We start from the raw sequence: 48,199 nt of genomic DNA, 5'->3' as shown, positions 1-48,199 counted from the left end.
CCGTATTTGATAATTTGAGCAGATTGGCACTTGGGGCAGTTCATTAAGTTGTCTGCAATGATTGAGGTTCTTGGTTGACCAGCCTACCATTACTATGCGGGACTACCAAATATCCAAACCAGCCCAGGACGAAAAAAGGAATTCCCCCCGCCAGTAGAAGCCAAACTACGAGAAGAATTACGCATATCCAGAAGGTTTCTGTAGCTACAAAAAAATCCAAGTATGGCTCAAAGCGATCGCTTCTTCCTGAAGTTCGTCCGACCGCATCCCTAAAGAGAGTGCTACGACGCTAACAATTGCCCTCCCGGATTAGCCTGAATGGGTAAATCAGGACAGTGCATATAAAAAGTAAGTTAAACCTATGTAGTTCAGGAAAGGGTTTTAAAGCAAAACAGCATTATTGCTAGAGTATTTCTGCTATGTTGAAACGTTACCTAATCGTGGCTTCCAGTACAGCATTGGCTATGGGTTTAGTAAATCCAACTTTTGCAGCTCCTCAAGACTTCACTTGTACTGCGGAAAGACAAGCACAAATTGCCAAAATAGAAATCTCATCCGCCTGCTTCGCCGCACCCCCACCAGCAGACCGAAGCGCACCCAATGGTAGACGCAGAGGTGGTGCTAGCCGGGTTAGGCTTCATTAAATCTTTAGCGGAATTCAGTAGGAGTGGAGAGTCAAATATTGGGGTAAAACTTAGCGCTCTCACCTAGATTCTGTCATGGAAATATCGTTGATTTAAGCCAAGAAAACATTTTCTATAAATTGCAGCTTCTCTTGATGTTGGGGAAGCTGTTTTTATTTCTAATTCTTTCAAATTTAAAATTTTTCTAGTAGCATCCTAGCTAAAACTGCATAAAACAACTGAGGTAAACCTATTCAGTGAATACCTATTCAGTGAATGAAGAGGCTCAAACCCGAACGCATCATCATTTACAGGAGAACTCCAAAATGGAAAAAATACTGGCGCGATCGCTTGTTGTCATAACTGCAATGAGTGCCCCAGATTGGCACGGACAGATAGAATTGCAACTTGGATGGGCGTCCAGGGGTGCTAGAACTGAATCTAGCAGAACCGTCTGCGAAGGGGCGTCTATCTGACTACGGCTGCTACCCAAATTGCCGGTGGCATTCGCTACAACTTTTTTCCAATTACCAATCCCTAAAAAAATGTCTCCAGTTAGCGTTGGTACCAGTCGCTCAACGCTTGCCTTAGAAACCGGGCAAGCGAAACTTTGGTTGCTATTGGTGGGAGTCAATCAATACCAGGATGAGCGACTGCCTTCTCTGCGTTATTCAGCAGTGGATTGTCAGGGGTTGGCAGATGCGTTGGCAGGCGCAACTCAGGGATTTCCGCAAAAGGAAGTGAGAATTCATCACGATTTTGCCGCCCAGTTGCCCAAGTTGGCATCGGTTCGTACCAGTTTGCAGCAAATTGCGACGGCGGCTAAACCACAGGATACGATCCTGTTTTATTTTTCCGGGCACGGGATGCTAGAACCCTCTAGGGATGGAGGTTCTGCGTCCGGACAGCAGGCGGTTTTGTGTCTTGCCGATACCCAGAAGGACAATTTACTCGGTACGGGGTTATCTTTGCAGGAACTGTTGCAGGTGTTGGGAAATAGTCCTGCACATCAGCAGCTAGTGTGGCTGGATGCTTGTCATAGTGGTGGCATGACATTATGGGGGGCGAGGGGAGAAACACCTTCATCAGAACCCTTGCCCAATCCGACACCCCAGCTTGTGGAAGTTTTGCGGCAACGGGCGCAAAAAAGTAAAGGATTCTATGCTTTGCTGTCTTGCGATCAAGCGCAGCAATCCTGGGAGTTTCCAGAATTAGGGCATGGGGTGTTTACTTATTATTTAATGCGGGGATTGCAGGGTGAAGCAGCAGATGCACAGGGCGTAATTGAGGCGGATGGGCTTTACCGATATGTTTACTATCAGACGCTGCAATATATAGATAAAACGAACCAGCAGTTACGCCTGATTAACCAGCAGCATCGCGGTCGCGGTGAAAGTCAGTTGCATCCAGAATATCCCTTACAAACACCGAAGCGGATTGTAGAAGGGGTGGGTGAATTGATTCTGGGGCTTAAACCTGTGACTGTGGCATCGCCTTATCCGCGACAAGCACTGGTCGTAGAGGGACTTGCTAGCAATCAAATTACTCTAGCGTTGAGCAAGGTGCTAAGCGGTGCTGGTGGCTTTGAATTGGAATACTGGCTTCGGCGGGGAACAAATGGATCGGATGTACGGGAAGCGATCGCTAAGTGCTTGCGATCGCGAAGTGTCTCCAACGCAGAATCGCCTTTTATCTCGGAAACTGAACCGACAACGGCTTTATTGTATCTGCGCGGACACATTGAGGAAACTGAAGCTGGGGAGGCGATGTTGGTACTGGGAGATGATATTCGTCTGAGTCGTTCCTGGTTGAGGCAACAGTTACGTCACGCGACAGTTACTCAACACATTATTATCTTGGATTGTCCGGGAGGAATCAAAGAACCGAGGAGTCGAGGAGATTCCCCATCGTCTTGTTCAGATTGGGTAGAAGATTTGCAACTTGGCTCAGAGCAAGGACAGTGTATCATCGCTGCGATCTCTCCCACAGATGCGCCAGAACAATTTGCCCAAGCTTTACTGGATACCTTAGTTGCAGCTAATCAGCCAACTGGGTTAACCGCAGCCGGGTGGATTACTCAATTACAAGTTTCCTTGGCAGGAAGCGGTACTCCATTCCAAGTTTGGCTATCAGGCGCACAAGGCGTCATTGAAGTTTTACCTGGAAATACGCGATCGCGCGGCATTGAACAAGCAGAAGGTTTTGATTTAGGAGTCTGCCCATACCGGGGGTTGAGAGCATTCGGGGAAGAAGATGCACAATACTTTTACGGTCGAGAAAATTTAACGCAGCAACTGATTAACCACCTGGCACACCACTCCTTATTGGCAGTTGTCGGTGCTTCTGGCAGCGGGAAGTCTTCGGTAGTGCAGGCGGGATTAATTGCTCAGTTACGACAGGGTAAACAGCTACCTGGAAGCGATCGCTGGTGGATTCGGCAGATCGTACCAGGCGCACGTCCCTTGGAAAATTTGGCGCGGCGGCTGGTCGATCCCGGTACGGAGAGAGAAAAAGCCTACCAACAACAGCAACTAGAAGGAATGTTGTATCAGGGGGTAGAAGGCTTTGTTTACTGGGTGCGTAGCCGAACTGAGCCAATGGTCGTTTTGGTGGTGGATCAGTTTGAGGAATTATTCACGCTTGCGCCAAGCGAAGACACAGAGCGCTTTTTAGAATTGGTGATGGGGGCGGTGAACTATGCAAGCGATCGCTTTAAGCTGATCCTGACGTTGCGGGCAGATTTCATCGCCGCTTGTTTAGAAGTCCCGGCATTGGCAAAAATTTTACAGCAGTCAAGCGTACTGGTTCCACCGGGTTTAACGGAGGACGACTATCGCCGGGTTATTGTTAATCCAGCCGAAAAAGTCGGCTTAAAAGTAGAACCAGATTTGGTGGAAGTTTTATGTCAGGAGTTGTATGGTAGCGGTTCTCCCCACGCCAGTGCAGGCGATTTACCTTTGCTGGAATTTGTTTTAGAGCAGTTGTGGGAACACCGTCATGGGGGTGAATTAACGCTACAAGCTTATTTTCAGGAAATTGGTGGACTTAAAGGAGCCTTAGAACGCAAAGCACAAGGCGTTTACGATAGTTTAGACCCAGAGGCTCAAGGTTGCGCTCGCTGGATTTTCTTGTCGTTAACTCAGCTGGGAGAAGGAACGGAAGATACTCGGCGGCGGATATTTAAATCAGATTTGGTGGTACAGAAGTATCCCGCTGGCTTAGTAGAGAGAACCCTGCAAGTCTTGACGAATGCCAAGCTGGTTGCGATCGGTTTGGAGGACGAAGGGGATGCGATCGCGCAAAGTAGGGGCGAAGCACCAGAGATCAATGCAACTTCTCTACGATTGTTGCAACAGGAAGTCACTGTAGAAGTTGCCCATGAAATTTTAATCCGCCACTGGTCAACATTGCGCTGGTGGTTGGAGGAAAATCGGGAGCGATTGCGACAAGAACGCCAGATTGAGCAAGCAGCTCAAATGTGGCAACAAAGCGGTCAAGAATCTGATTTCTTACTGCAAGGAGTCCGGCTAGCGGAAGCGGAAGAAATTTATATCAAATACACCGACGAATTATCGGAAGATGTGCAGCGATTTATTGAAGCGTGTCTGGAAGCCAGACATCAGCAACAATTACAGGCAAAAAGAAGACTGAGACAGGCACAGTCTGCGGTTGTGGCGATCGGGATCTTGGGACTTGCTGCTTTTGGGTTCGGCGGCTTGGCTTATGGGCAAAAACAAGCGGCGCAGGTGCGGGAAATTGAGGCATTAAATGCCTCATCAGAGGCACTTTTGTTATCCAATCAGCAATTAGAAGCGCTGATTGCCAGTGTGAAAGCGGCGCAACAACTCAAGCAAGTTTCTGCACCTGAATCCACCAAAGTCAGAACGGTAGCGACTTTAGGACAAGCGGTTGAGGAAACGCAAGAGAGCGATCGCTTGCAGCAACACACTCAAAAAGTGAATAGCGTGACTTTCAGTCCTGATGGAAATTCTCTGGCTTCTGCTAGCGATGACAACACCGTGAAGCTTTGGCGTCGAGATGGCACATTAATCAAATCTTTAGAACACAAAGAGAGGGTGATCGGTGTCGCTTTTAGCCCCGATGGTAATTTGATTGCTTCTGCTTGCGCCGATAAAAATATCAAACTCTGGCGTCTTGATGGCACATTACTGAAAACATTTACCGGACACGCAGATTGGGTAACAAGCATCAGTTTTAGCCCCGATGGTCAGTTTTTAGCATCTGCTAGCCGCGATAAGACAGTGAGATTGTGGCGTCTTGATGGTACTTTGCTCAAAACATTGAACGGACACGCTGGTTGGGTTTGGAGCGTGAATTTTAGTCCAGATGGTAAGATTCTTGCTTCTGCCGGTGAAGATAAAACAATCAAGCTTTGGCGTAGCGATGGCACGTTAATTAAGAGCATTACTGGACAGAGCAATCCTGCTAATACAGATAGCTTCGGTTCACGATTTACTCATGTTGTATTCTCCTCTCAAAATATCCTTGCCTCTGCCAGCGGTGACAACACGATAAAGCTTTGGAATGCTGAGGGCAAATTATTGCAAACAATTGAAGGTCACACGGCTCCAGTTAATCGCATCAGTTTTAGTGCTAACGGTCAACTCTTAGCTTCTGCGAGTGCTGACGGGACAGTGAAAATATGGAGTCTGGATACTAAATCTAGTTTCCAAGCAACATTTGTAAAAAGGATAAAAGCACATAACGCAGAAGTTTTAGACGTAAGCTTTAGCCCTGATACAAATAACCAGGATACGCCCCTATTGGCTTCTGCAAGTGCAGACAAAACTATCAGATTTTGGAACATTAGTAATACTATAAAAACATCATCCGAGAGTGGTATTTATAGCGTGAGTTTTAGTCCCGATGGCAAGACGTTTGCTGCTGGGGGCTGGGATGAAACAATTCAACTTTGGCGTCGAGATGGCATCGCCGAGAAAGTGTTAATTAAAACCCTGGTCGGACATCAATCTACTCTGAATGCAGTAGCTTGGAGTCCGGATAGCAAACCGGGAAAAACCCCGCCCCTGCTGGCTTCTGCTAGTGCTGACAAAATGATTAAGCTGTGGCGCGATGGGACGTTAATTCAAACATTGACAGGGCATACCGATGGAGTAACTAGCATCAGTTTTAGTCAAAATGGTCAACTGTTGGCTTCTGGGAGTGCCGATAAAAATATCAAACTGTGGCGTGTAGCAGATGGCACATTAATCCAAACATTAAAGGGACATAGCGATACGGTAAATAGTGTTAATTTCAGTCCAGATAGTCAGTTTCTAGCTTCTGGCAGCGCTGATAACACTGTAAAACTATGGAATATAAAAAATCAAAATAATTCAGAAGAAATGCCTGTAAAAAATTTACAAGTGCATGGTTTAGCAATTTCATCGGTTGCGTTCAGTCCCGATGGCAAAATTCTTGCAACCGCAAGCTGGGACAACACGATTAAGCTTTGGAAAGTCGCAGAGGGCACCCTTATCAATACACTTGCAGGACATAGTGACGGGGTGACAAGTATTCTTTTTAGTCAAGATGGACGAGTGTTAGTTTCTGGCAGTGCGGATCGCACGATTAAACTTTGGAATATTGCCGATGCTACCCCGATAAAAACACTGATTGGACATTCTGGAAAGATTAATAGCCTCAGTTTTAGTCCAGATGGCACAGTATTGATGAGTGGGAGTGAAGATAGCGGCATCAGATTATGGAATTTGGATTTCGATAACTTACTGACGCGAGGATGCGATCGCTTGCGTAACTACCTGAAAAATAATCCAAATGTGAACCGGAACGAATCTCGTCTATGCAATCAGATGTAAAAACGAAGCGTTAAATTTTTGCAATGAACAAAAGGCAGTAATCAATGATAAAAAATGGTTGATTTATTTCTATTCATGATTATCAAAAAAACCGTAGCCTATCAAAATGGAAAGATTATAAAACTCACAGTTTTCTTTTCTATCAGCCCGCTTAGTAGCTACCGGCACCTTCCCGACGTTCCGGATATCCCCGATTTGGTGGGTTGTATGCTTGGGGCTTTTCAGTGGTAATGCTGAAACCAGTTTTGGCGATATTCTTTTGAGAAAGAGCTGGATTTGCTCGAACAGATGGATTAATTGAAGCAATTAGCCCTAAAGCCAGTACAGAAGTAAATACAACAGAGAAATATTTTGTTTTCATGGCTCCCTCCGAGGGAGAAACAGTAGCTCACTTGAGCTGTAATGATTGATAGGTTTGTTTCTCAGGAGATATGCAGAGTCAGAAGATAAACAAAGTTACCGAATGGTAGTTATAAGTTCTCTCAGGAGTAAAAACTCGTTGTATTTTAGGCTTCCTGGCGTCTCTCCCCAGTCTGGCTTGACTTTCACCTAGAGCGTCAGTCCATTGATGGGTATGGAGATGGGTATGGATAAAAGAAAGGGCGAAGCATTTAGACCATTTCACTTTATGTCTATTACAAATATGTCTATTTGCCTCTTTTTGAAGAGGGGTTGAGAGGATCGCAAATGTGACATCAAAATAGTGAATTGGCATCAGACAAAAAAATCTTGGGCGATCGCATAAATTTCCCCCAGAGGTGTAAACCTTCCTAAAGGGTATGCTTCGCCCCTACAGACTAATAAATCGGCGCTCTAGCTACTTATCTGTTTTTAGGAATCTTTTTATGCACAGAGCATCGGGTAGGAAGAGATCCCAATTTCTCTTGCTTTCTCTGGTGAGTGGCTACGGTTGTACATACAAGTGACGTATTGACTCAAAGCGCTCCCAGACTCAAGCCCCTCGTCGTCTCGAAGAGGGGCTTGAGGAAAGGTCGGCCGAAAATTGTGTATACACGGTAGCCGAAAAGCAAGGGTTTTATAACCTATGTAGACAGGTTTCGTTTGTATGCTTGCTGTCAGTGTGCGGTTTCAACCGCGCAGTGCGAGATGTGAACTTGCACTATTGAACTTGAACTATTGAGGTGCCGTGATGCTGACGCTGTTAGTTGAGCCATCCAATACAATCCAGCCAGATTTCCCGTCTAAATTCTCTGCACTATTTGCCACTTTAAAATAGAGTTTCTCTCCAGCACGAGTTTCAACGGCAAAATCGGCTTTATCTGCGTAAACCACTTTAAAGCCTCTGTCTCGCAGACAATACATTGCCCAAGCTTTCAGCGTGTGCTTGTGGGGTTCATATTCGATCGGAGGCTTGTTTAACGCCTCCTCCATCACCTTAATTAGCTGCACTACTGGCACACTCCCATTAGAGACTTTCCTTTTTAGTTTCTTCTGGATCGCAGCGAATTTCAATCAGGAATCCATCTGGGTCGTAAAAGTAAATGCCTCGTCCGGTGGGACGGCTAACAGGGCCATGATCGATGGGAACTTGATTTTGTTTTAGCACCTCGACTGCCCGCTCGAACAACTGCGGGTCGATGTCAAAGGCGAGGTGATTGGCGCGGGTAAAAGCGCGATGAGGGTCATTGTCTGGGGGTGGCAACTCCGGCTCCCAAAACAAGTCGAGGACTGTGCCATCGGGGGTGACGAAGTTGGTAACTTTACCTGATGATACAAGCGATCGCAGTGTAGTTGGCACTTCTTCACCCGTCAGTTCGTACAAACCTAGGATATCCCCGTAGAAGTGCCGGGAAGCTTGCAGATCGTGGACATTCAAGGCAATGTGGTGGACTCGACGCAGATCGCCTGGGGAAAGGGCAGCGTTGACGGATTGGGGGCTAGAGAGCATGGCACAAAAGACTCCTTTCGTTACTTTCGATAGAAGCAAGACTTTTTTCTTTAAGTCTATTATTCAAAATAAAAATTATCATGCCCTTTGATTACACTTTAGACTTTAAAGCAATCGATTTTCGTACTTCTCCGGAACTTTATCGAGTAGGCAAGGGTGAGCAGGGAGTGCTTTTGGTTGAACCCTACAAATCGGAAATCCTTCCTTACTGGCGCTTCAAAACCCCGGAAATTGCTAGAGAATCTAGCGAAAAAATCTACCAGATGTTTCTCGATTACCTTGTCCAAGATGATTTTGTCGGCGCGGATATGGCGCGGAAATTTTTACAAATGGGTTATACGCGATCCCGCAGATACGCCAATCATAAAAGCGGCAGAAAATTTAAGTCCAATCCTCAAAAAGAAACTTCTAAAGAAGCTCAGCTTACAGCCAGGAAAGAGATTTTACCCAATGAAATAGATCCGGTGAAAGCTGAATCAGCAGCAATCTTCAAAGAAAAATGGACGCAAGCCAAGATGAATGAGAAATATTTACAGCTTTTAGCAAAGCATAAACAGATGTACGAGCAAGGATAAAAGCAAATAAATTTTAGTGAATAAAATTTGCAGCTTTTTTCTATCGTCTGCGAACTCTTGTAGAGATGCGATTAATCGCATCTCTATACCAAGGCGAATACTCGCGTACAATTCTATTTGAGTTATGAGATATTAGGAGTTTATATCCCCAAATTATTTAAATTTGGGAGTTTGACTTCACGAATTATTTAGGATTGCTATATTTCCCAGACCGTCAAACTCAATCTTTTATGTCAGTTAAAATATTGACACAATAATCAACCAAATTTTTCGGAAATAATTTATAAACTAGTGTAGTACATAATTAGTTTAGCCGCAATCAATCAAAATGCGTATTCATCGTCAACCAATCCTATTTTTTAGCCTATTTCTTACCATTGTGGGAACAATCGCCTCTAGTAAGTACGTCATGGCTTTATCCCAATCTTCCGAGTCAAGCCAAACAGTAACCATATCACAAACATCACCCTCCAAACTGGCACAGCTTTCTTCTACATGTACCTATGACGATAGAAAAACAGTAGAAACGGTGAAAGACAAAAAGGGCAAGGTGACACTGGTTGGGGAAACTTATGTCATTGTAACTGAAGGACAGGATGGCACAAGATATGCAACTTGTAATCTTCCTGATAGTTTCAAGGCAGAAGGAAAAGCAATTACATTTAGTGGCGAAGTAAAAGAAATCTATCCAACTGAACGTTGGGCAGCGACACCATTAAAAATTACTGCGATCGCATCCAGCACTTCAACCCCAACTCCAACGCCAGTTCAGTCTATTCAAAGCCTATCGAATGGTAATTACACATTTTGTAGCAAACCTCCCTCTGGCACTGGGAACCAGCAGGGTTTAGATTTAGGTCATTGTTATGTATTTAGTAAGAAAGGAAATCGCTTAGTCGGCAACCTCTACGATACCAAAACTCTTGGCGAAGTAACCGCCTGTGTTAGCGGTGCAGTTAATAATAAAACAGTCAGCGGCGAAGCGATAGAAATCGTCGGAGATATCGGTCGGCAAAATCCACCGCCAAACGCATCAGGCACCCGACTGGTTAATTGGGATAATCAAGGTTATTTGAAAGTGGCAAGAGCAACTGTAATTAGCAGACTGAATAGCCCAGGAAGAAACAATGTCAGAAAAATTCGCTATCGTTCTGCTTTGCTTAACTTAAATGGTTTTTATCGCCATAATCAACTTAAAGAAGCACCTAAAAGCTGTTTGAGCCGCTAAATAAAGGCGGCTGCTAAAAGTAAGCGATCGCATTCTCAATAACAGTAGGTTAAACCCAACGATAAAGAAACCCAACCAATGCTAAATTGAGTTGGGTTTCTTTGCCGCAGTCCAACCAAACTTTGATTGATAGTAAAATTTTACTATCAATATTTGCCTCAAAATTCTCAACTTTAGATATCTATTAATTCAACTTGTCTCCAGTTGAATGAGTATACTTCTGATGCCCATTGTTGGTTGGATAATTGTTTGTTGGATACAGAGTGCCGGGTTTGAATAATTGTCCCGATTGAATAATCGCAATAGCGATGGGTTCTAGAGCTTTTGTCCAGCTGTCTCTGATTCGCTGCTGCTCTTCCGGAGTGGGGTTGGTACTTAAGCGTTGAATTTCAGCCAAGACAACTGCTGGTAACTGCTCGTAGAAACTCATCGCCAGTTCACTACCCACCTGATTCAGCAATAGTTGTACTAAAGCAGAGCTGTTCATGACATCATTTGCAATACTACCCGTTGCACCAGTAGCAGGGGGCGGATCTAATGATTCTGATTCGGGGACAGGATCAACAAGAGATACTGGGGGTTTAACAGGCTCAGGAGCAGCTTTAAATGTGTCCCTGGTATCTTCAATCGGAGGTTGAATAGTAGGTTGGATTGTAGGTTGAACAGTAGGTTGAACAGTAGGTTGAACAGTAGGTTGAACAACCGCAGCAGCAGCATTAAGTGTGCCGCTAGCATCTTCAATCGGAGGTTGAACAGCCACCGCAGCTTTATGCGTATCCCAGGGATCTTCAATAGTCGGTTGAACAGGTTGAACAGCCACCGCAGCGCCTTTCAGACTATCTATTGCACCTTCAAGAGTCGGTTGAACACCCGCAGCAGCACCTCTTATGACTATGTCCGCGGCACCTTCAACAATCGCTTTAAGACCCTCACCTACAGTCTTACCAGTAAACGCCGCAGCTGCCGCGCTGACTACAGCACCAAAAGTTGCTCCAGCTAAAGCCGCATTAGCGACACGCTTACGGGTGCCTGATGGCTGAACATGGGACTCTTCTGTAGCTGCGTTATCTTCATTCGCTCCTGCTAACCCCGTATCAGCGCCATCTATATTCGTGTCATTAGGGTCTCCTGGCGGAACGCTGGACTGTGCCGGAATCCGGTCAGCATTTTCGTCATGCCGATCAAAAGGCTGATTGCTCTGTGTCATGATGCCCGTCTCCTGCCTACCAAAACGGCTTAACGATCTGTCTGTCTAGTAACAGCTATCGTCAATTTAGCGATCGCAGGTATACACTTACACCGACCTCAAGGGAGACATCGTTAAATACTTACCTTGGTATAGCCATATACGAGAATTCCGGCTGTCCATATACAACTACAGGCACACGATGTATTCAGTCAGGTCTGCCTTTAGCTCAGTTAAGTCCTTGATTACGTTCGTTAGAGTTGTCGATAGATAACGAGCTACAGCAAAACGACGTTAGTGGCTTATCGCTGATTGGGAACTAAAGGAGATAAATGATGACCAATAATACACCAAATTTCGATAGACCTGACGAAAATGCTGGATATAGTGCAACAGCTCAACCCTATACTCGTACAGAAAGCACAACCATGCCGACTGGGGTAGTTAGAGAAGAAAATAGTCCTACGATTACATCTCAAACCGTTGCTCGGCAACAATCCAATGACATCAATGCTCGGCAACAACCCAACGACATTAATGCTCGGCAACAATCTACTGCCATAAAAGCTGGGCAACAATCCAGCAGCATGAATCCAGCCTTATCGAGAGCGCTGATGGGCGGACTTATCGGTGCTACATTAGGCACGTTAGCGGGCCTAGTGGCTGGTAGGAGAACATCTGAGGGTGTGAAACACGCTGCCAAAGGTGTAGGCGACGCGACAAAGACTATCGCTGGCGGTGTTGGTCAGACAGCCCAAGGTGTAGGCGAGGCGGCAAAAATTGTAGCTGGCGGCGTTGGTCAGACAGCCAAAGGTATAGGCGAGGCAGCCAAGAGTGTGGCTGAGGGTGTTAACTACGCAGTAGTCGGCACATTACAAGATACCGCTGAAGGTGTTAACCAGGCTGTAGTCGGTACATTGGACGCAGTAAAGGGCACAGCTTCAAATGCCAAGCAAGTTGTAGCCGGTGCAGCAGACCAGCTAAAGGATAAAACTGAGGATGCCAAGCAATCTACAGTAGCTGGATTAGACGCAGTTCAGGATAAAGCTGAAGATATGAAGCCATCTTACGAGCAGAACGTCAAGCTGGCTAAAGAACGCCCAGTCACAAATACCCCGCAAGTCACGACTGGTGATATGGGCATGGAAAGAAACATGGATATGCAGACAGCATATATTTCCGGTCCCGATGAGGAAGATGTTGTTAATCGAAATCTGTCTTCAGAGTCTGAAACGTCACTAGATGCGAATCCAATCTATCTCCAAGAAGGAGAAGCTTCTGGTTTCCAACGTTATGAAGATACATCTGACATTTAGGCTGAGATTTAGAAGTTAGCTTTAACGACTGCTAATGGTTGAGGGAAGAGTTAGGAGTTAAGAGTTGAGAGTGAATAACTCATAATTCATAACTCCTAACTTTTGTTAAATGCCCTTATTAACAACCTTTGCCAACTAAAAGAAATGGCAAATAAGTTTGGTTTTAGCTAAGCGTTAGCCGAGGATTTTCCTCCATTTGTTTAGATAATAGAATATTGCTTTTTGCTTATTTAAGCGGACGGCTATCCATCAGTTCTATTTAGTAGAATCTATTTAGTAGAGAGGAGACGATTTTCATGATTGATAACGACAAGGTTTTGGATGAAGATGAAATATTTGTTGAACAAATTCCGCATCAATATGATGCCCCTCCAGCAGATACAAGCATGAATAATGCGTTCACTAAAATAGCGATTGGAGCATTCATTGGTGCTACGGTTGGTGCGATCGCTGGCGCTTTGGCAAATAAGGGTGCCGTTGATCGGGTTAACCAGACAGTAAGAAGTGCAGGAAACAGCGTTAAGAATGCCGCTGACAGTGTTAACCAAACGGTAAAAAGTGTCGGTGATGGCGTAAAGAACGTAGCTGTCAGCGTTAACGACACAGTAATCGATGTAGGGGACAAAGTTAAGGGTGTCACCCAGGATGTTAATTACACCGTAAAAGATACCCTTAGCACAGTTAAGGGTACAGCGGAGAATGTTAACGAGACTGTGAAAGGTACAGTGGATGTACTCAAGGATGCAGCGGATAATGTTAATGAGAATGTCAGAGGTGCGGGAGAAGCATTGAAAGGTGCATCTGAGGATGCCACTCCATCGGAACCTCAGATTGTCAAGGGACCTGATAAGCAGGTAAAGTACATTTTAGTGCCAGTAGAAACTGAAGGGAATGTTTGATAAACCAAACTTCGAGGAAGGGAAAGTTTAGGAACAAATACTTGAAGTGTTGCTTTTGCAACTGGACAAACTTTTGTCGTCTGAACAAATTTTAATTAGAAGCGATCGCTCTCTGAAAAAAAAGAAGCGATCGCTTTTAAATGTTTTTAAACAAAAGATAAGTTTTCCTATTGTTAGGATATAATCACTTTAAATATATGTAACTCTAAAAATATGACCCAGCAACAATCTAAGCGCCAAGCACGACGCGGCAGAATATTCCCAGAACTCATCATATCTTCAGAAGAAAGAACCAAAAAAGAAGCCGACATCAAAGCGTTTCGCCAGCGTTGTCGTCCAATCTTTGAGCGGCTCCGAATTGAGTTGATTAAAGATCACTACAACTGGTTCATTGCCATTGAGCCTGATAGTGAGGAATACTTTATCGCTCAAGACAGTATGACTGCCTTACTAAAGGCACGCGAGAAACACCCAAAAGCAATTTTTTATACTTTTCGTCTTAATGAGACAGGAGTTGTCGGACGGGTATGATCCAAGGTGAGTTTGATGAGATAGGTCAGCTATTTTTTGAAATTGATTTAATTTCTGCTAATGGCGAGGTTCTCCCGACGATAGCACTGCTGGATACAGGCTCAACTGAATGGCTGGCAATTAACGACCAGGATTTGCAAGGACTTGGTTGGAGTCGTTTGGATGGACGAGACATACTAACAGCAATGGGTGAAACCTCTCTTGAAACCTACTTAGGAAAAGTTGTATTGGATGGAGAGGAATTTACCATTGAAGTCGTTGCTGGAGCCGCATTTAGGGAAACTCTTATGGGTGCGCCTTGGTTAAGACAGCGGCAGCTAGTAGCGGATTTTCCAGCAGGATTATTGACGCTGGGGTCAAGTTAGCACCCATTATTTCTCCAACTTTTATAAAGTTTTGTCTGGGTTCACGGGGTAAAAGAGAGCGAGAGATTACCTTTAATTGCTGCCAAGTTAGACTATGCTGGACAAATCGCTGCTGTGGCTGTGGGGTAGATTTGTCTAGGAGTGATGTAGTCATGGTGGCTGGTGATAAGAGCGGATACCTACCGGCCTTAGTACGAGCGATAGTATCCTAGGCAAGTCTCAGCTTATCCTTGGAAAGGCAGACTGAACGCACACGCTATGCTGAACATTCCTCAACTACTGGCACAAGAGCTTTCCCTCAAACCTTCTCAGGTGCAAAGTGCGCTGGAACTTTTCGCTGAGGGGTCAACCATTCCCTTCATTGCTCGTTATCGGAAAGAGCGGACTGGCACAATGGATGAAATCCAGCTTCGCAACCTGTCGGAGCGATTTACATACTTGACGGAGCTGGAAGAGCGCAAGGCGGCGATTCTGGAAGCGATCGCATCCCAAGGTAAACTCACCGATGAGCTGAAAGCTAAAATCGAATCCTCTGTGCAAAAAACCGAACTAGAGGATCTTTACCTACCCTACAAAACGAAGCGGCGGACACGCGCCACCATCGCTAGGGAAAAAGGACTGGAACCCTTGGCAGAGTTTATCAAGTCGCTGAACAATCGCACTGCTCAGCCTGCATCTCTGGAGTCAGAGGCGGCAAAGTATATTTCTGAAGAAAAGGGAGTGAAGACGGTGGAGGAGGCGCTTAAAGGTGCTTCTGACATTCTGGCGGAGGCGGTGTCTGAAAAAGCTGAGGTGCGATCGCATCTACGCGACTATTTGATGAACGAAGGGGTATTCGTCTCGCGCATCAAAAACGATCACCCCGAAGGTTCCACCAAATTTGAGATGTACCGAAATTTCCAGGCTTCGGTGAAAAATATTGCGCCGCACAACTTACTCGCACTGCTGCGAGGGGAAACGGAGGAAGTGTTGAACTTAGAACTTTCCTTCGATGAAGAAGTTGTCCTGTCGTATTTGGAGTCGCAGGAAATTCAAACGAAAGTCCCGGCGGTGAGAGACTTTTATCGGGGAATGCTCAAAGATGCCTTCAACCGTTTGATGAAAGCTTCCCTGATTAGCGAAGTACGTGCTGATAGAAAAGCTTATGCAGATGTCGAGTCGATAAAGACATTTGAAAGCAATTTGCGGGAGTTGCTGCTGTCGAGTCCAGGAGGGATGAAGCCAACGCTGGCAATCGATCCGGGATTTCGGACTGGCTGCAAAGTTGCCGTTCTTGATGAGACGGGGCAATTTTTAGAATACCAGGCTGTCTTTCCCCATCAAGCAGCCGAGCAGCGATTGAAGGCTGCCAGCACTATCAAGAAATTGATTGAAAAGTACAATATTCAACTAATAGCCATCGGTAATGGCACCGCCGGACGAGAGACGGATGAGTTTGTTGCAGAAATTCTCAAGACGATGGATCGCAAACCGATTAAAGTCATGGTGAATGAGTCGGGAGCATCGATTTATTCTGCGAGTGATGTCGCGATCGCAGAATTTCCTGATCTGGATATTACCGTTCGCGGTGCGATCAGCATCGGTCGTCGCTTGCAAGATCCCTTAGCCGAACTCGTCAAAATTGACCCCAAATCGATTGGCGTCGGACAGTATCAACACGATGTCGATCAAAAATTACTGAAAACGAAGCTAGATGATACAGTCGAAAGTTGCGTCAACTATGTCGGCGTAGATTTAAACACCGCCTCGAAGGAACTTTTGACCTTTGTTTCTGGGATGACGCCAACGGTTGCCAAAAATATCATTACCTATCGCAACAAGCAGGGTGCATTCAAAAACCGCCGGGAACTGATGAAAGTGCCAAAATTAGGACCAAAAGCCTTTGAACAGGCGGCTGGTTTCTTGCGGATTCGTGCTGGCGAAAATCCTTTAGATAATACAGCTGTGCATCCTGAGAGTTATGGGGTTGTACAAGCGATCGCTAAAGATTTAAATGTGCCGTTGGAGCAAATTACGCAGGTTGCAGAAAAACTCAAGTCAACTAACTTGAAGAAATACGTCACCGATACCGTCGGCGAACCAACGCTGCGCGATATTATCAGCGAACTGGAAAAACCGGGAAGAGATCCCCGCGCCGAGTTTAAGTATGCCACTTTTAAGGAAGGAGTCAAAGAAATAAGGGATCTCCAAATTGGCATGGAACTGGAAGGGATTGTGACGAATGTTGCTAACTTTGGCGCGTTTGTGGATATCGGCGTTCACCAAGATGGTTTAGTGCATATTTCGCAACTCTCTGACCGATTTGTAGACGATCCAAAACAGATTGTCAAAGTCGGACAAGTCGTGAAGGTGCGAGTTCTAGAAGTCAACGAGCAGTTGAAACGCATTAGTTTGTCGATGAAATCAGCAGGCGAAGCGAGTGGCGGAAGTGGTGTGAAAAAAACAAGCGATCGCACGCCACAAAAATCACCCACACTAAATGATTTAAAAACGAAGTTTGGTCGGAAATCTTAAGCTTCCGACTTTCTCCCATACCCCCCCAATCTCCCTTTTTTCTAGCGTAGCGGCCCGTAGCGGCGCGTAAGCGCGGGGGTTGGGGGAATTGAATATAGCAGTAGAAGCCCAAAATTTTATTATCCCTCCAGCTTCTGAAATATCATCAAATGCTGCTGAGGTAAAAAGCTTTTCGTTTCCACCCATTGCAAACCCACCGCCGACATTTCTTTACGCACTTGTTTCTGAGTCATTTTGTGCAGTGCTTTGATAAGAATAAATGGATTTTCACCGCGATACTCAACTAAAACGACACGTCCACCTGGTTTAAGCGCCTTCACAAGTGCTTCCATCACTTCTCTGGGATACTCAAATTCGTGATAAGCATCGACCATTAACGCTAAATCAACACTTGCTATCGGCAAATTTGGGTTTTTAATCGTAGCTAAAATCGGCTCGACATTCGTAATATTTTCCTCTTTTTTCATGAAATTAATTATGTCGAGCATCTCCGGTTGAACATCCACCGCCAACACCTTCCCTTGTGGCACGAGGGGAGCAATGCGAAAGCTCATGTATCCCGTCCCGGCTCCGATATCTGCCACAATATCAGTGGGTTTCAAGCCGAGGGCATTCACCACTTTAGACGGTCGTTCCTCAACTTCTCGACTCGGTCGTTCCAGCCAAAATGCTCCCTCATGTCCCATTACTTTGGCGATTTCTCGACCCATATAAAACTTGCCAATGCCTTCCGAGCTGTGGTTGCTGCGTTCCTCATAAATAGCGTTATCAGAAGCTATTACATTTGCTAGGCTCGTGTCACCAGGATTGAGCAAGAAACTGCCTAGAATTACCAAAATAATCACTGCTACACGTAATTTTTTCAAATTTTCCATCCTTGGTTTACCTGAATATGCTTACCTGAATCTGCCTCTGCCTGGTGCTATTTGCTCAACTTAGCACCCAGACAGCTAGGAGCATATCATTCGATTCCTTCAAATCTTCCGAATTCTCGAAGAAACGGCTGTATGAAGAGTCAGATGTAATTCGGAAGTAGTTGGTAATGGGTAGTAAAGCGGCTACAAGAGCAGCATCGCGCCTATCTACAGAGACTATTTGTATAAACAATTACAACAATATCTGGGGTAAGAAGGTAAGCGATGTATTCTCTATTTGTTAAAAAATTTTAACTTTTTACATCAGGATTTGGAAAATTTTTAGGAGTTTTTTCATTGAAATTCCTCAGTAGCTGTAGGCTGAAAATGCTCGTAAATTAAGTATTTTGTAGGCATTTACCTTTTTGCTTAGCTGACATAAATTCATCATTCAAGGTATGCAACGGTGGCAAAACAGATTTGGTCATTAAGTCTAAGTTTTATTATTGCCAGTCTTTTACAGATGTATGGAATGTCTCCGAGTCTGGCTCAGCAAGATGAACTTACCCGTGCTGAAGTTTACAAACTGTTAAATAATGTCCAACTGCTATTAAGAAACAAGCCAGCCCGACCTGCCAAAAAAGCGGATGTATTAGCTCCTAGAGATGCCCTACAGACGGCGGCACGTGCGAGGGCGGAACTACTCTTTAATGAAGGCTCTCTGGCGCGAATCGATCAGAGTACCACCTTCCTATTTAAGCCAGGGCTGCGCCGCTTTCAACTCACAAATCGCGTTGCTACTGAAACAGTATTACAACTGAAAGATGGCATCGCCCTCGTGATTAATCCACCCGGTAGTGCCGTGACGACTGTGGAAACGCCAACCAGTACAATCCAGCTTCAGTCGTTACCAACCCCTGCCGCACCAGGTAGTCCCGCCGCACCGCCTTTATCGCCATCGCAGGGTAGCAGTGCCGTCATGGTCGTGTACAACGCTGCGACGAACACGGCACAACATTTTGCCCTCACGGATGGCGTGACAATCGCGACTCCGACGGGCAGTAATCCCGTTTCCCTGAAAGGGGGGCAGGTTGTAGTTGCCTCAGCCGGTGGGGTGGGAAATCCAGTAGAATTCGACCTTCAGGGGTTTTATAGCACGATTACGCTAGCAGCAGGTCTGGGGCCGGGGCAAGAAAGCATCGTTGCTCAAGAGTCTTATGAGGTTCAGCAGACACTCAATTTTGTTCGGATTGATACGTTGGCAGCAGTCAGAAATCAAGTTAGAAGAATCAGTAGCTTTGAGGCAACTTTCTTAAGAGATGCTCTGACGGGTGGGGATAGTAACTTTGATGGGCAAAAAGGGAAAACATCCGTTTTGATTTTCAACCCAAGCGTTACTACTGGAGTTTTCACGAGAACAGGCGAAAATACTGCTACTTTTACGGCGACTAATGGAACAGTTAGCAACATTAGTGTAGATTTCGATACCCAATCCACCACAATTAATAACAATGCGGGGGTCTCTAATTCAGTTGGATTGAGCGGTAATAATGCATCCGCCACAGTTATCAATGCAAATGGTACAGTCACTAAAATTCAGGTTTTTGGTGTAGGAGGAAAAGAACCGAATGTCGGCAGTTCTTTTCCGGGGACGCTGACAACTGGGATTGCACCTGATAGCTGACCAACTTTCAGTAGATTATCATGGCAAAAATTTTAGGCTTTTATTCGCAAGTGTGAGGTAACAATGTGGACACTAAAGATTTTTTATTCTTATTCGGAGTATCAGCTTTATTTTTATCTAAACCAGCGATCGCTACAAATCCGACTGATGGACTCATCCCACTCGGAGATTCTGAAGTAACCGAGGAAAATGAGCGGCGGATTACGCCCTTAGTCTCCCCACAGAATAGTGTAACTAGCATTCCAGAAAGCTCTCCAGAACAGTCTTCGCCCGATTTTTCCTCATCCCTAACGCCTAAAAGCACACTTGTTCAACCGATTGGGATTGCAGACAATCCTCGTGTAACTGCAAGCTCAATTTCATCTGGTGCTGAAGAAATACACCCTGAGGAAATACACGCTGAGGAAATATACGCTGAGGAGATTGTGCAGACGACTTCAGAAGACGCGATCGCGCCGAATGCGATCGCTCCAGTCTCACCCGATCTTCTCACTCAGAATCAGGTAGAACCGGAACCTGGTTCGCCTGAAAACAGTATGGAGCAGGTGACACCCGTATTTCAACTGTCGGATGTGCAGCTGAGTGACTGGGCGTATCAGGCATTGCGATCGCTTGTAGAACGTTACGGCGCAATTTCTGGTTATCCAGATGGAACTTTTAGAGGAAATCGTGCCTTAAGCCGCTACGAATTTGCGGCTGGATTGAATGCAGCCTTGGAAAAAATTCGAGAAATAAAGGCTTCTGGGTTAATTGATAAAGTCCGTAAAGAAGACTTAGAAACCTTGCAAAAACTTCAAACAGATTTTGCGACCGAACTGGCTACTTTGCGAGGTCGTATCGATAATCTCGAAGCTCGGACGGCTCATTTAGAAGCGCACCAGTTTTCTACAACTACAGTCTTGGGAGGAGAAGTCATCTTAGGATTGCAAACAGCTTTTGGAGGCGACCCTCCTGGAAGAGGAGAAAGTAACACCGTTCTCACTCATCTGACGCAATTGCAACTCCTTTCTTCTTTTACAGGTAAAGATGTCCTGCGATTAGGACTTGCAACGGGTAATTTTGCGAATCGCGGCTTTACAAATGTTGAGTCGCTCAATACCAATATGGCTCTGCTTTCTTATCAAGCCGATTTGGACAATCAACTTGAGCTGAATTCGCTGGAATATCGATTTTCTGGTTTTGGCGATCGCATTGTTTTCACTCTCAAACCTGTCGGCTTTAGCTTAAGCAGTGTTCTGAGCATTAATACTCCTTATTCTGATGCTGGACAGGGAGCCATTTCGCGTTTTGCGGGCGGAAATCCCGTGTTTAAAATTGGGAATTTGGATGCTGGATTAGGTTTTGATTGGTTGCTTTCAAATAAAGTTCGCTTACAATTTGCTTATGGAACGAGGAATGCGAATAATGGTGAAGAAGGTTTATTGAGTTCGGATCATAGTGCTTTGGGAGTGCAGCTTTTACTTAAACCCAGCTCCAGCATCATCACTGGTTTAGCTTATGTAAATGCTTATTCTAGCGATGGTCGATTAGATACTTTTACAGGTAGCAATAATGCAGATGTTTCGGGGGGTTTTAATGAGCCTTCCCAAATTCATGCTGTCAGCGCTACTTTCCAATGGCGATTGAATCCTAACATTACGTTTGGGACTTGGGGCGGTGCCATTTTAACCAATTCTCTGAACTCCGATGCTCTGGCTTTAACCACCACTTACCTTTTTTCTTTAGGTTTCTCCGATCTATTTGGCAGACAAGGAGATTTGCTTGCTTTCCTAGTGGGTCAACCGCCGCGGTTAAATGCAGGTCTTCTAATTGAAGATGTGGATGATGGAAATTCCTTGCATTACGAGGTTTTTTATCGCTTTCGCGTCAGCGATAATCTATCGATAACTCCAGCTTTTTTTATGGTTACTGATCCTGGACATATTTCCAGGAATAACGATATTTTTGTAGGAGCAATTCGGACTACTTTGAGCTTTTAGTTATTAATCGCATAAAGCCTCTAAATGAAATGGTACTGATTTAAGCTTAACTTTATCTCTGCCCTGAAATAATTCATGTGGCTCATCGCTAAAGTTAGCGGAACTCAACTGGCTAGGGATTTCAAACCGTTTCAACGAGTTTGCGCGGTGAAGCCTGAATTAAAATTCAAGCCTCTTAAGCCAGTGCCATTCAGCCTAGATGAGGTCGTGCGAAAACATCATATTTTTGAAATTATTTTTATCCAGTGCCATGCGATCACATTTAGAAAAAATCTACCTTCGTAGGGAGGTTGAAGGCTAGGCGATCGCTGAGCATAGTAACAGGACTTTAAAATTTTCTATTGCGTCGATTTAAGGGAAAAACCATGATGGGAACATTTTTTACTTGGCTAGCTACGGCTCTTAGCCTGCTGATTGTTGATTTAGTTGTCCCAGGCGTTGATATTGCTACATTTCCCGCTGCTTTAATTGCTGCTGTGGCGATTGGACTCGTCAATGCCTCAGTTAAGCCAACTCTATCTTTCCTATCTATGCCGCTGAACTTTGTCAGCTTAGGAACGTTTTCGCTCGTCGTTAACGGGATCTGTTTTTGGCTAGCTTCAATTTTGGTTCCAGGATTTGCAATGCGGGGAATTCTAGCTTTTCTGTTGGCACCCGTTGTCCTGTCTTTTGCGAATACTTTCATCAGCAAATACTTTGCTGAGAGAAATCTAGGTGTACTAACCGGCAGCAGCAGTGAGTTAAAAACGAACTAAAGCTTAATCTCTATCCAGAGACGTAGAAGTGATGAGAGGTTAAAAGGAGGAAAGCTAAATGCTGTTTCTCCTTTTTTCGTTTGGAGGCGGCAAAGATGAATGTAGTTTTGTATACTATCCAATCCAAACGAAGATAATTCGTTAGAGGGAGGTCTTCAATTACTTGATTTAGGAGAATAGAACTGATAAGAGTTTAAATAAGAAAGTTGAAGTAGTCTCATGAAATTAGCCCGAATTCTTGCTGGTATTCTCGTGCCTCCTTTAGGGATCTTTCTAACCGTTGGTGTGGGTCCAACTTTATTCATTAACATTTTGCTCACGGTTCTGGGTTGGGTTCCCGGCAGTATTCATGCACTTTGGGTAATCGTGAAGCACGATGAAAGAATGGATAGAGAAGGCGTATACTAAGCCAAGGTTATGGTTAGACGCTTCTTCCCTTGTATCTGTAGTCTACCTCTGTAGAGGTAAGGGCAAGTGGTGAGGGCAGCGTCTATTTTGGTGATGGTTGCGCGGCAAAAGCCGACTACAGATTTAAAAATTCAGTTTTAAAAAACAGAACCGGCCAAGACTTAGCCGGTTCTGTTTTTATTAATGGTGGGAATCTTTAGGAGTGCCTGATTTACTGACAGGTTCCTTTTCTCGGATCGCATCTGCTGCTGTTCGTAACAACTCACTTAAGATTTGCCGTACCTGACGTTCTTTTTTAGCGATCGCTACCCCAGCATCACCCAGTTTTTCTTCAACCTGCGATCGCTTTTCTTCTACCTGCTGAACCATTACTTCAGCTTGAGGTCGAGAACGGTCGTACCAGTGCTTCGCTTCATCCAGGTACCCTTTCACATCCTCGGCGCGTCCCCCGTAACGTGCAGCTAAATTCGCTCGGAGAATCGCTAGTTGAGCTTGCAGTTGAGCATAACGCTCTTTCAGCGATGCGACTTCGTCACTGTTTTTAAGGTTATTAATTGCAGATTCCAGGGCAGTTTTGGTAGAAGGCGAGGTATCTTTACCAGATTCTTCGATGTCTACTAGCAGTTTATCAATCTCTTGCTGGAGTTCATTTTCTTCGTTGTCCAGTTGAGCCTGTAGCTGTTTAACCTCTGCTTGCGTTTTCGCAATATTTCGATGTCTGATATGGCTAAAGCCTTCAACCGCTCCCTCAATGGTAGCCGCGACTTCTTCTTTCAGTTCGCCACCTTTTTCCTGCAAGTTTTCCAGAACAACGGAAACCGCATCTTTAACAATTGAGCGAAGTTCGGTGGAACCTTCCTTAAACTCCGAACCCACCTGAGATACAGCAGATTGAACAATTTCTCGAATTCGCTCGGCTCTTAGCTGTCCGGTTTCTTTGGCTTGATGGAGATCCGTTGTAATTTGTTCTTTGATTTTATTATTAGACATTTTCTTCCTCGGTTTGTAGTAGTTGATTTAGATGAAGCTTTAATTAAACTACTTGTACAAGCTGTCTATCAAAAAAAGCTGAGAATCCGCTTCCTCTATCGTGGCGCAATCGCTTCAAAATCGGTACTTCCTTTAGGTAGAAAACTTCTAATTCTGTATTCGCTAACTAGCGAGCGGGAAAGCAGCAGCGATCGCCCAACCAAAAAACAAGGCACTCCCCAGTGCGTAACTCCACACATTATTAAGCTGGCTGCCAGCAAAGGAGAAAATCCCCATCGCTAGCGGAAATAGCGGCAGCAACAGGTAAATAAAACCAAGTTTCGGAACCAAGTACACCGCCAAAATAAAGCCGCCTACTAGCAGCACGCTTTGCCACAACCACCACGCTGCCCGCGAGAGTACCCCGGCATCCTGTTGTGCCACTCCCGACGCTAGAAACCAGGGAAGGCAAGCCAACGACAGCAAAGGCCAAAGCTTCAGACGTGCCGGAATTAGCCACCATTGCAGCCACACCGACTGTGCCATTGCCCCAAAACCCACCCAAAGCAGTACAAACAGCCCTAAGCCTATCCCTAGCGCCCTGAGTGTAGGACGTTGTAGGCGCAAGAGAATCCCCAACCAGACGACGCCTGCCACAAAGAACCAAATTCCGATTGCACCGCCGACAAGGACGCCGCCCAAGCTGTCAATTTCCCCCATCCGGCTCAGTAATAGGAGTGAAGCGCTGGCAAGGAATGGAGCTAACAGCGAACCTAGCAAGCTTTGTAGCGGATGCACCCTTGGCTTGGGTGTAGTCGCCGGGTCAGCAACAGCAGGGGCAATGGCGAAAAGGAACAACAGCCACGCCAACAAATGCAAGGCATACCAAGCCATCCGACGGTCAATATAGTTACTGCTACTCTGAATTCTGAAGGTAGCATCGAGCCACGTTCGGGCAGCTTGGTGGCTGATATTGCGGAGGAGAATAGTGATGTGTTCGGCGTTCGGGATGATAACGAGCGATCGCGCCCTTCCCCCAGCAAAGTTATCGTTTTCTCCTCCCGCCGCCGCCAGCAAGCGCTGGGCATTCGCCACAAATCCACCTTCCCAACTCCCGGCTTGTAGCTGAAGATTGCGCGGGATAGAAGGCGTGACTCCCGCACCCGTCGGCGAGACGGCAACCGTTGCCGCAAAGCGGTCTGGATTGCGGATAGCCGCCGACATCACCGCCCCACTACCCATTGAGTGCCCCAGCAGTGCCAAGCGGCTGGGATCGACCTCTGGTTGCTCCAACAGGGCTGCATAAGCCACATTCAGGTCTTGTTGAAGTGTATCGCGCTCTAGGGGTGCTGGATTCGCACCATGTCCGCCGAAATCCCACAATATCACCGCATACCCCGCGTGCGCCAAAACGTGCGCGTAACCCAGCATTAACTGCTTAGAACCCGCATAGCCGTGTGCTACCAGCACACCAGGTATCTTCTCAGAACCCTGTTCAAAACCCTCTGGTGCGACGTACAGCATCGGCAACCCTTTATCTGAGAATGTATCTGAAAATGTTCGCGTCACCAATCCAGTCCGCGCCGCCGCCACCCCCCACCAGGAAAGTGCAATCAGCAACAGCGCCACAATTAGCGAAAATAAGCGCTTGCGAGTCATATCAATCCTTAACTCCGGAGTTAGGCTTAGGGTGATAACCCTTGATATGATGCATCAGATTGCGTCAGAGAAACTCAGAGTTTTCGCGATCGCAACATCCCCAATCTCAATGGAGACTGAAGTTATGTGGCTGGTAACGATTCACTGTTCGGGCGATGCGTGGAAACAGAATGGGACTACCTGTAAGGCGATCGCAGACAAGTATCACAGCACTTGTATCTCTTCCAAAAAAACGCCAGACGGTCAGCGCTTCATGGAATACAAGGTTGAAGAGGTCGGAGACGCCGAATCTTTCCAAGACGAGTGTTTAAGTCTTGAAGGATTCACGGCTTCCTTTGAGGCACTTTGACATGAAGCACTTTGACCTCGGTGCTTTTGGTCGCTTGCTTTTCCGAATCATTTCCCCCATTCCCACCCACCGCTTAAGCTTCAAATTAGGAAGTCAAGAAAGAAGCCCAAGCTTATGTTTAAAGTTATCACCCGTGAATTTTCCCAAGAGTTTGAAAGATGGACGGACGCATTAAATACAGCTAAGTCGCTGCAACCGAAATGCAAAGGTCTGTTTCAAGATATCCGTATTTTTGATGGCAAAGAACTGGTATGGGTGTACAGCCGTTCTCATACTTATCCTCAATTTGTTGGCCCTGGCACCTATAACAGATTGGCACGCTTATTTCTTCAGGAAGCGATAGAAGACGGCGAAGTTGATGGAGAAGACACCGATTCATAAAATAGCGGATGTGCCGCTGGTGATTAATTTAATCAAAACCGAGGAAAAGTCCCTTGAGGAAGCTATTAACCGTCTTACTTCTAACTTTCACCGTGCTAATTGCCTTTAGCGTTCCAGCTTTAGCCGCAGATACTGCTAACGGTGCCAAAATCTTTAGCGTCCAGTGTGCAGGCTGTCATCTCAACGGCGGCAATATTATCAGACGCGGGAAGAATCTGAAACTCAAGGCATTAAAACGAAATGACATGGATAACGTGGATGCGATCGCGTCCATCGTCGCCAACGGCAAAAACAATATGTCCGCCTACAAAGACCGCCTCAGTGAACAAGAAATCCAAGCTGTTTCCGCTTACGTGTTAGAACAAGCTGAAAAAGACTGGCGCTCTTAACAAGTTGCTGGTTACTGACACCTAACTAAGAAACACAAATTTCAGTCGAGAGGTGATAAATGTCTGAGCCACAGCAACAACAAAGCCCAATTTTTAACAGCTTTGCTGACTGGTGTTTGCACAAAGATAGCCTCTCAGAAGCAGCAAGACACACAGTTGAGGTGCTGTTAGAGGAAGCTGACACTTGGGACTGCTATGAAGCGGATCTGATACTTTCATACTGCACAGAGCTGGATCTCAGCAGTAATGAAATTACCGACTTGAATCCGCTTTCTGGGTTAACCAACCTCACCCAACTGTATCTACATAACAATTGGATTACCGACTTGAGTCCGCTTTCTGGGTTAACCAACCTTACCCAACTGTCTCTTGGTGAAGAGATTAATGACTTGAGTCCGCTTTCTAGGTTAACCAACCTCACCCAACTGAATCTCTATTTCAATAAAATTACCGATTTGAGTCCACTTTCTGGGTTAACCAACCTCACCCAACTGGATCTCGGTAGTAATCAAATTAACGACTTGAGTCCTCTTACTGGGTTAACCAACCTCACCCAACTGGATCTACATAACAATTCGATTACCGACTTGAGTCTGCTTTCTGGGTTAACCAACCTCACCCAACTGAATCTCTATTACAATAAAATTACCGAATTGAGTCCGCTTTCTGGGTTAACCAACCTCACCCAACTGGATCTCGGTAGTAATAAAATTACCGAATTGAGTCCACTTTCTGGGTTAATAAACCTCACCCAACTGCATCTAAATAACAATCAAATTACCGAATTGAGTCCGCTTTCTGGGTTAACCAACATCACCCATCTGCATCTCTACAACAATCAAATTACCGAATTGAGTCCGCTTTCTGGGTTAACCAACCTCACCCATCTGAAACTCGGTGGTAATCAAATTACCAAATTGAGTCCGCTTTCTGGGTTAACCAACCTCACCCAACTGGGGCTTGGTGGTAATCAAATTACCGAATTGAATCCGCTTTCTGGGTTAATCAACCTCACCCAACTGTATCTCCGAGGTAATCCAGTTTTTAATCGAAGTTTGTTGCGATCGCTTCAAGAGAAATGGCGCACTTTCTCAACGAAGCCGATCGATTTTCAAAAAGCCAAAAAAGCTATCAAATCTGTCTATGCAAGGATTGGCAGAGAAGAACCAGAAGTTCTTTTTTACCGTAGTCCACAGGCAGGATGTACTCAACTATTCAACTTGCTCAAACTAGACAATACACCGGAAGAACAAAGATTTGAGAAGCTGAAATCCCTGCTTGTGTGGGGAGAGTCACTATCAAAGCAGCTCCAATGGTTTTTGGAAGGACTTCCGTGTCAAGCGTTGTGGAATCATATCCGGAATGAAATAGCGCCAGAGCAGATAGAACTAGAGCTGACAGCAGGAGACGAAGAAGGATGGTGGGAGCTGGATGAATTAATTAATCATTCTCTAGAACTCATCGGAGCTGATTTCAGCTCTTTTGATGCAGAGGATATTTATCCAGTCACTCCCACAGAGATTTTTAAGCAAATCTACGCAACTGAATTTTATGTTTCTTCGTTAGGTGTCACTCTCGACCAAAAGACACAGGAAGCATTTGACTGTCTGAACCAGCTTTTCGAGCATTGTGGTTTGATTTTCCCGTTTGAGAAGGTTTGTGTAGTATGCGATCGCCCTACTAAGCTTTCTCTTGACAGCCAAGATCGCCTCCACGCCGAAGGTGAACCCGCGATTCAGTTTGCTGATGGATGGCATACGGGATATTATTATCACGGTGTGAAGTTGCCTGAAAAATATGGCAAATTGCATCCCCATCAATGGCAGGCGCAATGGATTTTAGAAGAAGACAACGCCGAACTGAGGCGAGTATTAATTCAGGGGATTGGCTATGCACGAATTTGTCAAGAATTACAAATAACTGAATTAGATTCCTGGCAAGAATACACCTTGCTAAAACTTGATGCTGATATTGATGGTTTCCAGCCTGACGATTTTGATGATGATGATGCTCCTCAAAAAGAGCCAATTCACTTGCTAAAAATGACCTGTCCTAGCACAAGGTTTATTCATGCTATGCGAGTTCCACCGGATATTACATCGGCTCGTGCAGCGATTCGCTGGATTAATTGGGACATCGATCCAGAAGAATTTTCTGTGCAAACTTGAATAGTAAGTTTTAGAGTAATTAATCACAGATATACACTGATAAATTATCTTGCGTTTCTTTGTGATTGAATTTTAAAAATATTGATTTATAGCGGTACTTACTTAAATAAAATATAGACCTAACCCCTAGCCCTTTACCTACTAGGGAAACTACCGTGTATACATAAGTCTTCTTGAACTTGCAAGTCCCGTTTTGATCCCCCCAACCCCCCTTAAAAAGGGGGGCAATCAAGTCAAAGTCCCCCTTTTTAAGGGGGATTTAGGGGGATCAATTAACGTTTTGCCAATTAATGAAAGATGTGTATACACCGTAGACTAGGGAAGGGGGAAAGCCCCTCTCCTTGTAGGAGAGGGGTTTGGGGAGAGGTTAAGTTTGTGTATCGCATCCAACTTCTGACGCTATAGGCAATAATTTTATCTATACATAACAAAACGTCAACATGAACTTACCCGAATCAAGCAGATTACAATTTACCCCAGATTTGAATATCTGCCGCGTACTGAATGGAATGTGGCAAGTGTCAGGCGCACATGGAAGAATTGACTCAAAAGCTGCGATCCAAAATATGTTTGATTACATGGATGCAGGCTTTACCACTTGGGATTTAGCAGACCATTATGGCCCTGCTGAGGACTTTATTGGAGAGTTCCGACGGCAATTGGTAGCAAGTCGTGGTGAAGAAGCGCTGTCAAATTTGCAAGCTTTCACAAAATGGGTGCCAAGACCCACTAAAATGACGCGCAAGTTGGTAGAGGATAACATTAATATTTCCCTAAGAAGAATGGGAGTTGATTCTCTTGACTTGATGCAGTTTCATTGGTGGGATTACCGCGATAAAAACTACTTGGATGCGCTCAAGTATATGGCGGAACTCCAAGAGGAGGGAAAAATCAAGCATCTAGCTTTGACAAATTTTGATACAGAACGTCTGAAAATTATTACCGAAGCAGGTATCAAAATTGTGTCCAATCAGGTGCAATTTTCACTAATTGACCAGCGTCCCTTAGTGAACATGGTGCAATTTTGTCAAGAGAATAACATCAAGCTTTTTGCTTACGGGACACTCTGCGGCGGCTTGCTGTCAGAAAAGTATCTGGGACAACCAGAACCGCGAGCAGGAGAACTAAAGACTGCTAGCTTGCGAAAATACAAGAATATGGTGGATGCGTGGGGTGGTTGGAGTTTATTTCAAGAGTTACTTGCTGTCCTCAAAGAGATTGCCCACAAGCACGGGGTAAATATCTCGAATGTGGCGGTGCGTTATATTCTAGAGCAGCCAGCAGTCGCGGGTGCAATCGTCGGCGCACGGTTAGGGGTGTCGGAGCATATCGAAGACAATGCCAGGGTGTTTGATTTGATACTGGATGCAGAGGATGATCGGCGAATGAATGCGATCGCTCAACAATCGCGCGATCTCTACCAGGTCATCGGTGACTGCGGCGACGAGTACCGACGATAAGCCGCAACTTCGCTACGGTTAACCACCCTGTAAGGGTAGCTGATTTTTTTCTTAAGATCGGATAACAAGGACGATTCAGCCCAATAACGTTTACAAGCAAATCACCTATGAGTGCAAACGCCATTATTACTGATAACCCGTTACTCATCGGCAAAGGGCTGCCCCCATTTGATGCCATCAAGCCGGAACACGTCGTTCCGGCGATGACGCAGCTACTGGCTGAACTAGAACAGGAACTTGCCACCCTAGAAACCCAGGTAGAACCGACTTGGAGCGGTTTAGTCGATCCACTCCAACAACTGGTAGAACGCTTAACCTGGAGTTGGGGGATTGTCGGTCATTTGATGGCTGTGAAGAATAGCCCCGAAATCCGCGAAGCGCACGAAACCGTGCAGCCAAAAGTGGTGCAGTTTTCCAACCAGCTGAACCAAAGTAAGCCGCTGTATGAAGCATTTAAAGCGCTGCAAAATAGTAACGCTTGGGATAGCCTAGAACCAGCCCAAAAGCGGATTGTAGAATCAGCAATCAAAGATGCCGAACTTTCCGGTGTTGGGTTGGAAGGAGAAAAGCGCGATCGCTTCAACGCGATTCAACTCGAATTAGCAGAACTTTCCACTAAGTTCTCGAACCACGTCCTCGACGCCACCAAAGCATTTAGCTTAACCCTCACTAACAAAGACGAAGTTGACGGCTTACCGCCCAGTTTAGTGAGTCTAGCCGCTCAAACTGCCCGTGCTGCTGGCGAAGAAAATGCCACCCCTGAAAATGGCCCTTGGCGCATCACCCTGGATTTTCCCAGCTTTGGCCCTTTCTTGCAGCACAGCACCCGTCGGGACTTGCGCGAAAAGCTTTATAAAGCCTATGTCAGCCGTGCATCGAGTGGCGAGTTAGATAACACCCCACTCATTGAGCGCATATTGGAACTGCGCCAAGAAAAGGCAAGGCTACTCGGTTTTGACAGTTTTGCCGAGTTAAGCCTAGCCCGAAAAATGGCTCCTAGCGTTGAAGCAGTTGAGGCGTTACTAGATGAACTGCGCGGCGCTAGTTATGATGCGGCTAAGAAGGAATTAGAAGAATTAAAAGCGTATGCTGCAAGTAAAGGAGCCGCAGAAAGCACCGACTTGAAGCACTGGGATATCAGTTTTTGGTCGGAACGCCAGCGGGAAGAAAAGTTCGCCTTCAGTGCAGAAGAGTTACGCCCTTACTTCCCCCTACCACAAGTGCTAGATGGGCTATTCAGCCTCGTCAAGCGGTTATTTGGCGTTACCGTCACGGCGGCTGATGGTCAAGCCCCAGTGTGGAATGAGGATGTGCGTTACTTCCAGATTGCCGATGAAACAGGGAATGCGATCGCATACTTCTATTTAGATCCTTTTAGCCGTCCAGCCGAAAAGCGCGGCGGCGCTTGGATGGATGAGTGCCTCGTCCGTGCCAAAATTATCGAAGCTGGCACCCCCACCACCCGCTTACCCGTTGCTTATTTGGTCTGCAACCAAACCCCCCCAGTCGATGGCAAACCCAGCTTGATGACCTTTGGTGAGGTTGAAACCTTATTCCACGAGTTCGGTCACGGCTTGCAACATATGCTGACCAAGGTGGATTATCCTGGTGCGGCAGGCATCAATAATGTGGAATGGGATGCGGTAGAATTACCCAGCCAGTTCATGGAAAACTGGTGCTATGACCGACCCACATTAATGGGAATGGCGAAGCACTACGAAACTGGGGAAACCTTACCAGAGCATTATTACCAAAAGCTTTTGGCAGCACGCAACTACATGAGCGGGACTGGCACCCTGCGGCAATTGCACTTTAGCTTAGTGGATATCGAACTGCACCATCGCTATCAACCGGGTGGGAATGAAAGTGTGGCTGATGTGCGAAACCGCATTGCCAAAACCACGACAATTTTGTCTCCTCTGCCAGAAGATGCCTTTTTATGCGGGTTTGGACATATCTTTGCGGGCGGCTATGCAGCGGGTTATTACAGCTACAAGTGGGCTGAAGTTCTCAGTGCTGATGCCTTTGCCGCTTTTGAAGACGCTGGCTTAGAAGATGAGACGGCTGTAGCTTCTACAGGTAAGCGCTTCCGCGACACCGTGTTGGCGTTGGGTGGTAGCTTGCACCCAATGGAAGTGTTCAAGTCCTTCCGAGGACGCGAACCGAGTACGGAGCCTTTACTGCGTCATAGCGGCTTAGCCGTGGCATCGCGTTAAGGAACCATTTCGCTGGGAGTAGAAATTTAGAGTAGAAACTCCATCCTGTAGAGACGTAAAATTTTGCGTCTCTACAATTTTGCATATTTTGCACGGTTCTTATGTAAAAATTTTGCTGATTTTTATAGAATTAATGCTTGCATAGAAGCAAGGATGAACGAATGCAGTCTAAAGTTGTTGTTGGGAATGCTCATAGTGAAGGCGCAAACCGTTCTGGTTGGTTTCTCGGTCATTTTATAAACCCAATCGATGACATTCGTTCGACTTCCGACCTAGAAGTGAAATGGGGGATGCACCCAGCAGGAGACGGTCGATCTGAGTGGGCAATGAACGAGGAAGCAACGACACTTTCTATCCTAATTAAAGGAAGATTTCGCGTTCAATTTCCAGAACAAGAAGTCATATTGTCTCGTGAAGGCGACTACGTTCTCTGGTCTCCAGGCGTGCCCCATTCTTGGTCTGCTGAGTCAGATTGTACGATTCTGACTGTCCGCTGGCCCTCGAAATCGGGAGATAGTGTTGCAGTTAGCTGATTGCATTCAATATCGCGTTAATCCTCAAAAAATTTCATGTTTGCACGGAAAATTCTTCTGGATTAATTCCCCAATTTACCCATGCGATCGCTTCCCGTGCCGATATCATCTCAGGTGGTACGCGCAACACATGAATAAATCCAGTGCTTGGGCAAGTCATCTTCAACAGATAAATTGGCTCAACATCAATATCAGTATCAATTTTTAATAAAGTGTATTCTTGATAAGAATCTAACTCAATTGCTCCTAATTCCTGAGCAATTCTATCGTAGCCAATACCCTGAATTAGCACTCGCCGCAGTTCGGCGTTATCTTCTTCTATTAGCCATTTAGCTTCCCACTGGTTCGGGTGCAGCTTACCGTATTTTTCAGGTAATCCTACCCCATGAGAGGCGTAGAGGCTGTAGCCGTCTGCAAACTGGATCGCGGGTGCGCCTTCCGCGTGGAGGCGCTGCTGGTTGTCCAAGGAGAGGACGCGAGGGCGATCGCAAATAAAGCAAATCTTTTCAAAAGGGAAAGTCCATCCACAATTTTTAACTAGAGATTCAAAGGTATAACTAATTTTACGAGAAAACCTAGAATTTAATATAGACTGACAACAGTCAATAAAAATGTATATGCGCCATACGTCTATCTGAATCATGAAATCTAGCACATCAAGAGTTACATCAAAATCTATATCAATAAAAGTTTGATGCAGCTCGTACTGCATAATTTCATAATAGGGAATCCTTTCCGGCAAATCCAACAATTCAATAACATTTTTATAATCAAGAATCTCAGGCTGTTTTTTCCATTCGTCACTATATTTATTAAAAAAGCATTCATTGAACGAGTAAGCTTCCTTGGTTAAGATGTTTTTATTGTAGGGTAAGTTGAAAATAGTTGTTAATGCCTTGTAAGGACTAGAGCAAAAAATGACCTCTGGTTGCTGCCAATTAATCAAATCATAAATTGCTTTTACCGCTTCAGCAGCTTTTTCTCTGTCAATTGGTTCAGTTGAATATGCTATTTTTCTCCACTTCTCCCGATAAACCGGAATCAAAGATTCTTGCTCTGGAGTCAGCTTTTCAATCTTTTCCTGTGACATACTGCGGCGGCTTTGCTTAATAAAAAAATAAAATTTGTAGGGGCGAAGCATTCGAGCCACAAGATAAGCTTCTCAACCAAGATTCTTATACCCGAATGCTTCGCCCTACCCCACAGATAACCAGTATCCACTAAATTTCAATATTAAAAGCCGACAGGGCGAAGCATTCGGGAATAGATATTTGCAATTACCCACTCTATTGTTGCCCGAATGCTTCGCCCCTACATTACCCAACCTCTAAGGGCACAGGGCGCAATCTTCCGGCTACTTCAACACTGGGAAAATTTGGATCGAAAGTCAAATTTTCCAGTCTATCTTTGAGAAGTACAAAAGTATCCTCAATCTTTGCACCTCGTACACTGGGATTCCAGGCGACAGCCATATTTTCTTCCAAGGTGTCATTAGTCGTCGGATTCGCTACAACTTCTCGCGCCAAATATCCCGTCGTTCCACCTTGATGATGTTCTCGGATGGCATTAGAATATCCGTGCTTTTGATAAACATCAGCTAAAGTGTCATAAACTGCATTCAGAGCGATTCCAGGCTTTAAAAAATTCAAAGCTTCCGCTTCAATTTGACGGACATCACCATGCAATTTGGCGCTTTCATCGGACGAACCGAATGATACAAATCGGGTCAGATTTGCATACAAACCATGTCTTCTCGCGCAAAATACCAGCATCGCTTGCCGCCCAATCTCTTCACCTGTGGCGGTAGCATGACGGTACAGTGGCAAACGTCTCTCGCCTGCTACCAGCGTCAGCGCTGGATGTATCCCCCTCGCCCACAATGCCTCGGCACCCGCACCGGCAAGCTGATATTCTGTCCAATCCGGCTTGGCGGCTTTGAGTACCTCTGTCATCGCTTCACTTGCCTGACGCCCTAACTGGCGATATCGCTCCAGCTCGCTTGGCATCAGGGTTCGTTTATGCTGTTGTAGAGAGGCGGGCAATCGTTTCTCGGCATGAGGAATCGGGCGATCGCTTAAAATCTTCCCTCCATTGGTCGCTTGCTGCACAAAAGATTCACGCGCCGCAGCATCAGCCCAAGGATTCGCATAATGCTGGAAATTTTCGGGAATTTCCTCATCTTTTAACCGCTGCGCTTCGATTTCATCGGTTAATATCCAGGCATCCTCAGCAGTCACTAGCACTTCTGCAATACCCGTTTCAGCCGTCAGCAGTACGGTACTAGAACCGCCAGCAGTCGCCCAGGCGAACCAATCGGTACCGCGCAATCGCAAACCCTGCGCTTCAGCTTCCGTTAAGGCATTTCGGATTAACTCTAATTTCTGAGAGACTTCTTCACTAAGTTGATTCATAACTCACCTCTTACAGCAGGAAATTCCTCCCCCAGCCCCTCCCGGAAACGGGGAGGAAACTGAAGTTTGTGCCCCTTCCCTGCAAACGAAGGGATGAGGGGGTTAAGTTTTGATTCACAATCGCACTGGATTTTCAAGCGTGATCACGACAGCTTGTAAGTCCTTTGCCTTCTCCTCCGGAAGCGCATCATTCGCAAACATTCCTGCGGCTAGTTCGGTTCCCGCCAGGTATTTGAGCCGATCCTGAGTCCGATAGGGAGGATACAACTCTGCGTGCAGGTGTGCTTCTGGATGCGGATTTCCATCGGTGGGTGCTTGGAACCACGCCATCAAGTAAGGGAAAGGACGATTCCACAAACCGTCATACTTGAGAGTGACCGTTTTTAAAGCTTTGGCGAGTCCTTGACGCTGCCTATCTGTCAGATCCACAAATGTAGCGGCGGGCTGAATCGGGGCAATCCAGACTTCGTAAGGGTAACGGGCGAAAGCGGGGACAAAGGCGATCGCTTCCTCATCCAGATAAATAATCCGCTGATTATCCGAAATCTCTTTTTGGATCAAATCTTGCAGCAAACCCCGCTGATGCTCCTGATAATACGCTTGTTGCCTCTCTAACATCCGCGCTGGGACGGGTGGAACAAACGGATAAGCGTAGATTTGCCCGTGGGGATGCTGCAAAGTCACCCCCATTTCGACTCCTTTGTTCTCAAAAGGCAGTACATACTGAATCTGCGGCGTTTCGCCTAAAGCGCGAGTGCGATCGCCCCAAACTTGCAACAATAACTCTAATTGATCCAGTTCCAGGGAACCGAGGGAAGCTTGCGGATCTTGCGTAAAGACCACCACTTCGCACGCGCCGTTTGCTGGGAGAGTCTGCACAATGCTAGCGGGTGGATCGTGTGCCCCCAAAGCCATTGAGGGAAAGCGGTTGTCAAACACCGCCATATCATATTTCCCCTGCGGGAGTTCTGTCGGAAACTGAGGATCTTTGGTAGGTGCTAGCGGATTGTATTCTGGGGGCGGCATAAAAGTCCGCCCCTGACGGTGACTGGCATAAGCAATCCATTCTCCCCGCAACGGATGCCAGCGCAGGTGAGGATTCGCCTGCACTGGCTCATGACTAGGGCTAGTGGCTGTAATTTCCTCCGCAATGGGGAATCTGCTGTATAGAATCAGCTTGCGACCATCCGGCTTCAACAGCTCCTGGGAATACATTGTTTTCTTGCCCCAATGCAGCTTTAACTGTTGTGAGCATAACGTCCTCTTCGTCTTCCTCACCCCTGCCTAGAGTCGCATATGCGATCGCTTCAATGGGGAATTTCGGAGTCCGGTCGGCATATAGCAGTCCGTTCGCTTCTTGGTAGGTATCCGTCAACTGGGTGTAACAAAAACCGCTAAATAACTCGACTCGGTTCACCACATCTAATAGCGCCGTATACCGGATTTGCAGTTCAGAAATATCATGGGAACGCACATATCCCCAAGCTTTTTTATCTTCCCGACCCGCAAAAGCAATGCCGCCAAACTCAGTCAGCATGATCGGCTGCCCTTGATGAGGATAGCCGTCCAGCGTCAGAACGCGCCCACCCGGACGCTGGCGATCGAAGAGGTCTGATAGCTTCACCGCTGGGCCATAGCGTTTTGCTAACCGAGTCGGTTTATTATCGTAGTCGTGGATAGCCAGAATATCAGTTGCCGCACTCTCCCAACCATCGTTACCGATGACTGGACGAGTTGGGTCAAGAGTCTTGGTCAAGTGATACAGTGCTTGGACGCAGTGCTGGTGGGCTGCTGTCGCCGTCAAGTCGGGAACACCCCAAGATTCGTTGAACGGCACCCAGACGACAATGCAAGGATGGCTGGCATCGCGTTCAATAACCTCAGTCCACTCCTTAGTAATCCGTTCCACCGCTTTCGGAGAGAAGCGATAGGCGCTGGGCATTTCTTCCCAAACCATCAGTCCTAGTACATCTGCCCAATACAAGAAACGGGGGTCTTCAATCTTCTGGTGCTTGCGAACCCCATTGAATCCCATTTCTTTGACTAGCTCAACATCGCGCCGCAACGCTTCATCAGAAGGTGCGGTCATCAGCGTCTCAGGCCAATAGCCTTGGTCTAGAACCAGTCGCAGATAGTAGGGACGACCATTGAGCATAAAGCGATCGCGCTGAATTCCCACCGTCCGCATTGCGGTATAAGACTTGATTTCATCTATCAACTCGCCATTAGACCACAACTGCACTTCCGCATCGATCAATGTTGGCTTCTCCGGACTCCAAAGCAACTCGTTGCGGTAGTCGTCAATGCCAGGGTCAGAAAGGGCAATTCGTCGGTGAATCTCTCCGTGGATGACTTCATAGGTATCGTTGACCAGTAACTGGCACCCAACGGTTAGTCTTACCTTTACCTCGAAGCCATCGCACTTCTCACCCGCCACAAAAGCTTCAAAGCCAATCTCCCACCGCTCAAAGTGCGGCGTCCAGCGGATGCGCTCAATATAAGTTGCAGGAACGATCTCTGCCCAAACAGTCTGCCAAATCCCAGTGGTACGTGGATACCAAATACTGTGCGGTTCCAGTTGCCAATCTTGCTTCCCACGGGGTTTCGCCAAGTCCTGGGGGTCGTCTTGCGCCCACAAGGTTATTCGCTGTGGCCCGTCTTCATTAAAGACTGGCGTAATATCGATACTGAAGGGAGTATGTCCGCCTTCATGGTCAGCCATAAATTGACCGTTGATCCACACGCGGGCACGATAATCTACCGCCCCGAAATGAAGCAGCACCCGACCTTCACCCTTGACAATGTTAAATTCCCGCTCATACCAGCAGTTTGGGTGAAATCCCGTGTCGCCAATGCCACTTTTTGCGGATTCGGGAGCAAAGGGAACTTCAATGGTCTGATTCCACTCCGGAATATCTAAGGGTCGGGTTATTTTCCCCTCATCATCATATGTAAACTTCCATTGACCGTTGAGACAAATCCAGTGCGATCGCTGTAACTGCGGACGCGGATAAGCTCTTTCGAGCTGGTCAAAATTAGACAGAGTCGCGCCGCCGGACGCGATATAACAATTTTCCAGCCATTTTCCTAAAGAGTGCATATAGTCAATCTATCCAAGGTTGTATTTCTAGAGTACCCATAAACATCTGACTATTAACTGTTTTTATGGATTTTATATAAAATTGTTCAAATGTCTACACAGTCTGGATTTCAGGAATTCAAGCGTTATTTTGCCCTAGCAAAAATACAAATTAACGACCAGCGCTGTTTGATGCCATTTATAGGGTAAGTAATGCCTATCCTTATTACTACACCCGGTTGATAATCCCCTCAGGATAAATGCCTGTTGCATCTCACGCAACACATCCGACTACTGTGTTATCCGCACTTCAAAATTATAAGTCTCGCCGCGACTCAACTTCCTAATTTTTTATTTGAGTCCCGCTGCGGTAACAGCCTGCATATAATCCTCTATCGGGAATTTAAAAATCATGGCGTGCAGCGAACAATCACTTGAATTGCCTTGAGTCCTGGCTTGGCATCGATTAGCAGAAGAATCCCGAAGACTTTTATTCCACACAAGGGCAGTAAACCCAAATCAATATCCGAATACCGCTGAGGAATTTCCTTCAGTTGTTGCTTCGCAAAGGTATCGCCAGTAATTGAGAGACGAAATGTCGTCTTTCCCGTAGCAGGAACTGGAGCAAACTCCCCATGACGGGCATATATCCATTCTATTTAACTTGTGGGATTGCTAGTGGTTCAGATCCCAATACGGTTCGGTTAGTCAAAAGACGCCAGAATTGTCGCTGTATAGAGACGAGGGTGATCGCGTCTCTACTATGCTGTTTAACAAATCATCTTATCTGAACCGTATTACTTCAAATCCCCAGCTTCATAGGGAAGCCGGGGATCTTGCCTTCACGAATCAATTATGACTGCGAGAGCACGGCTGAGAGTAGCAATTTACCGTGCAGAAGCAGGCTGGATTGGCGAACTGGTAGATTTCAGCTTTGAGGAATAGGCTGACTTTAGCAATGGTTCTGATACAGGGTTAACATTCGGTCGCGCTAAACTTCCTGACTTTTGAAATCCTTCCGACTTATTAAAGGTTTCTAGAACTTGATCTAAACCCGTCATTTCCAATAAAATTCTGACCTGTTCGCTCCTGGAATAAAGTAAAAGTTTGCAACCCGCCGATCTAGTAAGCCTCACGATTGAAACCAGAGCCATTAAGCCAGAACTACTGATAAAGGTGACATTTTTGAGATCGAGGAGAACAAATTTGACTCCCGTATCGATGAGATTCTCAATTTCTTCATGAAACTGAGCTGCTTTAGCGCTATCAAAAATATCTGGGGATTTAACGATTTTAAAAAGAACGTTCATCTTAAAAACCTCAATGGGTAAATAAACTAAGGTGAGCAGTGCCCACCTTAGAGTGGGTTAAAGTACCGATTTTTACAGGGAAATTTTGGATTCTTGGAAGTAGCGGGCGATCGCATTTTCCAGCGACGGCAACAGTACCCCCCGTTCGCTGCCCAAAACGCTGTAGATTGGGCGTGGTGCCAATAGCCTGAGCGCTTGCATGGGACAAGCTTCAATTTGCGTAGTATCGAAACCGGCTTGCTTAGCCGCAAACCGTGCTAAGTCTGCCCAAGAACTCTCGCCAGGGTTGGCAATGTGCCACAAACCACTTTCGCTGTCAATTAAGAGGTCAAGGCTGGTATTGACCAGATCCGGAACGTAGGTCGGTGAAACGACCGAATCTTCTGCCGCAATAAAGGGTTTTCCTGCCGCTAGGGTGCGGAGCGCCATTGTAATAAAGTTGTACTCGTCCCACGGTCCGAAGAAGGCGCTGGTGCGGACGACGAGCGACGAGGGATGAAACTTTAGAACTTGCGACTCAGCTTCCACTTTGCTGCGTCCATACACATTGAGCGGTGCAACAGCATCGCTCTCTACATAAGGAGCAACACCAGTCCCATCAAATACCAGATCCGATGAGAAGGTGAGCAGGGCCACTTTCTGCCTCGCGCAAGCAGCCGCGAGATTTGCCGGACCCACCGCGTTTTCGCGCAGACAAGCATCTGGTTCCCGCTCTGCATCATCTACGCGAACGTATCCAGCCGCATTTACAACCGCCCAAGGCTTGAGTTCAGCCAGTACCCGCTCAACTGAGGCAGGCTCGGCAATATCCAGTTCCTGACGGTTGAGGAGGTGATAGGGTATACCCCGGATGTCGCAAATTCGAGCAAAAGCTTTCCCCAACGTGCCTCTCGCTCCAATAATGGCGAGCGGACGCGGGGAGGAAGAACGAACAGGTGCTGAGGTGCTGAGGTGCTGAGGACTGAGGTGCTTTTCTGGGGTTTTGCGCCCCTGCGCCTCTGCGCTGTTGCTCTCTGCAACGGGTGGGTAGAGCAGTCGCTGGGGTCTGTGCCACCATCCTGGCACATCCAGAAGGGGGTGGTGGGGCATCTCGCCGCGTGCCAACTCGCGCAGCATATGGGCGATCGCAGTTGGGCGGGGTTCGGGCGATCGCAAGTCGAACACCCCAGGCTCGTAATGACCGTTATCTTTTGTCACCAAGCTAGTCCAGTCATAAGAACCGAGGAGCGACCAAGCGGTGATGGCACGCAGGTCAATACCTTCGGAACGCAGACTGGTTGCTGCTTCCCACACCTCTTTGACCCAGCGCAGTTGTTCTTCGCGGGTGCAACCGTGATGGACTTCAGTGACCGCAATTGGCAAGCCATAGCGTTCCCATGTCTCTTTGATCAGCGCGTAGGGTCCGGCGATTCCTTCCGCACGGACTCGCACCGCCTCGACATCTGCGTACTGCTGCCGCCCATTTCCTCCATGCGTCCACTGGGGATAGCGTTCTAGGCGCTCATCCAGAAAGCGATCGCTCGTTAAGTAGTGGTTAATCCCAATGATGTCCGGCGGACAGGGATTTTCTAAAAACCACTCCAGTTCAGCTTCATTAATCCCAACATTACAGAGATATTTCCACATCGGGCGATCGCGATTCAGGCGACCAGACAGCAGATCGATACTCAGCCAGCGACGCTCATTTTCAAACTCTGCTTGGTATGCCAGCTGTGGCGTGCTGAACACCTTGCACAAGTCCTCGGTTTGCACCAGCTTTGCGTTCGGGTTAACTTGGCGAATCGCCTGCATCGAGAGAACCGTGGCGCGGAGTTGCGTCAGCAACGCCTGCAAGAAAGTTAAACTATCCCGACCGTGAGGATACCAGTGACCGTATAATCCGCTAAAGCGGGCTGTCGTGAGCGGCTCGTTGACAGGGGTGTAATTTTCCACCCACGGGTAGCGTTGGGCAACGGCTTCGGCAAACTGGGCAAGTCCAGAAGCAAAGGTGGGATTCACCAGACTTGTATGAAGAGGGCCACTGCCGTGGTGAACTAAACCGACAATGGGACGGATACCCAGTTCGCGCAAACGTCCCAGTCGTTCATCCGCCCAAGACCAATCGGCACTATCTGGGCCATCGGGGGCGGTTAGTTCCCAAAGGATCGGATAGCGGATGGCACGCACACCGAGTTCGGCAAACAAATTCAGGTCGCTTAAGCGCGTTTTGTGACCGTTTCGCTCCAACTGGTTGAAATAGCGATCGCCTACCCGGTTAACGGTACACTCGACTCCAGCCCACATCTCCAATTTTGAGTTTTGAGTTTTGAGTAGGACTTCATGGCGCTGCACTAGAGCGTTTTGACTGAATTCAGAATCGCTAATTATTAATTCTGTATTTAATGCTGCTTTTGTCATGCCTCACCCCCGATTGATTTGTGCATGCAGAGTCAATAGCCCATTCTTCAGGGCTATTGTTTTCGATTGTTTATGACACTAAAAACCACTCGATTAACCATTAGCCATTAGCAAATCACTAATGACTAATGACTAATAACTACTGACTAATGACTCACTGCTTTTCCGTGACCGTTGGTGGTTACAACTTCTGTCTGTGGGCGTTTCTCAACGATTTCATCTAAAGAAACATTCTGGGTGTAGCTGCTTCTCGCTTCTACAGGTTCTAAAACAACTGGCTCACGTTTCGTGCCAATCTGTTTATAAACTGTGAGCGCCTGCGCCACGCATTGATCCATGTTGTAATACTTGTAGGTCGCCAACCGTCCTACAAAATGTACTCCCGACGTTGCATCAGCCAATGCCTTGTATTTCTTGTAGAGTTCGGCATTTTCTGGGCGTGGTACTGGGTAGTAAGGATCTCCCTCGGCCTGGGGGTACTCGTAAACGATGCTAGTTTTACTGTGTTCTTGTCCTGTCAGATACTTGAACTCAGTGATGCGAGTGTATAAATGCTCGTTGGGGTAGTTTACGACTGGCGCTGATTGATGCACAGGCTTGTTGTGCGTTTCATGCTTGAATTCAAGGGAACGGTAGGGAAGCTTTCCATAGCGATAGTCGAAGTAAGCATCCACGGGTCCGCTGTAAATCATTTCGCGGTACGGAATGACTTTCTGAATCTCCCGATAATCGGTGTTCAGCATAATTTTGATGTTCGGGTGAGACAACATCTTCTCGAACATCCGGGTATAGCCGTGCAATGGCATCGCTTGATAGCTATCGGTGAAATATCGATCGTCTCGATTGGTGCGGGTAGGTACCCGTGAGGTGACTGACTTATCGAGATCCGAGGGATCGATTCCCCATTGTTTGCGCGTGTAGTTCCGGAAGAATTTTTCGTACAATTCCCGTCCTACCTTGCTGACAACCACATCTTCACTGGTGCGGATATATTCTTTTTTCTCAGCAACCGAGGCGAAAAATTCTTCGAGTTGAAAGGAAGTGAGACTGAGTCCGTAAAGCTTGTTGACGGTATCGAGGTTGATGGGCATTGGTACCAGTTGACCGTCTACACTCGCCAAAACGCGGTGTTCGTAAGAGCGCCACTCGGTGAACTTAGAAAGGTAGTCAAAGACTTCGCGGGAATTGGTATGAAAGATGTGGGGGCCGTATTTATGTACAAGAACGCCTGCATCATCGTAATGATCGTAAGCATTGCCGCCAATGTGCGATCGCTTGTCAACCACTAGAACCTTCTTGCCTGCCTGACTCGCTAGACGTTCTGCAAGGACACTTCCAGCGAACCCTGCACCCACAATAAGATAATCGAACATTCTAAAAGCCTCGCTTATTTAATAGAAATATGGCGGTAAAACCCTTACGGGAGTAAGGGAAAATGAAACGGCTACCCTTGGGTAGAAAGTAAAAATTGAAAAACTGAAAAGCCAGAAAATCAACCAAAAACCAGTCCTTATTCGCTTTAAGGGGACTGCCTCAGGATGTTTGTTGGGGTTTGTTAACCGAGGTCACTCCTGCACGCTCGCCCAATTCAGACGCTGAAGTTTTGGCAACGCGATCGCGCAATTCTTGAGATACACTCGTGTCGTTCATTACACCCTCAATCAGTTGCATCATCCGCGCCCAAGTGGAATCCCACGAATTCTGCGCTAAGAAAGCATCCACCTGACTCAGCCATGCCGATCGATCGTAATTTTGCTCGACTGCTGCTTCGGCTGCGGCGACGAAATCTGCGACGGTATCTGCAATCTGCACTAAACCCATCTCTCCGTAAGGACGAACGACATCCCGGATCGAGGTAGATACGACTGGCTTCCCAGCGGCGAGGTATTCTGGAGTTTTGGTAGGGCTAATAAAGCGGGTTGACTCGTTACGAGCAAAAGGCAACAACGCTACATCCCACCCACCAAGATATGCAGGCAGTTCTTGATAAGACTTCCCACCCAGATAGTGAAGATTGGGATGTTGGGGCAGCTCTTTGGGGTCTATTTTGACGACTGGGCCAATGATAACCAGATGCCAATCAGGTCGCGCTTGGGCCATGCCACTCAGCAGTTCCAGATCCATGCGCTCATCAATTACCCCATAGAATCCCAGACGCGGGTGGGGAATATTTTTTTGATCTGCTGGTTCCTCTGTCAGAGTTTTTGCTTGTGCAAAGTGCGCTCTCTCGATGCTACTGGGGAAGGCGTGGGCATTCGGGTGCTGGTTGCGCTTGGCTTCGTAAAGGCTCTGTCCGCCTGTAAATACCAAATCTGCACGTTTAAAGAGTTCGGCTTCGCGCTCGATCATCACGGGTGGCGCTCCCTTAAATGCAGATAGCTCATCCATGCAGTCGTAGACAACGACGAGAGGATCTAAGTGATCTGCGATCGCGATCGCCATCGGTGTGTAGTACCACAGGATATACTCGCGGATCTGCGCTTGTGCCAACAAATCATCGAGCATTCCCTTTTGAGCTGCGATGATTTCATCCTCACTCATTCCTTCACTCAAGTGAGGCACCACCACCGAGACACCACTCTCGCGCAGACTAACATCCAGTCGCCAAGATGGATCGGAACTGAACATCGGTTCTTCAATAAAGAATACTCTTCTTTCCTTTGCACAGCGGGTCAAGAGATGTTGCGGTCGTTGGTAGACAAAATCCCAACGCAAATGCGATAGGCAAATGAGCGCCGGTGTATTTGACAAGGAAGTTTGGGAACCATCCGACTGTAATGCTGGAGATAATGCACTTGCTGAAGGAGATTCAAGTGCATCTTTTCTGGAGAACTGTATCTCCCATGCCCCACCACTACTCACACTATTCTTCATCAATTTTTTAGGCTGGGACATAAATAGCCTCAGAGATTTGTAGATTTGATTAAAGCTTTCAGAATCGCCTACCTACACAAAAATAAAGACAAAGTGGAAAACCTTGAACTGAAAAAGCACTTGGAATAAATTTCTAGCTATAACTGCAAAAAGCAGCTAGAAAGCATGTTTTCCTGCCTTGTTTACCTTATTGCGACTCTAAAGCAGTTTTGTTGACTTCGCACTTCTAAGTAATTTATCGGGTTTTATTGCCACTGACTTCTGCCTGGAGAATGAATTTGCTGCCACTGCTTAAAAAATAATTGCTATTGTTGAGTTCTAGCTTCTACCAGAGGAATGACGCGACTTCTTCCTAAAGAATAAATTTAATGTTAAATTAGTTTGTGCTAAATACTACAAAATGCCTACGTATAGGCTTCTAGGGGGAGTAAAGAAGAGATGCGGGTGGATTGCAGGAATACAAAGACATTGCTTCCAAGTAGCAGGATTGTTGTGTCCCTATTCAATGGTTGTAACATCTTTAGTAAGCATGGCACGTAATCCCACGTAACTTGTTTTTCTACGCTTTATCACTTTAGGCGTTTCCATCTCAGGTTGTTTAATAAGAGCCGTGTTCGCCGAAGCTAGCATTTAGCGATCGCTCGAATTGGATTGGGTAAACGCTAAGTAAAAGGCTTATATCGCTAAAGAAAGACGACACTGAACCATAAATTTTATGGTTCATACTGAGCCTTTGGTAGCCAATACAAATGGTTGCGAAGTTTTTTTGCAACTATTTTAATGTTTAAAGTTACAAAAAAAGCAGCTTATTCATGTTTTAAATAAACACATTAATGATTTTTATGTAAGGCGGAGTATTCTTCGAGGAATTGCCTGAAAGGACGTCTGTGCAAAGTGGCTGTAGAGCAGATAGTAATTTCTCTGGGAGGATTAGCGCACCTCCCAAAGGAAGTGATGAATCCTGACTCTGTTTTACAAACTGAGCGTTGAGCGATCGCTTGCTCAGAGAAACTGCAAAGCAGATGAATAAAAGGGGAAAAATAGCCAAGGTAAAGTTAACACCGAAGGAAAAATATTCTCCCCTCGATGACACAGTCCTAACTAATCACTAAGCGTATGTGCTGTGCTATCGAGAGAAGCATAGCATAGCATAGCTCCCGATAGAACTGTTTGTATTCTTAAGCACACACTGGCTTAAAGTAAACTCAATCCTTCAGGGAGAGAAAGGTCTGTTCCTCTGGTAGAAGTAAGGAGAAATGATGGCAGTTATTCTTCTTAAGAGCGATCGCAGCAAAGCCGAATAGCGAAACGCTCTTGGTAATTCCAGATCCGTATTCTAAACCACGATTGCTTTAGATCGGGGCGTCATGAATGAGAAGCATATCTGTCTTTTCAGTTCAGTCGCCCATGAAGTGAACAAGAGCGTTTTTGAATAATAAAAAGTCGCAGAGTTCTAGAGAATAAGAGAAACCACTACGATGAAACCTTCTAATTTGTCCAAAGTTCTTTTTGCAAGTACCTTCGCCCTCACTGTAGCGGCTCTACCCTTAACTCTGCCTTCTGTTGCCCAAACTGGCGGTGGTGCGGGTGGTTCAGCTTCCGGTACTGGTACTGGTGCAGGTGGCGCAACTGGGGGGACGACGGGTGCAGGCGGTGCAACTGCCGGTGCTACAGGTGCGGGTGGCGCAACTGGGGGGACGACGGGCACAGGCGGTGCAACTGCCGGTGCTATAGGTGCGGGTGGTGCAACTGCCGGTACCACGGGCATCGGTGGCGGAACGGCTGGTACTACGGGTGTAGGCGGTGCAACTGGTGGGACTATAGGTGCGGGTGGTGCAACTGGTGGTACCACAGGCATCGGTGGCGGAACTGCTGGGACGACGGGTGCAGGCGGTGCAACTGCCGGGACTACAGGTGCGGGTGGTGGAACTGCCGGTACCACGGGCATCGGTGGCGGAACTGCTGGTACTACGGGCACAGGCGGTGCAACTTCTGGTACCACGGGCATCGGTGGCGGAACTGCTGGGACGACGGGTGCAGGCGGTGCAACTTCTGGTACCACGGGCATCGGTGGCGGAACTGCCGGGACTACGGGCACAGGCGGTACAACTTCTGGTACCACGGGCATCGGTGGAGGTGGCGCAACTTCTGGTACCACGGGCATCGGTGGCGGAACGGCTGGTACTACGGGTGCAGGCGGTGCAACTTCTGGTACCACAGGCATCGGTGGCGGAACGGCTGGTACTACGGGTGCAGGCGGTGCAACTTCTGGTACCACAGGTGCAGGAGCAACTGGTGGGACAACGGGTGCAGGTGGCACTACTTCTGGGACTTCTACTGCTCCTTACGGCACAGTTACAACGCCTGGGGGCGCAACTTCAGGGACTACTGCTGCTCCTGACGCCACAACTACAACACCTGGGAGTACCACTTCAGATACAACTACGGTTCCCGGTAGCACAACTCCCAATGGCGCTACTACAGACACCACTTCTTACCAAGGAGTTCAGTCTGAAAGACGCGATCGCAACTCCAGTTGGGGCTGGCTAGGCTTGCTGGGTCTAATCGGTCTAGCTAATCTGTTCCGCAAGCAGAACCATGACCCTGCACGTCAGCGTTAAACCAAGGCGTGTAAGTATTTAAAAACCAAAGCTAACAACAAAGCCCTGGCTGTAAACCAGGGCTTTACTGATATATATGTAATTTTTCAAAGTTTAGGAGAGTTTACGCGATCGCTTTCAAGCTTTACATCTTCAAGCTTTACACAGATCCTAGAATTGAATCCAGTCCCCATTGATGCTTCAGCAGGTTCTGATAGATATTGTCTCGAATTATCATCTGCTTGTGTAGCTGGAGCAAAAATTGTTGAGCTTGCTCGCGAGACATATGCTGCACTTGATCTGCAAAAGAAATTAGGCTAAATTCTTGCTCTAAAGACAATTCAATTGGACGTTCCATAATATTCTCCTGTGCCCACCTAGGGCAAAATTAGAGTTAAGTAATTGATATGTGTCTGAAAATGAAGCTAAATGAACCGTTTATTTAAACTTCTTTTGTTGCCTGACAATTACAAAATATCATTTTCAACTTTATAGCTTCCTCTGTCACCCGGTGTAACTTTAATTTCCTTGAGAAATAATCCGATAGATTTATTCAAGAAGGATTAGCAAAATCTCTATACCAATCCTATTGAAGTTGTGCGCGAGTATTCGCCTTAGTGAATGTAAGTAGCTAGGATGATTTAAACCTAAAACGCTCCATCGTATACCCACCTTGTTCACTTCGTGATTCCATGCCCTCCATCACAGCCAGGGCTAAATCATATTCATTGTCAAACA

37 protein-coding genes and 1 pseudogene are annotated in these 48,199 nt (G+C 46.5%); 22 read left to right on the top strand and 16 right to left on the bottom strand.

Annotated elements, in window-relative coordinates:
* Positions 1-419: 419 nt before the first annotated feature.
* From H6H02_RS23665 to H6H02_RS23655, 3 genes are all read left to right on the top strand, one after another.
* Positions 420-644: a hypothetical protein gene (locus tag H6H02_RS23665; protein WP_190822415.1), complete on the top strand. Its 225-nt coding sequence runs from the start codon at positions 420-422 to the stop codon at positions 642-644.
* Positions 645-880: 236 nt separating this feature from the next.
* Positions 881-1,099 carry a hypothetical protein gene (locus tag H6H02_RS23660; RefSeq protein WP_190822413.1) on the top strand — a complete coding sequence of 73 codons (219 nt, stop codon included), beginning with the start codon at positions 881-883 and terminating at the stop codon, positions 1,097-1,099.
* Between the two features lie 69 nt (positions 1,100-1,168).
* The gene (locus H6H02_RS23655; protein ID WP_190822411.1) at positions 1,169-6,463 is read left to right on the top strand and encodes a caspase family protein; all 5,295 of its coding nucleotides are present in this window, start codon (positions 1,169-1,171) and stop codon (positions 6,461-6,463) included.
* Between the two features lie 151 nt (positions 6,464-6,614).
* Here the strand turns inward: H6H02_RS23655 and H6H02_RS23650 are convergent, their stop codons facing one another.
* From H6H02_RS23650 to H6H02_RS23640, 3 genes are all read right to left on the bottom strand, one after another.
* Positions 6,615-6,824: a hypothetical protein gene (locus H6H02_RS23650; protein ID WP_190822409.1), complete on the bottom strand. Its 210-nt coding sequence runs from the start codon at positions 6,822-6,824 to the stop codon at positions 6,615-6,617.
* Positions 6,825-7,597: 773 nt separating this feature from the next.
* The gene (locus H6H02_RS23645) at positions 7,598-7,873 is read right to left on the bottom strand and encodes a hypothetical protein (RefSeq protein ID WP_190822407.1); all 276 of its coding nucleotides are present in this window, start codon (positions 7,871-7,873) and stop codon (positions 7,598-7,600) included.
* 16 nt (positions 7,874-7,889) lie between these two features.
* On the bottom strand, positions 7,890-8,372 hold the full coding sequence (locus H6H02_RS23640; protein ID WP_190822405.1) for a VOC family protein: 483 nt from the start codon (positions 8,370-8,372) through the stop codon (positions 7,890-7,892).
* An 80-nt stretch (positions 8,373-8,452) separates the two neighbouring features.
* Here H6H02_RS23640 and H6H02_RS23635 point away from each other — a divergent pair, with 80 nt between their 5' ends.
* Both H6H02_RS23635 and H6H02_RS23630 read left to right on the top strand, forming a co-directional pair.
* Entirely contained in the window at positions 8,453-8,947 is a 495-nt protein-coding gene (locus tag H6H02_RS23635; protein WP_190822403.1) for a DUF4385 domain-containing protein, read from the top strand.
* Between the two features lie 328 nt (positions 8,948-9,275).
* Complete coding sequence (locus tag H6H02_RS23630; protein WP_190822401.1) at positions 9,276-10,175, top strand: hypothetical protein; 900 nt, start codon at positions 9,276-9,278, stop codon at positions 10,173-10,175.
* Positions 10,176-10,359: 184 nt separating this feature from the next.
* Here H6H02_RS23630 and H6H02_RS23625 read toward each other — a convergent pair whose 3' ends face one another.
* Positions 10,360-11,382: a PT domain-containing protein gene (locus H6H02_RS23625; RefSeq protein ID WP_190822399.1), complete on the bottom strand. Its 1,023-nt coding sequence runs from the start codon at positions 11,380-11,382 to the stop codon at positions 10,360-10,362.
* A gap of 311 nt (positions 11,383-11,693) precedes the next feature.
* Between H6H02_RS23625 and H6H02_RS23620 the strand changes: the two genes are divergently transcribed.
* The 5 genes from H6H02_RS23620 to H6H02_RS23600 all read left to right on the top strand — a co-directional run bounded on the left by H6H02_RS23620 (position 11,694) and on the right by H6H02_RS23600 (position 16,986).
* Positions 11,694-12,677: a hypothetical protein gene (locus H6H02_RS23620; protein ID WP_190822397.1), complete on the top strand. Its 984-nt coding sequence runs from the start codon at positions 11,694-11,696 to the stop codon at positions 12,675-12,677.
* A gap of 296 nt (positions 12,678-12,973) precedes the next feature.
* The gene (locus H6H02_RS23615) at positions 12,974-13,576 is read left to right on the top strand and encodes a hypothetical protein (RefSeq protein WP_190822395.1); all 603 of its coding nucleotides are present in this window, start codon (positions 12,974-12,976) and stop codon (positions 13,574-13,576) included.
* Between the two features lie 213 nt (positions 13,577-13,789).
* Positions 13,790-14,107, top strand: coding sequence for a hypothetical protein (locus H6H02_RS23610; protein ID WP_190822393.1), 318 nt, complete (start codon positions 13,790-13,792; stop codon positions 14,105-14,107).
* Positions 14,104-14,472 (top strand): aspartyl protease, encoded by a 369-nt coding sequence (locus H6H02_RS23605; protein ID WP_190822391.1) that lies wholly within the window; start codon positions 14,104-14,106, stop codon positions 14,470-14,472. The genes H6H02_RS23610 and H6H02_RS23605 overlap by 4 nt, the downstream gene beginning before the upstream one ends.
* Positions 14,473-14,730: 258 nt before the next feature.
* Positions 14,731-16,986, top strand: coding sequence for a Tex family protein (locus tag H6H02_RS23600; RefSeq protein ID WP_190822389.1), 2,256 nt, complete (start codon positions 14,731-14,733; stop codon positions 16,984-16,986).
* A gap of 119 nt (positions 16,987-17,105) precedes the next feature.
* Here the strand turns inward: H6H02_RS23600 and H6H02_RS23595 are convergent, their stop codons facing one another.
* Positions 17,106-17,861, bottom strand: coding sequence for a class I SAM-dependent methyltransferase (locus tag H6H02_RS23595; protein WP_190822387.1), 756 nt, complete (start codon positions 17,859-17,861; stop codon positions 17,106-17,108).
* A gap of 445 nt (positions 17,862-18,306) precedes the next feature.
* On the opposite strand from H6H02_RS23595, the gene H6H02_RS23590 reads away from it, so the two are divergent.
* From H6H02_RS23590 to H6H02_RS23575, 4 genes are all read left to right on the top strand, one after another.
* Positions 18,307-19,524 (top strand): hypothetical protein, encoded by a 1,218-nt coding sequence (locus H6H02_RS23590; RefSeq protein WP_190822385.1) that lies wholly within the window; start codon positions 18,307-18,309, stop codon positions 19,522-19,524.
* A 65-nt stretch (positions 19,525-19,589) separates the two neighbouring features.
* On the top strand, positions 19,590-21,503 hold the full coding sequence (locus H6H02_RS23585; protein ID WP_347342642.1) for an iron uptake porin: 1,914 nt from the start codon (positions 19,590-19,592) through the stop codon (positions 21,501-21,503).
* A gap of 365 nt (positions 21,504-21,868) precedes the next feature.
* Complete coding sequence (locus tag H6H02_RS23580; RefSeq protein ID WP_190822383.1) at positions 21,869-22,258, top strand: phage holin family protein; 390 nt, start codon at positions 21,869-21,871, stop codon at positions 22,256-22,258.
* Positions 22,259-22,477: 219 nt separating this feature from the next.
* Positions 22,478-22,666 (top strand): YqaE/Pmp3 family membrane protein, encoded by a 189-nt coding sequence (locus H6H02_RS23575; RefSeq protein WP_190822381.1) that lies wholly within the window; start codon positions 22,478-22,480, stop codon positions 22,664-22,666.
* Positions 22,667-22,846: 180 nt separating this feature from the next.
* Here H6H02_RS23575 and H6H02_RS23570 read toward each other — a convergent pair whose 3' ends face one another.
* Together H6H02_RS23570 and H6H02_RS23565 are read right to left on the bottom strand one after the other, a co-directional pair.
* The gene (locus tag H6H02_RS23570; protein WP_190822379.1) at positions 22,847-23,656 is read right to left on the bottom strand and encodes a histidine kinase; all 810 of its coding nucleotides are present in this window, start codon (positions 23,654-23,656) and stop codon (positions 22,847-22,849) included.
* A 162-nt stretch (positions 23,657-23,818) separates the two neighbouring features.
* Positions 23,819-25,294: an alpha/beta fold hydrolase gene (locus tag H6H02_RS23565; RefSeq protein ID WP_190822377.1), complete on the bottom strand. Its 1,476-nt coding sequence runs from the start codon at positions 25,292-25,294 to the stop codon at positions 23,819-23,821.
* A gap of 46 nt (positions 25,295-25,340) precedes the next feature.
* On the opposite strand from H6H02_RS23565, the gene H6H02_RS23560 reads away from it, so the two are divergent.
* The 7 genes from H6H02_RS23560 (at position 25,341) to H6H02_RS23525 (ending at position 32,790) form a co-directional block, all read left to right on the top strand.
* Positions 25,341-25,643, top strand: a complete 303-nt coding sequence (locus H6H02_RS23560; protein WP_242040848.1) for a hypothetical protein — start codon at positions 25,341-25,343, stop codon at positions 25,641-25,643.
* A 114-nt stretch (positions 25,644-25,757) separates the two neighbouring features.
* Positions 25,758-26,024 (top strand): hypothetical protein, encoded by a 267-nt coding sequence (locus H6H02_RS23555; protein ID WP_190822375.1) that lies wholly within the window; start codon positions 25,758-25,760, stop codon positions 26,022-26,024.
* Positions 26,025-26,077: 53 nt separating this feature from the next.
* On the top strand, positions 26,078-26,413 hold the full coding sequence (gene petJ / locus H6H02_RS23550) for a cytochrome c6 PetJ (RefSeq protein WP_190687096.1): 336 nt from the start codon (positions 26,078-26,080) through the stop codon (positions 26,411-26,413).
* Positions 26,414-26,472: 59 nt separating this feature from the next.
* Positions 26,473-28,581 carry a leucine-rich repeat domain-containing protein gene (locus H6H02_RS27350; protein ID WP_242040847.1) on the top strand — a complete coding sequence of 703 codons (2,109 nt, stop codon included), beginning with the start codon at positions 26,473-26,475 and terminating at the stop codon, positions 28,579-28,581.
* A 440-nt stretch (positions 28,582-29,021) separates the two neighbouring features.
* Positions 29,022-30,041: an aldo/keto reductase gene (locus H6H02_RS23535; protein WP_190822373.1), complete on the top strand. Its 1,020-nt coding sequence runs from the start codon at positions 29,022-29,024 to the stop codon at positions 30,039-30,041.
* 107 nt (positions 30,042-30,148) lie between these two features.
* Positions 30,149-32,257: a M3 family metallopeptidase gene (locus H6H02_RS23530; RefSeq protein ID WP_190822371.1), complete on the top strand. Its 2,109-nt coding sequence runs from the start codon at positions 30,149-30,151 to the stop codon at positions 32,255-32,257.
* 161 nt (positions 32,258-32,418) lie between these two features.
* A complete protein-coding gene (locus tag H6H02_RS23525) occupies positions 32,419-32,790 on the top strand; it encodes a signal peptidase I (protein WP_190822369.1) in 372 nt (123 codons plus the stop codon).
* Positions 32,791-32,824: 34 nt separating this feature from the next.
* On the opposite strand, the gene H6H02_RS23520 is transcribed toward H6H02_RS23525, so the two are convergent.
* The 8 genes and pseudogenes from H6H02_RS23520 to H6H02_RS23485 form a co-directional block, all read right to left on the bottom strand.
* On the bottom strand, positions 32,825-33,880 hold the full coding sequence (locus H6H02_RS23520) for a DUF6745 domain-containing protein (RefSeq protein WP_190822417.1): 1,056 nt from the start codon (positions 33,878-33,880) through the stop codon (positions 32,825-32,827).
* Between the two features lie 226 nt (positions 33,881-34,106).
* Positions 34,107-35,201, bottom strand: coding sequence for a M24 family metallopeptidase (locus H6H02_RS23515; protein ID WP_190822367.1), 1,095 nt, complete (start codon positions 35,199-35,201; stop codon positions 34,107-34,109).
* A gap of 114 nt (positions 35,202-35,315) precedes the next feature.
* Positions 35,316-36,416 carry a galactose-1-phosphate uridylyltransferase gene (gene galT, locus H6H02_RS23510; protein ID WP_190822365.1) on the bottom strand — a complete coding sequence of 367 codons (1,101 nt, stop codon included), beginning with the start codon at positions 36,414-36,416 and terminating at the stop codon, positions 35,316-35,318.
* Positions 36,328-38,301: a glycoside hydrolase family 2 TIM barrel-domain containing protein gene (locus H6H02_RS23505; RefSeq protein ID WP_190822363.1), complete on the bottom strand. Its 1,974-nt coding sequence runs from the start codon at positions 38,299-38,301 to the stop codon at positions 36,328-36,330. Before H6H02_RS23505 ends, galT begins: the two co-directional genes overlap by 89 nt.
* Before the next feature lie 866 nt (positions 38,302-39,167).
* On the bottom strand, positions 39,168-39,590 hold the full coding sequence (locus tag H6H02_RS23500) for an STAS domain-containing protein (RefSeq protein WP_190822361.1): 423 nt from the start codon (positions 39,588-39,590) through the stop codon (positions 39,168-39,170).
* 72 nt (positions 39,591-39,662) lie between these two features.
* Entirely contained in the window at positions 39,663-41,873 is a 2,211-nt protein-coding gene (locus tag H6H02_RS23495) for a family 1 glycosylhydrolase (RefSeq protein ID WP_347342643.1), read from the bottom strand.
* A 260-nt stretch (positions 41,874-42,133) separates the two neighbouring features.
* Complete coding sequence (gene glf / locus H6H02_RS23490) at positions 42,134-43,360, bottom strand: UDP-galactopyranose mutase (RefSeq protein WP_190822357.1); 1,227 nt, start codon at positions 43,358-43,360, stop codon at positions 42,134-42,136.
* 283 nt (positions 43,361-43,643) lie between these two features.
* Positions 43,644-44,882 (bottom strand): annotated as a pseudogene (locus tag H6H02_RS23485) (glycosyltransferase family 1 protein); the annotation flags it as partial.
* A 1,457-nt stretch (positions 44,883-46,339) separates the two neighbouring features.
* On the opposite strand from H6H02_RS23485, the gene H6H02_RS23480 reads away from it, so the two are divergent.
* Positions 46,340-47,482 (top strand): WGxxGxxG family protein, encoded by a 1,143-nt coding sequence (locus H6H02_RS23480; RefSeq protein ID WP_190822353.1) that lies wholly within the window; start codon positions 46,340-46,342, stop codon positions 47,480-47,482.
* Between the two features lie 139 nt (positions 47,483-47,621).
* Here the strand turns inward: H6H02_RS23480 and H6H02_RS23475 are convergent, their stop codons facing one another.
* Positions 47,622-47,819 carry an NblA/ycf18 family protein gene (locus H6H02_RS23475; RefSeq protein ID WP_190822351.1) on the bottom strand — a complete coding sequence of 66 codons (198 nt, stop codon included), beginning with the start codon at positions 47,817-47,819 and terminating at the stop codon, positions 47,622-47,624.
* Between the last annotated feature and the right edge of the window lie 380 nt (positions 47,820-48,199).

The organism is Coleofasciculus sp. FACHB-1120 (genome assembly GCF_014698845.1).
In the GTDB taxonomy this organism is placed as follows: Bacteria; Cyanobacteriota; Cyanobacteriia; order Cyanobacteriales; family FACHB-T130; genus FACHB-T130.
Note: the sequence above shows the minus strand (reverse complement) of the source record. Positions and strands in the feature narration are given on the sequence as shown.

Coding starts and splice junctions, on each gene's coding strand:
- H6H02_RS23665 (WP_190822415.1), top strand. CDS start 420: ATGTTGAAACGTTACCTAATCGTGGCTTCCAGTACAGCATTGGCTATG.
- H6H02_RS23655 (WP_190822411.1), top strand. CDS start 1,169: ATGTCTCCAGTTAGCGTTGGTACCAGTCGCTCAACGCTTGCCTTAGAA.
- H6H02_RS23650 (WP_190822409.1), bottom strand. CDS start 6,824: ATGAAAACAAAATATTTCTCTGTTGTATTTACTTCTGTACTGGCTTTA.
- H6H02_RS23640 (WP_190822405.1), bottom strand. CDS start 8,372: ATGCTCTCTAGCCCCCAATCCGTCAACGCTGCCCTTTCCCCAGGCGAT.
- H6H02_RS23635 (WP_190822403.1), top strand. CDS start 8,453: ATGCCCTTTGATTACACTTTAGACTTTAAAGCAATCGATTTTCGTACT.
- H6H02_RS23630 (WP_190822401.1), top strand. CDS start 9,276: ATGCGTATTCATCGTCAACCAATCCTATTTTTTAGCCTATTTCTTACC.
- H6H02_RS23625 (WP_190822399.1), bottom strand. CDS start 11,382: ATGACACAGAGCAATCAGCCTTTTGATCGGCATGACGAAAATGCTGAC.
- H6H02_RS23620 (WP_190822397.1), top strand. CDS start 11,694: ATGATGACCAATAATACACCAAATTTCGATAGACCTGACGAAAATGCT.
- H6H02_RS23615 (WP_190822395.1), top strand. CDS start 12,974: ATGATTGATAACGACAAGGTTTTGGATGAAGATGAAATATTTGTTGAA.
- H6H02_RS23610 (WP_190822393.1), top strand. CDS start 13,790: ATGACCCAGCAACAATCTAAGCGCCAAGCACGACGCGGCAGAATATTC.
- H6H02_RS23605 (WP_190822391.1), top strand. CDS start 14,104: ATGATCCAAGGTGAGTTTGATGAGATAGGTCAGCTATTTTTTGAAATT.
- H6H02_RS23600 (WP_190822389.1), top strand. CDS start 14,731: ATGCTGAACATTCCTCAACTACTGGCACAAGAGCTTTCCCTCAAACCT.
- H6H02_RS23595 (WP_190822387.1), bottom strand. CDS start 17,861: ATGGAAAATTTGAAAAAATTACGTGTAGCAGTGATTATTTTGGTAATT.
- H6H02_RS23580 (WP_190822383.1), top strand. CDS start 21,869: ATGATGGGAACATTTTTTACTTGGCTAGCTACGGCTCTTAGCCTGCTG.
- H6H02_RS23575 (WP_190822381.1), top strand. CDS start 22,478: ATGAAATTAGCCCGAATTCTTGCTGGTATTCTCGTGCCTCCTTTAGGG.
- H6H02_RS23570 (WP_190822379.1), bottom strand. CDS start 23,656: ATGTCTAATAATAAAATCAAAGAACAAATTACAACGGATCTCCATCAA.
- H6H02_RS23565 (WP_190822377.1), bottom strand. CDS start 25,294: ATGACTCGCAAGCGCTTATTTTCGCTAATTGTGGCGCTGTTGCTGATT.
- H6H02_RS23560 (WP_242040848.1), top strand. CDS start 25,341: ATGATGCATCAGATTGCGTCAGAGAAACTCAGAGTTTTCGCGATCGCA.
- H6H02_RS23555 (WP_190822375.1), top strand. CDS start 25,758: ATGTTTAAAGTTATCACCCGTGAATTTTCCCAAGAGTTTGAAAGATGG.
- H6H02_RS27350 (WP_242040847.1), top strand. CDS start 26,473: ATGTCTGAGCCACAGCAACAACAAAGCCCAATTTTTAACAGCTTTGCT.
- H6H02_RS23535 (WP_190822373.1), top strand. CDS start 29,022: ATGAACTTACCCGAATCAAGCAGATTACAATTTACCCCAGATTTGAAT.
- H6H02_RS23530 (WP_190822371.1), top strand. CDS start 30,149: ATGAGTGCAAACGCCATTATTACTGATAACCCGTTACTCATCGGCAAA.
- H6H02_RS23525 (WP_190822369.1), top strand. CDS start 32,419: ATGCAGTCTAAAGTTGTTGTTGGGAATGCTCATAGTGAAGGCGCAAAC.
- H6H02_RS23520 (WP_190822417.1), bottom strand. CDS start 33,880: ATGTCACAGGAAAAGATTGAAAAGCTGACTCCAGAGCAAGAATCTTTG.
- H6H02_RS23515 (WP_190822367.1), bottom strand. CDS start 35,201: ATGAATCAACTTAGTGAAGAAGTCTCTCAGAAATTAGAGTTAATCCGA.
- galT (WP_190822365.1), bottom strand. CDS start 36,416: ATGTATTCCCAGGAGCTGTTGAAGCCGGATGGTCGCAAGCTGATTCTA.
- H6H02_RS23505 (WP_190822363.1), bottom strand. CDS start 38,301: ATGCACTCTTTAGGAAAATGGCTGGAAAATTGTTATATCGCGTCCGGC.
- H6H02_RS23500 (WP_190822361.1), bottom strand. CDS start 39,590: ATGAACGTTCTTTTTAAAATCGTTAAATCCCCAGATATTTTTGATAGC.
- H6H02_RS23495 (WP_347342643.1), bottom strand. CDS start 41,873: ATGTGGGCTGGAGTCGAGTGTACCGTTAACCGGGTAGGCGATCGCTAT.
- glf (WP_190822357.1), bottom strand. CDS start 43,360: ATGTTCGATTATCTTATTGTGGGTGCAGGGTTCGCTGGAAGTGTCCTT.
- H6H02_RS23480 (WP_190822353.1), top strand. CDS start 46,340: ATGAAACCTTCTAATTTGTCCAAAGTTCTTTTTGCAAGTACCTTCGCC.
- H6H02_RS23475 (WP_190822351.1), bottom strand. CDS start 47,819: ATGGAACGTCCAATTGAATTGTCTTTAGAGCAAGAATTTAGCCTAATT.